The organism is Variovorax sp. CCNWLW225 (assembly GCF_037204045.1).
Lineage (GTDB): Bacteria > Pseudomonadota > Gammaproteobacteria > Burkholderiales > Burkholderiaceae_C > Variovorax.
Genome location: NZ_JBBCBV010000028.1, coordinates 1 through 50,169 on the forward strand (window position 1 = coordinate 1; position 50,169 = coordinate 50,169).

48 protein-coding genes and 1 pseudogene are annotated in these 50,169 nt (G+C 67.1%); 23 read left to right on the forward strand and 26 right to left on the reverse strand.

Features of this window, described 5'->3' with window-relative positions; all coding sequences use genetic code 11:
• Positions 1-108: 108 nt before the first annotated feature.
• Positions 109-522: a rhodanese-like domain-containing protein gene (locus V9L20_RS25720; protein ID WP_258502744.1), complete on the reverse strand. Its 414-nt coding sequence runs from the start codon at positions 520-522 to the stop codon at positions 109-111.
• Positions 523-741: 219 nt separating this feature from the next.
• Between V9L20_RS25720 and V9L20_RS25725 the strand changes: the two genes are divergently transcribed.
• From V9L20_RS25725 to V9L20_RS25735, 3 genes are all read left to right on the forward strand, one after another.
• Entirely contained in the window at positions 742-1,857 is a 1,116-nt protein-coding gene (locus V9L20_RS25725) for a TRAP transporter substrate-binding protein (RefSeq protein ID WP_258502745.1), read from the forward strand.
• A gap of 89 nt (positions 1,858-1,946) precedes the next feature.
• Positions 1,947-2,567: a TRAP transporter small permease subunit gene (locus V9L20_RS25730; RefSeq protein WP_337298712.1), complete on the forward strand. Its 621-nt coding sequence runs from the start codon at positions 1,947-1,949 to the stop codon at positions 2,565-2,567.
• On the forward strand, positions 2,564-4,543 hold the full coding sequence (locus V9L20_RS25735) for a TRAP transporter large permease (protein WP_337298713.1): 1,980 nt from the start codon (positions 2,564-2,566) through the stop codon (positions 4,541-4,543). The genes V9L20_RS25730 and V9L20_RS25735 overlap by 4 nt, the downstream gene beginning before the upstream one ends.
• Before the next feature lie 22 nt (positions 4,544-4,565).
• Here the strand turns inward: V9L20_RS25735 and V9L20_RS25740 are convergent, their stop codons facing one another.
• Entirely contained in the window at positions 4,566-6,626 is a 2,061-nt protein-coding gene (locus V9L20_RS25740; protein ID WP_337298714.1) for a PEP/pyruvate-binding domain-containing protein, read from the reverse strand.
• Positions 6,627-6,764: 138 nt separating this feature from the next.
• On the opposite strand from V9L20_RS25740, the gene V9L20_RS25745 reads away from it, so the two are divergent.
• Both V9L20_RS25745 and gorA read left to right on the forward strand, forming a co-directional pair.
• Positions 6,765-8,735, forward strand: a complete 1,971-nt coding sequence (locus V9L20_RS25745) for a DUF6600 domain-containing protein (RefSeq protein ID WP_337298715.1) — start codon at positions 6,765-6,767, stop codon at positions 8,733-8,735.
• Between the two features lie 100 nt (positions 8,736-8,835).
• The gene (gene gorA / locus V9L20_RS25750; RefSeq protein ID WP_337298716.1) at positions 8,836-10,194 is read left to right on the forward strand and encodes a glutathione-disulfide reductase; all 1,359 of its coding nucleotides are present in this window, start codon (positions 8,836-8,838) and stop codon (positions 10,192-10,194) included.
• On the opposite strand, the gene V9L20_RS25755 is transcribed toward gorA, so the two are convergent.
• Complete coding sequence (locus V9L20_RS25755) at positions 10,191-11,102, reverse strand: ketopantoate reductase family protein (protein ID WP_337298717.1); 912 nt, start codon at positions 11,100-11,102, stop codon at positions 10,191-10,193. The genes gorA and V9L20_RS25755 overlap by 4 nt on opposite strands.
• 103 nt (positions 11,103-11,205) lie before the next feature.
• On the opposite strand from V9L20_RS25755, the gene V9L20_RS25760 reads away from it, so the two are divergent.
• Positions 11,206-12,723, forward strand: coding sequence for an AMP nucleosidase (locus V9L20_RS25760; RefSeq protein WP_258502753.1), 1,518 nt, complete (start codon positions 11,206-11,208; stop codon positions 12,721-12,723).
• Positions 12,724-12,822: 99 nt separating this feature from the next.
• Positions 12,823-13,833, forward strand: coding sequence for a Bug family tripartite tricarboxylate transporter substrate binding protein (locus tag V9L20_RS25765; RefSeq protein ID WP_337298718.1), 1,011 nt, complete (start codon positions 12,823-12,825; stop codon positions 13,831-13,833).
• Between the two features lie 21 nt (positions 13,834-13,854).
• Here the strand turns inward: V9L20_RS25765 and V9L20_RS25770 are convergent, their stop codons facing one another.
• On the reverse strand, positions 13,855-14,568 hold the full coding sequence (locus V9L20_RS25770; RefSeq protein ID WP_337298719.1) for an ArsR/SmtB family transcription factor: 714 nt from the start codon (positions 14,566-14,568) through the stop codon (positions 13,855-13,857).
• 110 nt (positions 14,569-14,678) lie between these two features.
• On the opposite strand from V9L20_RS25770, the gene V9L20_RS25775 reads away from it, so the two are divergent.
• Complete coding sequence (locus V9L20_RS25775; RefSeq protein WP_337298720.1) at positions 14,679-15,824, forward strand: cytochrome P450; 1,146 nt, start codon at positions 14,679-14,681, stop codon at positions 15,822-15,824.
• Positions 15,825-15,863: 39 nt separating this feature from the next.
• Here V9L20_RS25775 and V9L20_RS25780 read toward each other — a convergent pair whose 3' ends face one another.
• Positions 15,864-16,823, reverse strand: a complete 960-nt coding sequence (locus V9L20_RS25780; RefSeq protein ID WP_337298721.1) for a pyridoxamine 5'-phosphate oxidase family protein — start codon at positions 16,821-16,823, stop codon at positions 15,864-15,866.
• Positions 16,820-17,485, reverse strand: a complete 666-nt coding sequence (locus V9L20_RS25785; protein ID WP_337298722.1) for a glutathione S-transferase family protein — start codon at positions 17,483-17,485, stop codon at positions 16,820-16,822. Before V9L20_RS25785 ends, V9L20_RS25780 begins: the two co-directional genes overlap by 4 nt.
• A 111-nt stretch (positions 17,486-17,596) precedes the next feature.
• On the opposite strand from V9L20_RS25785, the gene V9L20_RS25790 reads away from it, so the two are divergent.
• The 3 genes from V9L20_RS25790 to V9L20_RS25800 all read left to right on the forward strand — a co-directional run bounded on the left by V9L20_RS25790 (position 17,597) and on the right by V9L20_RS25800 (position 20,370).
• The gene (locus V9L20_RS25790; RefSeq protein WP_258502758.1) at positions 17,597-18,487 is read left to right on the forward strand and encodes a LysR family transcriptional regulator; all 891 of its coding nucleotides are present in this window, start codon (positions 17,597-17,599) and stop codon (positions 18,485-18,487) included.
• Between the two features lie 83 nt (positions 18,488-18,570).
• The gene (locus tag V9L20_RS25795; protein WP_337298723.1) at positions 18,571-19,518 is read left to right on the forward strand and encodes an ATP-binding cassette domain-containing protein; all 948 of its coding nucleotides are present in this window, start codon (positions 18,571-18,573) and stop codon (positions 19,516-19,518) included.
• 3 nt (positions 19,519-19,521) lie between these two features.
• A complete protein-coding gene (locus V9L20_RS25800; RefSeq protein WP_337298724.1) occupies positions 19,522-20,370 on the forward strand; it encodes an ABC transporter permease in 849 nt (282 codons plus the stop codon).
• Here V9L20_RS25800 and V9L20_RS25805 read toward each other — a convergent pair.
• The gene (locus tag V9L20_RS25805) at positions 20,360-21,070 is read right to left on the reverse strand and encodes a class I SAM-dependent methyltransferase (RefSeq protein ID WP_337298725.1); all 711 of its coding nucleotides are present in this window, start codon (positions 21,068-21,070) and stop codon (positions 20,360-20,362) included. The two genes, V9L20_RS25800 and V9L20_RS25805, sit on opposite strands and share 11 nt — an antisense overlap.
• Positions 21,071-21,258: 188 nt before the next feature.
• Here V9L20_RS25805 and V9L20_RS25810 point away from each other — a divergent pair, with 188 nt between their 5' ends.
• The 4 genes from V9L20_RS25810 to V9L20_RS25825 all read left to right on the forward strand — a co-directional run bounded on the left by V9L20_RS25810 (position 21,259) and on the right by V9L20_RS25825 (position 24,599).
• On the forward strand, positions 21,259-21,714 hold the full coding sequence (locus tag V9L20_RS25810) for a MarR family winged helix-turn-helix transcriptional regulator (RefSeq protein WP_337298726.1): 456 nt from the start codon (positions 21,259-21,261) through the stop codon (positions 21,712-21,714).
• Between the two features lie 97 nt (positions 21,715-21,811).
• Positions 21,812-22,237 (forward strand): organic hydroperoxide resistance protein, encoded by a 426-nt coding sequence (locus V9L20_RS25815; RefSeq protein ID WP_126750043.1) that lies wholly within the window; start codon positions 21,812-21,814, stop codon positions 22,235-22,237.
• Between the two features lie 169 nt (positions 22,238-22,406).
• Complete coding sequence (locus tag V9L20_RS25820) at positions 22,407-23,522, forward strand: DUF2855 family protein (RefSeq protein WP_337298727.1); 1,116 nt, start codon at positions 22,407-22,409, stop codon at positions 23,520-23,522.
• A 33-nt stretch (positions 23,523-23,555) separates the two neighbouring features.
• Positions 23,556-24,599, forward strand: coding sequence for a serine/threonine protein kinase (locus V9L20_RS25825; RefSeq protein WP_337298728.1), 1,044 nt, complete (start codon positions 23,556-23,558; stop codon positions 24,597-24,599).
• 36 nt (positions 24,600-24,635) lie between these two features.
• On the opposite strand, the gene V9L20_RS25830 is transcribed toward V9L20_RS25825, so the two are convergent.
• The 5 genes from V9L20_RS25830 to V9L20_RS25850 all read right to left on the reverse strand — a co-directional run bounded on the left by V9L20_RS25830 (position 24,636) and on the right by V9L20_RS25850 (position 30,387).
• Positions 24,636-25,544 carry a LysR family transcriptional regulator gene (locus V9L20_RS25830; RefSeq protein WP_337298729.1) on the reverse strand — a complete coding sequence of 303 codons (909 nt, stop codon included), beginning with the start codon at positions 25,542-25,544 and terminating at the stop codon, positions 24,636-24,638.
• Between the two features lie 81 nt (positions 25,545-25,625).
• Positions 25,626-26,192 (reverse strand): hypothetical protein, encoded by a 567-nt coding sequence (locus V9L20_RS25835; protein ID WP_337298730.1) that lies wholly within the window; start codon positions 26,190-26,192, stop codon positions 25,626-25,628.
• Complete coding sequence (gene htpG, locus V9L20_RS25840; RefSeq protein ID WP_337298731.1) at positions 26,189-28,225, reverse strand: molecular chaperone HtpG; 2,037 nt, start codon at positions 28,223-28,225, stop codon at positions 26,189-26,191. Before htpG ends, V9L20_RS25835 begins: the two co-directional genes overlap by 4 nt.
• Positions 28,226-28,371: 146 nt before the next feature.
• Positions 28,372-29,412 carry an ABC transporter substrate-binding protein gene (locus V9L20_RS25845; protein WP_337298732.1) on the reverse strand — a complete coding sequence of 347 codons (1,041 nt, stop codon included), beginning with the start codon at positions 29,410-29,412 and terminating at the stop codon, positions 28,372-28,374.
• 57 nt (positions 29,413-29,469) lie between these two features.
• Positions 29,470-30,387, reverse strand: a complete 918-nt coding sequence (locus V9L20_RS25850; protein ID WP_337298733.1) for a LysR family transcriptional regulator — start codon at positions 30,385-30,387, stop codon at positions 29,470-29,472.
• A 99-nt stretch (positions 30,388-30,486) separates the two neighbouring features.
• On the opposite strand from V9L20_RS25850, the gene V9L20_RS25855 reads away from it, so the two are divergent.
• Positions 30,487-31,497: a zinc-dependent alcohol dehydrogenase family protein gene (locus V9L20_RS25855; RefSeq protein WP_337298734.1), complete on the forward strand. Its 1,011-nt coding sequence runs from the start codon at positions 30,487-30,489 to the stop codon at positions 31,495-31,497.
• A gap of 173 nt (positions 31,498-31,670) precedes the next feature.
• Positions 31,671-32,375, forward strand: a complete 705-nt coding sequence (gene aqpZ, locus V9L20_RS25860; protein WP_126750036.1) for an aquaporin Z — start codon at positions 31,671-31,673, stop codon at positions 32,373-32,375.
• A gap of 7 nt (positions 32,376-32,382) precedes the next feature.
• Here the strand turns inward: aqpZ and V9L20_RS25865 are convergent, their stop codons facing one another.
• From V9L20_RS25865 to V9L20_RS25885, 5 genes are all read right to left on the reverse strand, one after another.
• Positions 32,383-32,721, reverse strand: a complete 339-nt coding sequence (locus tag V9L20_RS25865; RefSeq protein WP_126750035.1) for a hypothetical protein — start codon at positions 32,719-32,721, stop codon at positions 32,383-32,385.
• 114 nt (positions 32,722-32,835) lie between these two features.
• The gene (locus V9L20_RS25870; protein ID WP_337298735.1) at positions 32,836-34,236 is read right to left on the reverse strand and encodes a sensor histidine kinase; all 1,401 of its coding nucleotides are present in this window, start codon (positions 34,234-34,236) and stop codon (positions 32,836-32,838) included.
• A complete protein-coding gene (locus V9L20_RS25875) occupies positions 34,233-34,889 on the reverse strand; it encodes a response regulator (RefSeq protein ID WP_126750033.1) in 657 nt (218 codons plus the stop codon). Before V9L20_RS25875 ends, V9L20_RS25870 begins: the two co-directional genes overlap by 4 nt.
• Positions 34,890-35,018: 129 nt before the next feature.
• Positions 35,019-36,125, reverse strand: coding sequence for a winged helix DNA-binding domain-containing protein (locus tag V9L20_RS25880; protein WP_337298736.1), 1,107 nt, complete (start codon positions 36,123-36,125; stop codon positions 35,019-35,021).
• Positions 36,126-36,135: 10 nt separating this feature from the next.
• Entirely contained in the window at positions 36,136-36,960 is an 825-nt protein-coding gene (locus V9L20_RS25885) for a pseudouridine synthase (protein WP_337298737.1), read from the reverse strand.
• A gap of 94 nt (positions 36,961-37,054) precedes the next feature.
• Between V9L20_RS25885 and V9L20_RS25890 the strand changes: the two genes are divergently transcribed.
• From V9L20_RS25890 to V9L20_RS25905, 4 genes are all read left to right on the forward strand, one after another.
• Positions 37,055-38,194, forward strand: coding sequence for an MGDG synthase family glycosyltransferase (locus V9L20_RS25890; protein ID WP_337298738.1), 1,140 nt, complete (start codon positions 37,055-37,057; stop codon positions 38,192-38,194).
• A complete protein-coding gene (locus V9L20_RS25895) occupies positions 38,191-38,682 on the forward strand; it encodes a hypothetical protein (protein ID WP_337298739.1) in 492 nt (163 codons plus the stop codon). Before V9L20_RS25890 ends, V9L20_RS25895 begins: the two co-directional genes overlap by 4 nt.
• Entirely contained in the window at positions 38,679-39,257 is a 579-nt protein-coding gene (locus V9L20_RS25900; RefSeq protein ID WP_337298740.1) for a dual specificity protein phosphatase family protein, read from the forward strand. Before V9L20_RS25895 ends, V9L20_RS25900 begins: the two co-directional genes overlap by 4 nt.
• A 100-nt stretch (positions 39,258-39,357) precedes the next feature.
• Positions 39,358-40,488: a zinc-binding dehydrogenase gene (locus V9L20_RS25905; RefSeq protein ID WP_337298741.1), complete on the forward strand. Its 1,131-nt coding sequence runs from the start codon at positions 39,358-39,360 to the stop codon at positions 40,486-40,488.
• Between the two features lie 44 nt (positions 40,489-40,532).
• Here the strand turns inward: V9L20_RS25905 and kdpE are convergent, their stop codons facing one another.
• Genes kdpE through V9L20_RS25950 form a run of 9 tightly spaced genes read right to left on the reverse strand, consistent with a single transcriptional unit; the run spans position 40,533 to position 49,172 of the window.
• The gene (kdpE, locus tag V9L20_RS25910) at positions 40,533-41,225 is read right to left on the reverse strand and encodes a two-component system response regulator KdpE (RefSeq protein ID WP_337298742.1); all 693 of its coding nucleotides are present in this window, start codon (positions 41,223-41,225) and stop codon (positions 40,533-40,535) included.
• Positions 41,226-41,229: 4 nt separating this feature from the next.
• Complete coding sequence (locus V9L20_RS25915) at positions 41,230-43,986, reverse strand: DUF4118 domain-containing protein (RefSeq protein WP_337298743.1); 2,757 nt, start codon at positions 43,984-43,986, stop codon at positions 41,230-41,232.
• A 25-nt stretch (positions 43,987-44,011) separates the two neighbouring features.
• Positions 44,012-44,146: a hypothetical protein gene (locus V9L20_RS25920; protein WP_258502784.1), complete on the reverse strand. Its 135-nt coding sequence runs from the start codon at positions 44,144-44,146 to the stop codon at positions 44,012-44,014.
• Positions 44,136-44,492: a hypothetical protein gene (locus V9L20_RS25925; protein WP_258502786.1), complete on the reverse strand. Its 357-nt coding sequence runs from the start codon at positions 44,490-44,492 to the stop codon at positions 44,136-44,138. The genes V9L20_RS25920 and V9L20_RS25925 overlap by 11 nt, the downstream gene beginning before the upstream one ends.
• 11 nt (positions 44,493-44,503) lie before the next feature.
• A complete protein-coding gene (gene kdpC / locus V9L20_RS25930) occupies positions 44,504-45,079 on the reverse strand; it encodes a potassium-transporting ATPase subunit KdpC (protein WP_337298744.1) in 576 nt (191 codons plus the stop codon).
• Positions 45,080-45,092: 13 nt separating this feature from the next.
• On the reverse strand, positions 45,093-47,192 hold the full coding sequence (gene kdpB, locus V9L20_RS25935; protein WP_337298745.1) for a potassium-transporting ATPase subunit KdpB: 2,100 nt from the start codon (positions 47,190-47,192) through the stop codon (positions 45,093-45,095).
• Between the two features lie 12 nt (positions 47,193-47,204).
• Positions 47,205-48,935, reverse strand: a complete 1,731-nt coding sequence (gene kdpA, locus V9L20_RS25940) for a potassium-transporting ATPase subunit KdpA (protein ID WP_337298746.1) — start codon at positions 48,933-48,935, stop codon at positions 47,205-47,207.
• Between the two features lies 1 nt (position 48,936).
• The gene (kdpF, locus tag V9L20_RS25945) at positions 48,937-49,035 is read right to left on the reverse strand and encodes a K(+)-transporting ATPase subunit F (RefSeq protein WP_337298747.1); all 99 of its coding nucleotides are present in this window, start codon (positions 49,033-49,035) and stop codon (positions 48,937-48,939) included.
• Positions 49,032-49,172, reverse strand: coding sequence for a hypothetical protein (locus tag V9L20_RS25950; RefSeq protein WP_337298748.1), 141 nt, complete (start codon positions 49,170-49,172; stop codon positions 49,032-49,034). The genes kdpF and V9L20_RS25950 overlap by 4 nt, the downstream gene beginning before the upstream one ends.
• A gap of 177 nt (positions 49,173-49,349) precedes the next feature.
• On the opposite strand from V9L20_RS25950, the gene V9L20_RS25955 reads away from it, so the two are divergent.
• Entirely contained in the window at positions 49,350-50,018 is a 669-nt protein-coding gene (locus V9L20_RS25955; RefSeq protein ID WP_337298749.1) for a helix-turn-helix transcriptional regulator, read from the forward strand.
• Positions 50,019-50,056: 38 nt separating this feature from the next.
• Positions 50,057-50,169: pseudogene (locus V9L20_RS25960) on the forward strand (superoxide dismutase [Fe]); the annotation flags it as partial.

A 50,169-nucleotide genomic window follows, 5' to 3' on the forward strand; every position in this document is an offset into this window, starting at 1 on the left:
GAAATAAAGGAGGAGGCCGCAGGCCGGGGGACATTCGCGGAGAAAGGTACCCCGTCGGCGGGTGCGCCGCCCTGAACTGCCCCCTCAAACCCAACCCAAACCCCGCGCCTAGTTCTGCTTCCAGGGCAACCCGCGCTTGCGCCAGCCGCCAAGCACCCCTCGGTGCCCGTTGTCGTCCGGATTGCCTTCAAAGCCCTCGAGGATGTTGTACGCCTCCAGGCCCAGTTCGGTTGCGCGCCTGGCGGCCGCAATGGAGCGCACACCGCTGCGGCACAGCAGCACCAGCTTCTTGTTGCCGTCCTCGCCCGCGGCCCGGATGCCGCCGTCGAAGGCCGGGTTGAGCGTCATGCCCGGCCACTGCTTCCAGGCGAGCGGCACGGCGCCGGGTACGTAGCCGACCCACTCGCGCTCGGCGTCGCTGCGCACGTCGACCAATACGGCCTCGCCGCTTGCCATCCACTCTGCGGCCTGCTCGGGCGTCACGTCGCCGGCATAGCCCTTTTCCCCAACGGGTTCAGTCATGTCTTTGAGTCCTTTTGATGGACGGGGCTCTCTACACAGGCAACAGCGCCTTTGCGCCGCCCCCGGAGCCCCGCCGGATGATGGAATTTTTCACCAGTTCGTGAAAACCCTGTTTGTCGCATATTCCCGCGCGCCAAAGATGCGTGTCGGGCCTGCCGAACATAGCGCCAAGAAGGTGGGCAGGGTTTTTCGGTCAGAACTTGTATGGAGAGAGACAACATGACAGAGAGCAAATCACCCCGCCGCCGCAGCCTTCTCAAGGGCGCGGCCGTGGCTGCGGGCGCCATGTCGGCGCCCATGGTCAGCATGGCGCAGACCACTTCGCTGCGCTTTCAGAGCACCTGGCCGGCCAAGGACATCTTCCATGAATACGCGCAAGACTTTGCCAAGAAGGTCAATGACATGGCGGGCAGCCGCCTGAAGATCGAAGTGCTGCCGGCCGGCTCCGTGGTGCCCGCATTCCAGCTGCTCGACGCCGTCGCCAAGGGCACGCTCGACGGCGGCCACGGCGTGGTGGCCTACTGGTATGGCAAGAACTCGGCGCTCGCGCTCTGGGGGTCGGGCCCCGGCTACGGCATGGACGCCAACATGGTGCTGGCCTGGCACAACTACGGCGGTGGCAAGGCGCTGATCGAGGAAATCTACAAGAGCTTGAACCTCGACGTGGTTTCGTACCTCTACGGCCCGATGCCCACGCAGCCGCTGGGCTGGTTCAAGAAGCCGGTGGCCCGCGTGGAAGACATGAAGGGCCTGAAGTTCCGCACCGTGGGGCTGGCGGTCGATGTGTTCACCGACATGGGTACGGCCGTGAACCCGCTGCCGGGTGGGGAGATCGTGCCGGCGCTGGACCGCGGGCTCATCGATGCGGCCGAGTTCAACAATGCCTCGAGCGATCGCGTGCTGGGCTTCCCGGACGTGGCGAAGAACTGCATGCTGCAGAGCTTCCACCAGTCGGGCGAGCAGTTCGAGATCCTGTTCAACAAGGGCAAGCTCGCGGCACTGCCGGCGGAGCTCAAGTCGATCATCGACTACGCGGTGCAGGCGTCCAGCGCCGACATGAGCTGGAAGGCCATCCAGCGCAATTCGCAGGACTACATCGAGCTCAAGAAAGCCGGCATCAAGTTCTACAAGACGCCCGACGCGATCTTGCGCGCGCAGCTTGCGTCGTGGGACAAGACCATTGCCAAGAAGGCCGCCGAGAACCCGATGTTCAAGAAGGTGCTCGACTCGCAGATGGCCTTTGCCGAACGCGCCGGCCAGTGGCAGAACGACTACACGGTCGATTTCAAGATGGCCTACAACCACTACTTCGGCGCGAAGGCCAAGAAGTCCTGACGCTGATCCGGTGATGCGAGGGCACCCGGCGGGTGCCCTCTTTTCATGCCCGCCCATGCTGCGCCGGCCGCAGCGAGGAGTTCTTTTCGATGCAATCTTTCCTGTTGGCCGTCGATCGTTTCTCGACATGGATCGGCAAGACCTTCGCATGGTGCGCGCTGCTGCTCACGCTGCTCATCAGCTGGGAGGTGTTTTCGCGCTACGTGCTGAACCACCCGCATGCATGGGTGCTCGACGCGCAGATCATGCTGTACGGCGCCATGTTCATGACGGCCGGCGCGTACACGCTCTCCAAGAACGGCCACGTGCGCGGCGACGTGCTCTACGGCTTCTTTCGGCCCCGCACGCAGGCGCTGGTCGACCTGGTGCTGTACATCATCTTCTTCCTGCCCGGCATCGTCGCGCTGACCTGGGCGGGCTGGATCTATGCGGGCGAATCGTTCGCGATTCGCGAGCAGACCTTCTCGGCCGAGCCGCTGCCGCTGTACCCCTTCAAGTACATCATTCCGCTCGCCGGCTTCACGCTGCTGCTGCAGGGCGTGGTCGAGATCATCCGCTGCGTGCAATGCATCCAGACCGGTGCATGGCCTTCGCGTGAGCAGGACGTCGAAGAGGTCGACGTCGAGAAGCTCAAGGAAATGGTCAACGTCAAGGACGAAGACATTGCCGCACTCGACCGCGTGGTGGTGTCCAAGGAGGCCGCACGATGATCCGCCGCGAACTCTGGTTCGGCCTCTCGTTCATGGCGCTGATCGTGACCGGCGCGGCCGCGGTGCTCGTGAGCGCCGACACCATCACCAACGGCCACCTGGGCCTCCTGATGCTCTCGCTGGTGGTGGTGGCGATCATGCTCGGCTTTCCCACGGCGTTCACGCTGATGGGCATGGGCATGCTCTTCACCTGGCTGGCGTACGACCGCGACTGGCACCGCACACTCGACCTGATGGTGCAGGCCGCCTACAAGACCATGGCCAACGACGTGCTCATTGCGGTGCCGCTGTTCGTCTTCATGGGCTACCTGGTGGAGCGCGCGAACCTCATCGAGTCGCTGTTCAAGAGCCTGCACCTGGCGCTTGCACGGCTGCCGGGTGCATTGGCGGTGGCCACGCTGGTCACCTGCACCATCTTTGCCACCGCCACCGGCATCGTCGGCGCGGTGGTCACGCTGATGGGCCTGCTGGCCCTGCCGGCCATGCTGCGCGCGGGCTACAGCGTGCCGCTGGCCGCGGGTGCCATCACCGCCGGCGGGTGCCTGGGCATCCTGATTCCGCCTTCGGTGCTGCTGATCGTCTATGGCGCCACGGCAGGCGTCTCGGTGGTGCAGCTGTATGCGGGCGCATTCTTTCCGGGGCTGATGCTCGCTTCGCTCTACGTGGTGTACGTGATCATCATCGCGCGGCTCAAGCCGCAATGGGCGCCGCCGCTGTCGCAGGCGGAGCGCGCGGTGCCGCTCACCCCGCTCTCGCAACGGCTGGCGGACAGCCCCGCCGCGCATGCGGTGGTCGGCCTGCTGAAAGGCCGGCGCAATGCGGACGTGCCGTTCTCGCACGTGCTGCGGCAACTCGGTATCGTTGCCATGCCCGGCGTGATCTTTCTGCTGCTCGCCGGCTTCAGCTACAAGGCCGTGACCACCGTCGAGGCGCAGGCGCGCTACGAGATCGAGGAGATCGGCGCCACGCGCAGCGGCACCGCCGAGGCCCCAGGCGCTGGCGGATTGCAGGAGCCACCTTCCACCGGCGGGCTCCAGGAGCCGCCGGCCTCGGGAGGCTTGCAGGAACCGCCTTCTGGCGACACGCCTTCTGCTCCTTCCGCTTCAGGACCGCTCGCCGAACCGCCTGGCGCATCCAGCCCGCCGGCCGAAGCAGCCGCGGCGCAGCCGCCCGCCGCAGGCACAGCCGCCGCTGCCCCGGCGGCAGAGGGCGCATCGGTGCGCCCCGCGCCCACTTGGTGGTGGGTCACCTTTGCAATCTTCGGCGCGTTGGTCACGCTGTTCTACCTGTTCCTGAGCTTTGCGCGGCTCGAGATCTTCAAGATGCTGCTGGCCTCGTTTTTCCCGCTGGTGCTGCTGATCCTGTCGGTGCTCGGCTCGATCGTGCTGGGCTTGGCAACGCCGACCGAGGCGGCGGCCATGGGTGCGCTCGGCGGCATGCTGCTGGCGGCGGCCTATCGGCGGCTCAACCTGTCGGTGCTGAAGGAATCGGTGTTTCTCACGGCCAAGACCTCGGCCATGGTGTGCTGGCTCTTCGTGGGCTCGGCCATCTTCTCGGCGGCGTTCGCGCTGCTCGGCGGGCAGGCGTTGGTGGAAGAGTGGGTGCTGGGCATGAACCTCACGAAGGTGCAGTTCCTGGTGCTGAGCCAGGTGATCATCTTCCTGCTGGGCTGGCCCTTGGAGTGGACCGAGATCATCGTGATCTTCATGCCCATCTTCATTCCGCTGCTCGACAACTTCGGCGTCGACCCGCTGTTCTTCGGCCTGCTGGTTGCAATGAACCTGCAGACGGCGTTCCTGAGCCCACCAGTGGCCATGGCGGCGTTCTACCTGAAGGGCGTGAGCCCGCCGCACGTCACGCTGAACCAGATCTTCCTGGGCATGCTGCCTTTCATGGGCATTCAGGTGCTGGCCATCGTGCTGCTGTACATCTGGCCGCAGATCGGGCTCTGGCTGCCGCAGCTGCTCTACAAATAAGCGGCAGGGCGGCGCGCGAACTTCAGCGGCGCCGCTCTACATAGGGGCGCGCCTGCAGCAGCACGATGCGGTCGCCCACGGTGGCCCATTCGATGTCCTGGTCGACGCCGCCGAACGCGCGCTTCACCGCCGCGCCTACGCCTGCGAGGCGCACCACCAGCTCGTCCGTGAGCACGGTGCGGCCGGCTTCCACCGGCACTTCCTTCACGCCGCCGCCCTTGTCGAGCTGCAGGGCCGTTTCCTCGGCCGAGCGGCTCAGCACCTGGATGGCCTTGGACCAGCTCGAATACATCACCTGCTCCGCCACACGCTTGCCTTCGACCACGCGGATGCCGATGCCGCGCTTGGCCGAGATGTAGGTGACGTGCGGATGCCCGGCGTCGAAGGGGTCGCGCGTGATCATCACGCCGGCGTTGGTCGAATCGATGGCGGTCTGCACGAACACGCCCATCAGCACCGACTCGGCGCCAAAGCCCGCGGCGCTGCGCGCCTCCCACGCCTCGGGGTTGAACACCGAGGCCCACACCCTCTTCACCGCAAGCTCGAGTGCATCGCCCGTCTTGACGTTGGGCACCGTGCTGTAGAGCCCCGCGCCGCTGAAGCCGGGCAGGTCTTCCGAATTGGACGAACTGCGCACGAACACGCCGCCGCCGCCAAGCTGCGACTGCCAAGCGGCACGCCACGCCGCCGCGGTGGCCGCATCGACCGGCCACTGCACGATCTCATCGCGCAACTGCGCCAGCGCCTTCTGCCGGGCTTGCGGATCGCTCGCGAAGCCGGGCTGCTGCTGCATGCGTGCGATGCGATCGGCAAGACCGTTCGCGCGCATGAAGCGGTCGTAATGCGCAAAGGGAATGCAGAAGCCGTCCGGCACCGTGGTCTGCGGAATGCGCGCGGCCAGCACGGCACCGAGATTCGCCGCCTTCGAGCCGCACTGCGCGCTGTTGCGCGCACGCAGCGACGCGAGCGGCAGCAGGCGGGTTTCGCGCAGGTCGGGCCTGGCGGCTTTCGCACCGCCCGGCACCACGCCGATGGCCGCGGTGCGCACGTTGCGCGGCGGCAGCGCCGCGATCTCTTCGGGCGTGAGGCGCCGCAGCTGGTAGCCCGAGGCCGCGACCTTGAGCGCCACCCAGTGGCCTTCGTGCTCGCGCAGCACGGATGCGGCGTCGCGCACATAGGCGTTGGGAATGCCCCAGCCCTTGGCCAGCAGGTTGACGTGCGAAAGCGCGGTCGAGGGCCGCTCGGTCAGCACGCCGGCCACGGGCGGCAGGCTGATCGGCACCTGGCGCAGCACGGCGATGTCGTCGGGCAGCAGCGCATTCAACACATTCGCCCCGGAGGCTTCGTCCACGATGCGCACCCGGCCGGTGGCCGTGCCGAGGTTCATCGGCATGTAGGGCTGCTCGCGGATCAGCGCTTCCTGGCTCACGAAGTCGACGCCCGTTTCCTTCGCAACCCGCTCGTGCAGCGTGGAGTTGGTCTTGAACTTCACGGGTGCGAAAAAGCTGGCCTTCACCTGCGCATCGGCCTGCCGCAGCAGCGCCGGCGTGAGCTGGTCGCCTTCCCAGAATTCGTAGGTGAAGGCGCCGATGTTCTGCTGCCAGCTCAGCGTGCCGAACAGGAAGCGGCGGTCCGGCACAAGGTAGTTGCGGTCGATTTCGCGCTTGCCGGCGCGCGGCGAAAGCCCCGTATCGCGCACGAAGCGCACGTGCAGCTGAAAGCGCGGCGTGTCGATGTAGTAGGTGCGCACCGGTTTGGCCTGGCGGTCGACGGCGAAGAGCACGTGGGCCAGCTGCATCGGCGTGCCGGCGTCGTAAACGCGCGCCAGGGCGTCGAAATCGCCCCGGCTGCGAAGCATGGGCAGCGACGCGGGCGCTGCGGGGCGGGTGGCCGCGGATTCGGGAGCTGCGTTGCTGCTGTTCTGCTGTTGGTAATAAGAGGGCTTGCGCGCCAGCTGGGCCTCGGCACGTGGCGCCGCGAGGAAGATCGCCGCACCGAAGCCGAGCGCCATCATTCCCCACGATTTGCTATGGTTCCGGTAGCGCACTTTGTCCCATGCACCTGGGTTGTTGTCGTTTTTCATGCGGAGTCCCTCATTACAAGCAGTTGCCGAATGTGCGTGCGCTTCACCGAGCAGGGGGCATGCGCTGACAGCGGCAGCGGATTCTCGCGCGTTACATGTGCATCGCTTTCATCCGGTCCCGCGAACCAGAGACAAACCATGAACCGCACCGCCTTTTCCCCTCTTCACCGGCCGCTGCATCGATGGCTGCTCGGCCTCGCGCTGCTGTGCCTTGGCGCGGCGGCCGGCGCGCAGCAAGACCCGCCGGGCCGCGTGGCGCGCCTGAACCTGCAGCAAGGCACTGTGAGCTTTGCGCCGGCCGGCGAAGACAGCTGGTACGACGCGCAACCCAACCGCCCCATCACCAGCGGCGACCGGCTCTGGACCGACCGCAATGCGCGCGCCGAGGTTCACATCGGCTCGGCGGCGCTGCGGATGGACGGGCAGACGCATGTTGAATTTTCCGAGCTCGACGACGACACCGTGCGCCTCACCGCGAACCAGGGCAACCTGCAATTGCGCGTGCGAGATGACCTTTCGGGCCAACGCGTCGAGGTGGACACCGGCAACCTCGCCGTGGTGATCGACGCCCCCGGCGAATACCGCATTGCCGCCGACCCGTCCGCTGGCACCACCTGGATTGCGGTGGCCTCCGGCCGAGCGACGCTCCATGGTGAAAACGGCCAGTCGCAAACACTGGGCGCGCGGCAGCAACTCACCGTGTCCGGCCGCGACCTTGCCGCGGTGAACAGCTTTCCGCCGCAGAACGGCAGCTTCGACGCGTGGGTGGCCGAGCGCAACCGCATCGAGGACCAGTCCGTCTCCGCGCGCTACGTGTCGCGCGAGGTGGTCGGCTACCAGCAGCTCGACAACTACGGCGACTGGCAGAACGACCCCTCCTACGGCGCCGTCTGGTTCCCGCGCAACGTGGACGCCGACTGGGCTCCCTATCGCGACGGCCAGTGGGTGAACGTCGCGCCCTGGGGCCTGACCTGGGTCGATGCCGCGCCCTGGGGCTTTGCGCCCTTCCACTATGGCCGTTGGGCCCGCGTGGGTCCGCGCTGGGCCTGGGTGCCGGGGCAGGCCACCGCACGGCCCGTGTATTCGCCCGCACTGGTCGGCTTTGTGGGTGGCGGCAGCGTGAATGCCACCTTGCAGATCGGCGACGGCCGCAGCGGCGTGGGCTGGTTCCCGCTCGCGCCCGGTGAACAATGGCGGCCCGCCTACAGCGCGAGCCCCCGCTACATCGATCGCGTCAACCGCATGGCCGCCTACCGCAATCGGCAGGCGGAGATGCGCAACGACTTCTATGCCAACCAGCGGATGCCGGGCGCCGTGACCGTGGTGCCGGCCGACCGCTTCGGCCGTGGCCCCTTCGGCCGGCGCGACCTGGTGCGCTTGCCCGATGACCGCTTTGCGCGCGTGCCGGTTGCGCCCGCTCCGGGCATTCCGATGCACGGCTTTGGCGGCGGCTATGGCCGGCCCGCCGCGATGCAGCCGCCGCCGCAGCTGCGGGCCCGCCAGCAGCAAGAGTTCCAGTACGAGCAGGCGCGGCAAGTCCAGCAGATACAGCAGGCGCAGAACATCCAGGCCATGCAGCAGCGCGCCGCGCAACAGCAGGCGGCACAGCAACAACAGCAGCAGCAGCAGCAAATGGAATGGCAGCGGCAGCAAGGCCAGCGCCAGCAGCAGGAGTGGCAGCAGCGCGCCAACCAGAACCAATGGCAGCAACAGCAGCATCAACAACAGCTCCAACTCCAGCAGCAGCAACAGGCGCAGCGGCAACAGCAGGAACTGCAGCAGCGCGCCGCCCAGGCCCAAGCGCAGCAGATGCAACTGCAACAACAGCAGCAACGCGCCGCGCAGCAGGCGCTGGCCCAGCAGCAGATGATTCGCCAGCAGCAGGAGACGCAACAGCGCGCCGCGCAAATGCAGCAGCAAGCACTCGCCCAGCAGCAGGCTCAGCAGAACGCCATGCGGCAGGCCCAGGAAGCGCAGGTGCGCGCAATGCAGCAGCAACGCGGCTTTGCGCCGCCGCCCCAGCAAGCCCAGCCCCAGCCTCCACCCGGCCAGCGGGGCGGTGACGACCGGCGCAGGCTGATGACCTCGCCGGACTCGCAGCAGCGCTGAACGTCGAGCGCGCGGGGGTAGCGCATCGCCCCGCGCAAGACCCGCGAAAACCGGTGCTCCTTGCCGGCGGCTAAAGTCGCCGGCAAGGAGCACCCTTCACATGCGCACATTCGATTTCGACCTTTTCGTCATCGGCGGCGGCAGCGGCGGCGTACGGGCAGCGCGAATGGCGGCGCAGCACGGCGCGCGCGTGGGCTTGGCCGAAGCGGCGGACCTTGGCGGCACCTGCGTCAACGTCGGCTGCATTCCCAAAAAGCTCTACAGCTACGCGGCCGGCTACGCCGAATCGTTCGAGGAAGCGGCGGGCTACGGGTGGAAGCTGCCCGAGGCACCGCAGCTCGACTGGGGCCAGCTCAAGGCCCAGCGCGCCAAGGAGATCGAGCGTCTCAACGGCGTGTATGCCTCGCTGCTGAAAAACTCGGGCGTCAGGCTGATCACGGGCTGGGCGCAGCTGGTCGACGGCCACACGGTGGAGATCGACGGCCAGCGCCACACCGCGCGCCACCTGCTCGTCGCCACCGGCGGCACGCCCTTCGTGCCCGAGATTCCGGGGCGCGAGCACATCGCCACCTCGGACGCGATGTTCGACCTCGACCCGTTTCCCAAGCGCCTGCTGGTGGTGGGCGGCGGCTACATCGCCTGCGAGTTCGCATCCATCTTCAACGGCCTGGGCGCCAAGGTGACGCAGCTGCATCGCCGCGCGCACCTGCTCACCGGCTTCGACGACGACGTGCGGCAGTTCGTCGCACACGAAATGGGCAAGGCCGGCATCGACGTGCGGCTCAACGTCGAGGCGGCGTCGATTGCGCGCGGCCCGGGCGGGTTGGTCGTCACCCTGGCGCGGGGTCAGCAGGTCGAGGCCGACACGGTCCTCTTTGCCACCGGCCGGGTGCCCAACACCCAAGGGCTCGGCCTGGAGGCGGCGGGCGTTGCGCTCGACAAGCGCGGCGCGATCGCGGTCGATGCGAACTACCGCAGCTCGGTACCGTCGATCTACGCGGTGGGCGACGTTTCCACCCGCGTGCACCTCACGCCGGTCGCGCTGGCCGAGGCCATGGTGGTGGTCGATGCGTTGTTCGGCCAGGGCAAGCGCAAGCTCGAGTACGAATACATTCCCACCGCGGTTTTCACGCACCCGAACATCGGCACCTGCGGCTACACCGAGATCGATGCGCGCGCCAGGTTCGGCGAGGTGACGGTGTTCTCGAGCGAGTTCAAGTCGCTGCGCCACACGCTCTCCGGCCGCAGCGAGCGCACCTTCATGAAGCTGGTGGTGCACAAGGCGACCGACCGCGTGGTCGGCCTGCACATGGTGGGCGCCGACGCGGGGGAAATTGTGCAAGGCTTCGCGGTGGCCATGCGCGCGGGCGCCACCAAGGCGCTGTTCGACAGCACCGTGGGCATCCATCCCACGGCGGCCGAAGAGTTCGTGACCATGCGCGAACCGATGCCCGGCTAGACTCCTGGCTTCTGCTGCTGCTTGCCTTCGAGCAGCTTCACCAGCACCAGCAGTACGCGGTTCGCCGGCGTGGGCACGCCCAGCGCCTTGCCGCGCCGCACCACAAGTCCGTTGAGGTGGTCGATTTCGCTCGGCTTGCCGCGCGCAAGGTCCTGCGCGGTCGATGAGTATTGCGAGGGCATCGACTGCACGATGCCGCGCACGGCGGCACCGGTATCGCCGGATATGACGATGCCTTCGGCCTTTGCAACAGCAAGGCATTCATCGACCACATCGCGAATGACATCGTCCACGCCCTGGCCTTTTGCGAGTTCGCCGTACGGCAGCTGGGTGATGGCCGAGAGCGCGTTGTACGCGCAGTTCAGCACCAGCTTGGCCCAGAGCGCGCCGCGCACGTTGCCGGAAATCTGCGTCGGCACGCCGGCGGCTGCAAGATGCTGCGCCACCTGCTCGCTGGCGCGCGAAGGCGCAATCACCAGCTCGCCGCGGCCATGGTGCTTCACATGGCCCGGCCCCGCCATCTCGGTGGCCACGTAGACCACCGCGGCTGCCACCTCGTGGCGCGGCAGCACCGAGCGCACGCGCTCGTCGTTGTCGACGCCGTTCTGCAGCGTGAGCACCAGCGCATCGGCCGCAAGATGCGGCTCGATCTGGGCCGCGGCCAGCTCGGTGTCGGTGGACTTCACGCAGAACAGCACCAGGCCGGCGCCCTGCACCGCGCTGGCTTCGGTGCTCGCGTCGAGCCTCACATGCTCCTCGAAAGCCTTGGTTTCCAGCCGCAGCCCATTGGCGCGAACGGCCTCCACATGCGATGGCCGACCGATCAGCACCACCTCGTGCCCAGCGCGCGCCAGCATGGCACCGTAGTAGCAGCCGACCGCGCCGGCGCCCATCACTGCGACCTTCATTGCTTCACCTTTCGGGATGTCTGTGGAGATCGGCCGAGAGTAATCGCTTCGTTTGCCCTTTGTCGCCAGGGCCCTGCGCGCACGGACATTGCACAATGCCGTCATGCCCCACATGCCCACTTTCGTTGCTCCCGCCCGCTTCAACGACGCCACTGCGGCGCTGGACCAGGTCAAGTCCATCTACCAGGGCGGCCTCGCGCACCTGAGGGAATCGATGCTGCGCTTCGTCGCCGGCGAGGCATTGCCCGGACGCGTACGCGCCTGCTACCCCTTTGTGCGGGTGCACACCCACACCGTGTCGCGCCACACGCCGCCGGCCAATGCCGGCCTGAGCTACGGCTTTGTCGCGGGGCCCGGCCGTTACGAGACCACGCTGACGCGGCCCGATCTCTTTTCGCGCTATTACCTCGACCAGTTCCGGCTGCTGCTCGAAAACCACCAGGTCGAGATCGAAGTCGGCACCAGCACACAGCCGATTCCGATCCATTTCTCTTTTGCCGAGAACGACCATATCGAAGGCACGATGAGCGACGAGCGGCGCGCCCTGATGCGCGACGTGTTCGACCTGCCCGACCTGGGCGTGATGGACGACGGCATTGCCAACGGCACCTACGAAGCACAGGCCGGCGAGGCCCAGCCGCTGTCGCTCTTCACTGCCGCGCGGGTGGACTATTCGCTGCACCGCCTGCGGCACTACACCGGCACGGCGCCCGAGTGGTTCCAGAATTTCGTGCTGTTCACCAACTACCAGTTCTACATCGACGAGTTCGTGCGGCTGGGCCATGAAGCCATGGCCGACGAGAAGAGCGAGTACATCGCCTTCATCGAGCCCGGCAATGTGATCACTCGCCGCCGCGGCCTGCCTGCGGGTGCGAGCACCAACTTTGGCACGCTGCTCGACGGCACCCAAGGCACCGCGCCGCCGCGGCTGCCGCAAATGCCGGCCTACCACCTGGTGCGCGAGGACTGCAGCGGCATCAGCATGGTGAACATCGGCGTCGGCCCGGCCAATGCCAAGACCATTACCGACCACATCGCCGTGCTGCGCCCCCACGCCTGGATGATGCTGGGCCACTGCGCGGGCCTGCGCAATGCGCAGCAGCTCGGCGACTACGTGCTGGCCCACGCCTACGTGCGCGAGGACCACGTGCTCGACGAAGAGCTGCCGCTGTGGGTGCCGATTCCGGCCCTCTCTGAAATCCAGCTCGCGCTGGAAAAAGCCGTGGCCGACGTCACGCGCTACACCGGGCCCGACTTGAAGAAGATCATGCGCACCGGCACGGTGGCGAGCACCGACAACCGCAACTGGGAGCTGCTGCCGGGCAACCAGCCGCAGCGCCGCTTCAGCCAGAGCCGCGCGGTGGCGCTGGACATGGAAAGCGCCACCATTGCCGCCAACGGCTTCCGTTTTCGGGTGCCCTACGGCACGCTGTTGTGCGTGAGCGACAAACCGCTGCACGGCGAGATCAAGCTGCCGGGCATGGCCAACCACTTCTACCGTGAGCGGGTGGAGCAGCACCTTCGCATCGGTATGCGGGCCATCGACATCCTTCGCGAACAGGGGTCGACGCGGCTGCACAGCCGCAAGCTCCGAAGCTTCGCCGAGGTCGCTTTTCAGTAATATTTAACACTCATTAGGGTTTTTACCTACTTCGACAGGTAGGTGACAGACTCATTTCGCGGACATCATTGGTTACTTCTGCCAACAAATGGAAACGAAATGCCTAGTTCGCCGCCCGCGAGCCTTTCTCGCCGCAACTTCAATGCATGGATGGCGAGCGCAGCCGCGGTTGCGGGCGCCGGCCACGCCGCGCTGTGGTCCCGCCCGACGCGTGCCGCCGAGCCGCAGCTCATTTCCAAGCTGCGCATCGTCATTCCGGCCAACGAAGGCGGCGGCTGGGACCAGACCGGCCGCGCACTTGGCGCTGCGCTGGTCGCCTCTGGCGCTGCGGGCGAAGTGATTTATGAAAACATCGGCGGCAAGGGCGGCACCATCGGGCTGGCCAAGTACGTCGAGAAATACGATGCCGACCCCGACACCCTGCTGATGAGCGGCATGGTCATGGTCGGCGCAGTCGCGCTGCAGAAGCCGCCCGTCACCATGGCGCAGGTCGCGCCCGTGGCGCGCCTCACCAGCGACTACGAAGTGGTGGCGGTCAAGGCCGATTCGCCCATCAAGACGCCCAAGGACCTGATCGCACAGCTGCGCGCCGACGCGGCCAAGACCATCATCGCCGGCGGTTCGGCGGGCGGCGTGGACCACATGTACGCCGGCATGCTGGCGCGCGTGGCCGGCAACACCGCGGGCCTGGTCTACCAGCCGTACCCGGGCGGCGCGCAAGTGGTCGAGGCGCTCATCACCGGCAAGGCGGTGGCAGGCATCTCGGGCTTCAGCGAATTCAGCGAGGGCCTCTCGAGCGGCAAGCTGCGCGCCATCGGCGTGTCGTCGAAGCGGCCGTTCCTCGGCATTCCGTCGGTGCGCGAGCAGGGCGTGGACGCCGACCTGGCCAACTGGCGCGGCGTGCTCACCGGCAAGAAGGTGCCGCCGGACCGCAAGGCCGTGCTGCTCGAAGCCGTGCACCGCGCCACCACCGCCGACATCTGGAACAAGACTATCAAGCGCAACAACTGGGATTCGTTCTGGATGGCCGGCAAGGACTTCGAAAGCTTTCTCGAACTGGACCTGGCCATGGCCGGGCCGATGATCTATCTGCTCAAGCTCAAGGCCTGACAGGCGCTTCGGGCAAAGAGTTCAGGCAAAGAGTTCCGGCAACTCGCGCAGCGCCTTGGGCGTGAGCGCCAGTTCGCGGCTGTCGAGTGCCTGGCGCACCCAGCCGCGGCGCAGCGACAGCTGGAGCCATGCCGCGCCGAGCGCACCGCCCAGGTGCGGGCGGCGCTCGCTCCAGTCGAGGCAGGCGCAGGCAAAGCGCCGCCGCGATCGGCGCACGGCATCGATCTCGACACCCAGGCTCTCCAGCGCCACCGCGCCCTCGGGCGTGAGTTCATACGACCCGCTTTGCAGCCCGCTGAGCCAGCCCTGCGCATGCAATCGGTCGTGCAGCGCCACGCCGGCGGTGCCGGCCATGTGGTCGTAGCAGGTGCGCGCGGTGCGCAGCCGGCTCGGCGTGCTCGGCTCGAACGCAGCCGTGCGCGGCGTGCCCGCGACGACCATCAGGCTTTCGAGTGCGGCGGCCACGTTGTCGTCGGCCAAGCGAAAGTAGCGGTGCTTGCCTTGCACCAGCAGTTCGACCAGCCGTTCTTCCTTCAGCCGCGCCAAGTGCGCGCTGGCCGTGGATGCGGCCACTTCGGCGACCGCAGCCAACTCGGTCGCGGTGCGCGCATGGCCGTCCATCAGGCAGCTCAGCATGCGCGCGCGCGCCGGTTCTGCAATGGCGCCGGCCAACCGGGCGAGTTGGACATCGGCGTTTTCGGACACGGCCGGGCGCGGCGCTGAAGTAGTGCTCATCCCTTCATCGTAAGGCGCCTGTGCAACCGACACTTCGTTCGCGGGCGAAGTGTGCCGGCGGCTGCAGTTGCACACTGCGCGGCATGAATTCGAGCCTTTCTTTCCCAGCCATGCCCGCCGACCCGGTCGCGGCCGTCACGCATGCCGATCCCTATCCCTTCTATGAAACCCTGCGTGCCGGACCATCGCTCGCGTGGAACGAAAGCCTGCGCCTGTGGGTTGCGAGCCGCGCCGAAGTCATCGAAGCGCTGCTGCTCGCACCGGGCGCCTTGCGGGTGCGCCCGGTTGCAGAACCGGTGCCGCGCGTGATTGCCGGCAGCCCGGCGGGCGAGGTGTTCGGCCACCTGGTGCGAATGAACGACGGTCCGGCGCATGCCGCGCACAAGCCGGCATTGCAGCGCGCGCTGGCCGGGCTGGATCTTGGCGCCGCGCATGCCGCCGCGCTGCAGGTCGCACAGCAAGTGCGCGAGGAGCAATCGCTGTCGGACACCTTGTTTGCCATGCCCATCCAGGCAGTCGCCCACCTGCTCGGCTTTGCGCCCGAGGCATTGCCGCAGGTCGAGCTGTGGATGCGTGACTTTGTCGCGTGCCTCTCGCCGCTGTCGACCGAGCCGCAATTGCAGCGCGCCAGCAGCGCAGCCGACGCGCTGATGACCCGTTTCGAGGCCTTGGCCGCGGGCACGCCGCCGCGGCACGGCACGCTGCTTGCGGCCGTGCTTGCGGACAGCGCGGTAGGTGCTCCGCTCTCGCGCGCCCTGCTCGCCAACCTGATCGGGCTGCTGTCGCAGACCTGCGACGCGACGGCGGGCCTCTTGGGCAACAGCCTCGTCGCCCTGCTGCGAGAGCCCGCGTTGCGCGCTATCGCACGCACACGCGACGGCCTGCATGCCATCGTCGAGGAGACGGCGCGGCACGATCCTTCTGTGCAGAACACACGGCGTTTCTTGGCGCAGCCCGTCACCATCTCGGGCGTGCCGCTGGAGGCGGGGGACGCGGTGCTGCTGGTGCTGGCGTCGGCCAACCGGGATCCGGCTTTCAATGCGGAGCCCGACCGCTTCATGCCGGTTCGCGCGCAGCGGCGCATGCTCGGTTTCGGACATGGGGTGCACGCCTGCCCTGGCCAGGCGCTGGCGTGCACGCTGGCGGCCGCCGGCCTCGAGGCGCTGCTTGCGCGAAGCCCCGACCTCGACGCACTGCGCGAGCGCGGTTGGCATTACAGGCCTTCTGCCAATGCGCGCATTCCGGTCTTCTATTGAAGCCCCATCTCTTCAAGCCGGCGCCATGCCGGATGCCGCTCAGTCCGCCCAGTGGCCCATGCGGGCCAGGTGCGGCGACACTTCCGCGCCGCCCCAGCGCAGCGGCAGCGCACCCGGACGCCGCAGCACCTGCTCCACACGCAGACGCAGCAGCCGTTCGGCGCCCTCGAAAGCAGCGACCTCAGGGCCGTCCCACACGATCTCGGCAGTGGCTGTCAGGTGCAGCAGGTCGCCGCTTTCGAAATCGATGAACAGCAGCCCCGCGCGCGGATGAACCGACAGGTTGCCCAGCGTATTGAAGAAGCGGTTGCCGGTGAAGTCGGGCACGGTGAGCACGCCGTCTTCACCGACCCGGACGAAACCCGGCAGCCCACCGCGATGCGATACGTCGACACCCTGCGCCGCCGGGTCGGCCTCGTCGCCGTCCGCGGCATGCTGCGGAAACGCGGAGGCGATGAAGAATGTGTCGGCACGTGCGATGAGTGCGCGTGCCGCGTCATCGAGGCCATCGAGCCGCTGCGCCGGCGCGGCCGGCTGGCCCGCTGCGAACAACGGCTCGCGCGCCTGGATGTACTTGGGGCAATTGCCGAAGCTCTGCTGCACCTCCACCAGGAAACCGGCGGCATCGATCGCCTCGACATTGCCGTTCATGCGATTGCGCCGGCGCGTGTGCGGCTGAATCCCGAGCAGGCCCAGCGATGCGCCTTGCACCAGCTGCGTGGACAGCGGATCGTCCGCCATCGGCAATGCGTCGATGCGCAAGTGCGTCGCGTCCGGCGAATGCGCGAAGCCGGGCGGAGCCGCCAGCACGCTGGCCCAGGGCTGCAGCTGTGCATCCATGCTGCCGACGACGAGGAACGGCAGTTGCGCGAAGAAGTCGCGATGCTGGTCGGGCATGAAGTCGCGAATCACGCGCGAGCCGGCCGCGGCCATGACCTCGCGCGAACCCGCCAGCGTTTGCAGCGCGCGCTCGCCGGCGTGGAACGGCGCGGCGATCATGCGACCGCCGCAAGCCCGATAGGCGTACGCACCATGGGTACGAAACCGGGCAGCGCCTCAATGCGCTCGAGCCAGCCGCGCAGTTGCGGATACGGTTCGAGCGACACGCTGCCTTCGGGCGCATGCGCCACGTAGGCATAGTTCGAGAGGTCCGCGAGCGTGACCGATGGGCCTGCAAGGAAAGCCTCGCGCTGCAGGTGCGCCTCCATGACCGACAGCAGCAAGTGGGAGCGCGACACCGTTTCGGCCGGGTCCGCGGGCAAGCCGAACAGCGCCATGACCCGGGCCGCCGCCGGCCCATACGCCAGCGGACCCGCGGCCACCGAGAACCAGCGCTGCACGCGCGCAGCGCCGACCGGATCCCGCGGCATCCAGCGGGCCGGATCGGCCGCATAGCGCTCGTTCAGGTACACCAGGATCGCATTCGAATCGGCCAGCGTGATGTCGCCGTCCTCGATCACCGGAACCTGGCCGAAGGGATTGCGCGCAAGGAATTCCGGCGTGCGCGTCGCCTTCTTGCGAAGGTCGAGATCGACGACTTCAACCGGGAGCTCGAGCATCGAGAGAAACAGCCGCACACGGTGCACGTGGCCCGAGATCGGCGTGCCATAGAGCTTGATGGGCTGTGCGGGAAGACGGGCGGCGGCTGTGCTTGCGTTCATGGAGTTTCCTTCGATGGCTGTTGGATGCCTGCATTCTTTTCTAATCCAATAAATGAATGAATAGCCTTTGAAGGATTTCACTGCTGCGTTTTTCGGTTTAATAATCGCGCCATGGACCGCTTCAAAGCCATGCAGACCTTCGTGGAGATTGCCGAGCAGGGCAGCCTCACCCGTGCCGCCGATTCGCTGGGCAGCTCGCTGCCCGCGGTGGTGCGCTCGCTGGCCGCGCTCGAGGCGCACCTGGGCGTGCGGCTCTTTCATCGCACCACGCGCCGCCTGTCGCTCACCGAAGAGGGCCGCCACTACCTGGCCAGTGCGCGCGACGTGCTGCTTGCAGCGGATGCGGCAGACCTTGCGCTCAAGGCCGAAGCTCACGAGCCGGCCGGCCAGCTCACCATTACCGCCCCCGTGCTCTTCGGCCACATGTACGTGGCGCCCGCCATCACACGCTTCATGAAGCGCTACGACAAGGTGCACTGCAGCGTGCTACTGTACGACCGCACGGTGAACCTGCTGGAAGAGAACATCGACATCGGCATTCGTATCAGCCCGCTGGAGGATTCGTCGCTTGTGGCCCAGACGCTCGGCACCATCCGGCGCGTGGTGGCTGCGAGCCCCGACTTTCTCGCGCAGCACGGCACGCCGCGGCATCCGCGCGACCTGGCCGGCGCTCCGTGCGTGCGCGGTCGCATCGGCGCGTCGCCGCAATGGCAGTTCCACGAACGCGGCAAGACACTGAACGTGACGCTGAGCAACCGCCTCGAGTTCAATCACCTCGCGCCCGCTGTGGAGGCCTGCGCCGCGGGCATGGGCTTTGGCTCTTTCTTTTCTTACCAGGTGCTGCCGTACGTGGCGCAAGGGCGGCTGGCGCTGGTGCTCGAAGACTATGAACCGCCGCCGCGGCCGGTGAGCGTGATCTACCCGAGCGCGCGCCTGCTGCCGGCCCGCACGCGGGCTTTCATCGACTGGATGAAAACCGAGTTCAGCGGCTTGCGGATGTAAGGCCTGGCGCCGGTTGCTCCGACCTCGACGGGGCTGTCCATTGGATGAAGCGATGGCGGCAGGTTTCGCGGAGCTGGGCCAGAATGGCCGACGTGCAATCCTCCTCTTCCACTCCCCTCTTCCACGCCAGCCATCTCCTCAAGCGCTATGGCAGCACCACGGTCGTCGACGACCTGTCATTCGAGATCGCGCCCGGCGAATGCCTTGGCGTGATCGGCCCGAACGGCGCGGGCAAGACCACCACCATCCGCATGTGCCTGGGCCTGACAACGCCCGACGGCGGCGAGATCTCGGCGCTCGGTTTGCAGATGCCGCGCGACGCGCTGGCCATCAAGGCGCAGCTTGGCGTGGTCTCGCAGTTCGACACGCTCGACCCCGATTTCAGCTGCGCCGAGAACCTGGTGGTGTACGGCCGCTACTTCGGTTTCAGCAAGGCGCAGGTGCGCGAGCGCGTGCCGCAGCTGCTGGAGTTTGCGGCGCTTTCGCACAAGGCCGACGCAAAGCCCGGCGAACTTTCTGGCGGCATGCGGCGACGCCTTTCGCTGGCGCGTGCGCTGGTGAACGACCCGAGGCTGCTGCTGCTCGACGAGCCCACCACCGGGCTCGATCCGCAGGCCCGCCACCTGATGTGGGAGCGGCTGCAGGTGCTGCTGCAGCAGGGCAAGTCGATCCTGCTGACCACGCACTTCATGGACGAGGCCGAGCGCTTGTGCTCCCGCCTGCTGGTGCTCGACCATGGCCGCAAGATTGCCGAAGGACGTCCGCGCGACCTGATTGCCGAGCACCTGGAGCCCGACGTGGTCGAGGTGTACGGCAACGGCGCGCTCTCGCTCGCCGAGTCGCCCGAACTCAAGGCGCTGGCAGCGCGTGTGGAGGTGAGCGGCGAGACCGTGTTCTTCTACACGCAAGACGCGCGGCGCCTGCTCGATGCGCTGACACACCACGGCCGGCTGCGCACCTTTCATCGGCCGGCGAACCTCGAAGACCTTTTTCTCAAGCTCACCGGCCGGCAGATTCGCGAGGAGGGCTAGCCAATGAACAACACGACGACAACATCGACGACGGCAGCAAGCGGCGCCACGCCGCCGACGCGCTCCGTATGGCGCGCGCCCGAACTCTCGCTGCGCTGGTGGCCTGTGTTTTTGCGCAACCTGCTCGTGTGGCGCAAGCTCGCGATACCGAGCCTCATCGGCAACATTGCCGAGCCCTTGATCTGGCTCGTGGCTTTCGGCTATGGCATGGGAGCGTTGGTAGGGCAGGTATCGGTGGACGGCGTGAAGGTGCCTTACATCCTGTTCCTGGCCAGCGGCTCGATCTGCATGAGCGCAATGAACGCCGCGAGCTTCGAGGCGCTGTACTCGGCCTTTTCGCGCATGCATGTGCAGAAGACCTGGGACGGCATCATGAATGCACCCGTCGGGCTCGACGACATCGTGCTGGCCGAGATGCTGTGGGCGGCGTTCAAGTCGATCTTTACGGTAACCGCGATCCTGTTCGTGATGCTTGGGCTGGGGATCAGCCACAGCCCTAAGTTGATCGTCGCTTGGATGGTGCTGGCGGGCGCGGGGATTACCTTCTCGTCCATTGCGCTGATCTTCAATGCGCTGGCGAAGGGGTACGACTTTTTTACTTATTACTTCACGCTGTTCATGACGCCGATGATGTTCTTGAGCGGGGTGTTCTTTCCGTTGGAGCAGTTGCCTTCTGCTATGAGGGCTGTGGCGGCTTGGCTGCCGTTGACGAATGCGGTGGCTTTGGTGAGGCCTCTTTTTATGGATCAGTGGCCTTTGGAGTGGTGGCGGCACGCGGTGGTTTTGGGTGTCTATGCGGTTACAGCTTTTTGGGTGGCGCTGGGGTTGACTCGAAAAAGATTCAAGAGCTAGCCAAGGGCTTTCTTGCGATCGCAACGTAGTTTTTAGGATAGCCCCGGGCCGTGAACATTTTTCTGGCCTCAAGCCGGTGAAAGAAAATGCCAAGCAATGCAAAAATGCCGCGCATCAGGTACATCACAGGCGCCAGAACGTGCGCCTTCCAGCCGGTACCTAGCTCCTCAGCAGTGGACGGCAGGTAGCGCGCTGCGCAGTTCAACTGATAGCCGAGCGTGCCAAAGTAGCCTTCGAGCCAATCGAGACGCTCTATTTCGAAGCGAGCGCCTTCGAACAGATAACGCACACCGAACTGGGTGTAGCGGAAGAAGTCATAAGGTTGCTCGTGCTCCTCGTAGAACAGGGGCGCCGTATAGATTAGCCGCCCCCCTGGCTTGAGGACCCGAAACAGCTCTTGAAGTACCAGAGCGGGTTCTGGCAGGTGCTCCATTACCTGGTTGAACACGATGAAGTCATACCGACCTGCTTCAACAGGAATCGCCTTCAGGTCGCACACATAGGTCGACTTGGCGTATGGTTTGTCGACCATTTCGAAGTCTGCCGATTCGTACTGGACATGTTCAAAAAGGTGCTTGTAGGGCGCGTCGCCAGCGCCCGCGTCCAGCATCAAGGACCCGGCCGGCATCGCACGCGAAAACGCAAGGTTTTCCTGATCGAGCCGAAGTCGCGAGGAGTTGAAGGCCATCTGTTGCTTCATGTATTTCTTCATCCCGTCATTCTGCCCAGATAACCAATCCTGCTATCACTAAGTCCAATGGACTTAGCGCGTCCCGCTTGGGGTTGTCCGCCCGCAATCGTCGCGTTCTTCAGCTGGAACTCTCGCCTTTCAACCCGCCTTCGGAAAATTAATTGCACGCAATTTAATTGCTCGATATAATTCAACCCATGCACGCCAACAAACCACCTGCCGACGAAATGCTGAAGCTGGACAACCAGCTCTGCTTCGCCGTCTACTCCGCCTCGTTGGCCATGACCCGCCTCTACAAGCCGGTCCTGGAAAAGCTGCAGCTCACCTACCCCCAATACCTGGTAATGCTCGCCCTCTGGGAGCAAGACGGCCCCACCGTCTCCGCACTCGGCGAGCGCCTCTCGCTCGACTCCGGCACCCTCACGCCCCTGCTCAAGCGGCTCGAAGCCAACGGTTACGTAGCCAGGGTGCGCGACGTGGCCGACGAGCGGCGCGTGCACATCACGCTCACTGCCGCCGGCCGCAAGCTCAAGGCCCGTGCGGTCAACGTGCCCGAGTGCCTGATGGCCGCCGCCCAGTGCTCGGTGCCCGAGTTGATTTCGCTCACCCAGCAGATCCAGGCCCTGCGCGACCGCATCAAGAAAGCCGCCTGACCAGCCAAAGGCACCGCACCGCTTCAAGTTTCTTCCCGCTTCATCCAAAGAAGCTCCTTTCACCGTTCCCTCCGCCCTCATCCACAAAGGAATCACCATGACCACCAAACTCGACAAGGTTCTCTACACCGCTGAAGCCCACACCGTCGGCGGCCGCGACGGCGCAGGCAAGTCCAGCGACGGCGCCATCGACGTCAAGCTGAGCTCGCCCGGTTCGGGCAAGCCCGGCACCAACCCCGAGCAGCTGTTCGCGGTCGGCTACGCCGCCTGCTTCATCGGCGCGATGAAGGCGGTTGGCCCGAAGATCGGCGTGAAGGTGCCTGAAGACGTGGCCATCGATTCCAAGGTTTCCCTCGGCCCGACGAACGGCGGCGCGGCCTACGGCATTTCGGTGCAGCTCGCAATCACGCTGCCCGGCCTGGACGCCGAGCAAAAGCAGAAGCTGGTCGACACGGCTCACCAGGTCTGCCCGTACTCGAACGCCACTCGCGGCAACATCGACGTCGAACTGACGATCGCCTGATTTCCCGCTGAGTGACAAAAAAAGAGCGCTCCGGCCACAAGCCGGGGCGCTTTTTTCATGGCCGGCGTTGTCTCGAGGGCGACCCGGAAAATGCAAACGCGATAGCGCCTTTCACCAAGCTTGGCTAATGTGGCCGCACGCCCTTCAACGCACCGTGGAGATCGATCCCATGAGCACCACCAGCCTCCTCATCCGCAAGGACGAACTCGCCGCCACGCGGCTGCACACCGCCACCGAGCAGCCTTTGGCCGACGGCCAAGTGCGCGTTCGCATCGACGGCTTTGCGCTCACCTCCAACAACATCACTTACGCCGCCTTCGGCGATGCAATGAGCTACTGGCAGTTCTTCCCATCGGGCGAAGAAGGCTGGGGCAGCATTCCGGTATGGGGCTTCGCAAGCGTGGTGCAGTCGCTGCACCCGGGCGTGGCGGTGGCCGAGCGGCTCTATGGCTACTGGCCCATGGCGTCTGGCGCGGTGCTCAGCCCCGAGCGCCTCTCGCCGGAGCGCTTTGCCGACGGTGCCCCGCACCGCGCGGCGCTGCCGGCGGTCTACAACCAGTATTTCCGCTGCAACGCAGACCCGCTCTACACCGCCGACACGGAAGACGTCCAGGCGCTGCTGCGCCCGCTGTTCATCACCTCTTGGCTGATCGACGACTTCATGGCCGACAACGACTTCTTCGGCGCCGGCACCATGCTGCTGTCGAGCGCATCGAGCAAGACAGCCTACGGCACCGCCTTTCAGTTGCACCAGCGCGAAGGCATCGAGGTGATCGGCCTCACATCGCCCGCCAACGTGGCCTTCTGCGAAAGCCTGGGCTGCTACCACCGCGTGGTGACGTACGACGCGCTCGACAGCATTGCGGCCGACACGCCCTGCGTGTACGTCGACTTTGCCGGCAACGGCGGCCTACGCAACGCCATTCACACGCGTTTTGCCAATCTCAAATACAGCTGCTCGATTGGCGGCACGCACGTGGAGCAGCTCTCGTCCAAGGGCGCCGGCAAGGACCTGCCGGGCCCGCGCGCCACCTTGTTCTTTGCGCCTGCACAAATCAAGAAGCGCACCGCCGAGTGGGGTGCGGACGAATTCGGGGGGCGCATGGTGTCCGCCTGGCGCAGCTTTCTGTCCACGGTGAGCGACGCAAAGAACCCGTGGCTGCGCGCCGAGCACCACCACGGCGGCGAGGCCGTGCAGGCGGCCTATGCGCAGGTGCTGGCCGGCAAGGGCGACCCGCGCACCGGCCATATCCTTTCGCTTTACAAACAACCCGGCGGGCTTTAACGGCGCCGGCGCGGGGGTAGCGACAATCGCTGCATGACCCCTTCCCCCGCAGCGCCCGCCAACACCCATCCTTACGAGAGCCTCACGCCCGACGTGGTGCTCGACGCGCTCGCGACGCTCGGCCTGCACGGCGACGGCCGGCTCACCGGCCTCAACTCCTATGAAAACCGCGTCTACCAGGTGTACCTGGAAGACCCGAATCCGTATCCGGCCGTCGTCGTCAAGTTTTACCGGCCCGAACGCTGGAGCGAGGCCGAGATTCTGGAAGAGCACGCCTTCTCGCTCGAACTGGCCCAGGGCGAGGTGCCCGCGGTGCCGCCGCTGGCCTTCGACGGCACCACGCTGCACCACCACGCCGGCTTCGCCTTCAGCGTGAGCCCCTACCGCGGCGGCCGTGCGCCCGAGCTCGACGACTTCGAGGTGCTCGAATGGGTCGGCCGCTTCCTGGCGCGCATCCACACCGTTGGCAGCGCCAAGCCTTTCGAGGCCCGCCCCGCGCTCGACCTGCAGACCTTCGGCATTGCCTCGCGAGACTGGCTGCTGGCCAACAACAAGGTGCCGCTCGACGTGCAGCGCGAATGGGAAACGGCCTGCAACGAGGCGCTGGACATGATCGGCGCGACCGCGCTCTCGGTGAATGCGCCGGCCTCGGACTTCCAGCCGCGCAAGCTGCGCCTGCACGGCGACGTGCATCCCGGCAACATCTTGTGGACACCCACCGACCGGCCCGGCGGCGGCCCGCACTTCGTCGACCTGGACGACGCGCGCACCGGCTTCGCGGTGCAAGACCTCTGGATGCTGCTTTCGGGCGACCGCGCGCAGCGCACCTCGCAGTTGTCGGGCCTGCTCGATGGCTACGAACAGTTCCGCGAATTCGACCGCCGCGAACTCGCACTGATCGAGCCGCTGCGCACGCTGCGGCTCATTCACTACAGCGCCTGGCTCGCGCGCCGCTGGGAAGACCCGATCTTTCCGATCAACTTTCCGTGGTTCGGCTCCAGCGACTACTGGAAGGGGCAGATTCTCGTGCTGCAGGAGCAGTGCGAGCAGATGGCCGAGGAGCCGCTGTACGCCTGAGCCGTCCTCCGGCTTGCAGCCGCGAAGGTTGCGGGCTCATGGCAGAACCGGCCGCGCGCCTGCGCCCGCCTTCGGCGCATTGAAGGCATGCAGAAAGGCGCTCTGCAATTCGCCCGGCAGATCGGAGCGGTGGCACATTGCATAGCCAAGGCTCGGCGGTTCGTCCGACAGCGGCACGAAGCGGATGTCGGGCCGCGCGATGCAGGCGAGCGACTCCACCACCAGGCCGATGCCGGCACCGGCCGCCACCAGCCCCACGAGCGAGATCGACGAGGTGGCGCACTGGTTGACCCGCGCCGTGATGCCGGCACGCGAGAAATAGCTGGCGATGCGGTCGAACACCACCGGGCCGACTTCGCGCCGCACGCCGACCAGCGTCTCGTGCCGCAGGTCCGCCGCCTCGATGCGCTCGGCGCCAGCCAGCCGATGCGTGGCAGGCACCACGGCGACGAAACGGTCACGCGCCACTTCGCGCACGACCAGGTCATCGCGCGAAGAGGGCGGATGCACCACGGCAAGGTCGAGCCTGCGGTGCGCCACGGCCTCCTCCAGCTCGTCGGACAGGCCCTCGGTGAGCGCCAGCACCACGCCCGGGTACGCGGCCGAGAAGACGCGCATCGCATCGGGAAAGAAGGACAGGGCCGCAATGGGGGTGACGCCGATCTCCAGCCGGTCGAAAGCGCCGCGTCCGATGGCGCGTGCGGCCTCGTCGGTTTCGGCGGCACGCGACAGCAGGCGCTTGGCGTGCGGCAACAGGCGGGCGCCCTGCTCGGTGAGGCGAACGCCGCGGGCCTGGCGATCGAAGAGCGCGAAGCCGAGCTCTTCTTCAAGTCGCTGGATGCGCACGCTGAGCGCAGGCTGCGAAACGGCGAGCAGCGAGGCGGCGCGACGGATGTTGCCGATCTCCGCGAGCGTGACGAAGCACCGCCATTGCTTGAGTTCCAAGAAAGCGATCTCCGTTCAGTCAGGCGGCAACCAAGATCGACTTCGCGCCGGCGCCGCGGCACCACACGAGTCGAGGGACATTCAAGGGGCGACGGGATTGCCCGGCGTGCCCAGCCCGCCAGCCAACTCGGCGGCGGAGGCCACGGCGGGCTGGCGATAGGAGACGCGCACGGCCGCAGGCTGCGGCATTGCCGCAGGTGTGGCCGCCACGGCCGGCCTGGTCACCCCGCCTTTGGTGATGGTGACCGGCGCGTTGGATGCCGCCACGGGCGCGACAGGCGCAGGAGCCGCTGCGGCGGTGGCCGTGGCGAGCGCAGGCGCGGGCTTCACGGCATTGGGGTCGTGCAGCACCACGCTCTTGCTCACGCCCACGCCGGTGCCGATAGGCCCCACGCCGACGCCCACACCCACGCCGGCCGAACCGGCCACCACGCCCGAGTTGTTGACCGCCACGCCCGCGCCGAGCGGGCCCCAGCCGGTATTGAGCCCGACCGAGAAATTGCCGTCCTTGGTGGCACCCAGGCCGAGCGAGAGCCCGGGCACCAGCGGAATGCCGATGCGGTAGTGCGAACAGCCGCTCATCGAAACCAGCAGCACCGCCGCCGCAACGGCGGCCCCTGCCCGAACGATGCGCGGCCGGGCGTTCACACCAGCAGCGCGTTCACGCGCCTCACGTAGGCCGCGGGATCGGCCGGCAGGCCGCCTTCGGCCAGAAGGGCCTGGTCGAACAGAATGTTTGCCAGATCGTCGAAGTGCTCGGAGCCGTCGAGCTTCTTCACCAGCGCGTGCTCGGCGTTGACTTCGAGCACGGGCTTCAGGTCGGGCGCGGGCTGGCCGGCCTGCTTGAGCATGCGCGCAAGCTGCGTGCTCATGCCGCCGTCCTGCACCACCAGGCAGGCGGGCGAATCGACCAAGCGCGTGGTCACGCGCACGTCGCCGGCCTTGTCCTTGAGCGCTTCCTTGAGCTTCTCGAGCATCGGCTTGAAGGTTTCGGCGGCTTCCTCGGCGGCCTTCTTCTCGGCCTCGTCCTGCAGCTTGCCGAGATCGACCGCGCCCTTGGCCACGCTCTGCAGCGGCGTGCCGTCGAACTCGGTGAGGTAGTTGAGCGCCCACTCGTCCACGCGGTCGGTCATGAGCAGCACCTCGATGCCCTTCTTCTTGAAGACCTCGAGCTGCGGGCTGTTCTTGGCGGCGGCGAGCGTGTCGGCCGTGATGTAGTAGATCGCGTCCTGGCCTTCCTTCATGCGCGCCTTGTAGTCGGCAAAGCTCACGCTCACCGTGTCGCTCGTGGTCGAGGCAAAGCGCAGCAGCTTGGCAATGCGGTCGCGGTTGCCGAAGTCTTCGCCCAGGCCTTCTTTCAGCACGGCGCCAAACTCGGCATAGAACTTGGCGTACTTGCCCGATTCGTCCGCCGCGGCAGCCGCGGTTTCGGCCGCGGTAGGTGCGTTCTTGTCGACCACGTCGGTCACCGCTTCGGTCGGCTCGGGTGCGGGCACCGATTCGCCGGAGCCCACGTCGATCTTGCCCTCGCCGCTTTCCGGGCCGGTCTTCTGCTTCTTGGCCAGGTCTTCGAGCATGCCGAGCACGCGCTTGGTGCTGCCCTCGCGAATGGCCTTCACGTCGCGGCTTTCCTGCAGCAGCTCGCGGCTCACGTTGAGCGGCAGGTCGGACGAGTCGATCACGCCCTTCACGAAGCGCAGGTAGCTCGGCAGCAGCGCCTCGGCGTCGTCCATGATGAAGACGCGCTTCACGTACAGCTTGACGCCCGCGCTCTTTTCGCGGTTCCACAGGTCGAACGGCGCCTTCGAGGGGATGTAGAGCAGCTGCGTGTACTCGGTGCTGCCCTCCACGCGGTTGTGGCTCCAGGCGAGCGGCGCCTCGTAGTCGTGGCTGATGGTCTTGTAGAACTCTTCGTACTGCTCGGGCGTGATGTCCTTCTTGTTGCGGCTCCACAGGGCATTGGCCTTGTTGACCGTTTCCCATTCGCCGGTCTTGACCATGTCGCCGGGCTGGTCGTTCTCGCCTTCCTTCCACTCCTCTTTTTCCATGAGGATGGGCAGCGAGATATGGTCGGAATACTTGCCGACGATCTGCTTGAGCTTCCAGGCATTGAGGTATTCGTCGGCGTCGTCGCGCAGGTGCAGCGTGATGCTGGTGCCGCGCTCGGCACGCGTGATGTCGGCCACTTCGAAGTCGCCCGCGCCGCCGCTCACCCAGCGCACGCCCTGCGCAGGCGGCAGGCCGGCGCGGCGCGATTCGACCGTGATCTTGTCGGCCACGATGAAGCCCGAGTAGAAGCCCACGCCGAACTGGCCGATGAGCTGCGCATCGGCCTTCTGGTCGCCGCTGAGCTTGCTCATGAAGTCCTTGGTACCACTTTTTGCGATGGTGCCCAGGTTGTCGATGGCTTCCTGGCGCGACAGGCCGATGCCCTTGTCGGTGATGGTGATGGTGCGCGCGGCCTTGTCGAACGAAAGGCGCACGTCCAGGTTGGGCTGGTCTTCGTACAGCTCGGGGTGGTCGATGGCCTCGAAGCGCAGCTTGTCGCAGGCGTCCGATGCGTTCGAGATCAGCTCGCGCAGGAAGATTTCCTTGTTGGAGTACAGCGCATGCGTGACGAGATGCAGCAGTTGCGCGACTTCAGCCTGGAACGGTAGTTTCGTATTGGAAGAATCAGCCATGGGAAAGAAGAAATATCGAAACCAAAAAATTCTAAGCCGGACAGCCTTGACCGCACGTCCGACCCGCCAACTCTGCGAGTTGGGGCTGGCGCCCCAAAAAACAATAGGCCGCATTTCTTGCGGCCGCGTGAAGCCCCGCGCAGGCTTTACCTGGGTTGGGATTCCACTTCGCGGGTCCAGCGGTCGATGAGCCGCTTTCGCTCGGCGGCCTTGCCGTATTTCTCGAAGTCGTACTTGATGAGCTTCACGTCGCTCATCGACGGAATGCGCGCGTCGGGCTTGAAGGTCTTGTTGGCCGGCGACTGCAGGCTGCCGGCCTGCCCGCCGATCGCCTGGCCGACCGGGCTCATGAGCCAGTCGTAGTAGCGCCTGGCATTCTCCTTGTTGCGCGCGCCCTTGACCAGTGCGATGCCGCCCACCTCGTAGCCCGTGCCTTCGCAGGGCGCGGCAGTTTTTACCGGAAATTTGTCGTACCGCCAGCGCTCGAAGCCGAAGATGAAGCTCACGCCGACCGCCACTTCGCCCTTGGCCACGTTGGGCGCCTGCGCCTGGCCGCTGCGGGTGTAGCTGGTCACGTTGCGGTGCAGCTTCTTCAGGTAGTCGAAGGCCGCGTCCTCACCCATCTGCTGCACCAGGCCCGCGATGATGGTGTAGGCCGTGCCGCTGGAGGCCGGGTGCGAAATTTCGATCTCGCCCCTGTATTCGGGCTTGACCAGGTCGGACCAGCACTTGGGCTCGCTCAGCTTCTTTTTCTTGAGCAGGTCGGTGTTGAAGCCGAAGCCGATGGCGCTGGTGTAGAAGCCGCCCACCATGTTCTGCGACATGGCGTATTGGCGCACCGCCCAGTCGTGCAGGTCGTTGATATAGGCCGGCCGGTAGGCTTCGAGCAGGCCTTGCTCGGCCGCCTGCAGGAACGGGTCGCCCGTGCCGCCCCACCAGATGTCGGTCTTGGGGTTGGCCGCTTCGGCGCGCAGTTGGGCACCGATTTCTCCGGTGCCCTTGTGTGCCTGCTGCACCCTGATGCCGGTCTCGCGTGTGAAGGCCGCGGCGGCCGCCTCGCACCAGCCCGCGTCGGTGCTGCAGAGTGCATTCACCGTGCCCTGCGCCGCCGCGCCCGTCGTAAAGAAGGCCAGGAAGCCCGCGCATGCGGCTAGGGCCGCGACGTTCCTGATGGCAAAAGGGCGCATGCGTTCTCCGGCAAGTGATGGAATGGCAACAAGCCGCAGGATAGCGGGCAAACCAGCTCAGCGGGCAGCCAACAGCGGCGGCAGGTGCTCGGCGAGCCAGTCGATCACCACCCGCGTCTTGTGCGGCAGGTAGCGGCCTTGGGAGCGGATGACGTTGAGCTCGAAGCCGAAAGGCCGCGGCTCCTCGAATACGCGCACCAGCGTTCCCGCGGCCAGCGCTTCGGCGGCGAGCCAGGCCGGCAGCCGCGACAGGCCCATGCCGCCAATGGCGGCTTCGAGCAGCACCTCGGCACTGTCGCAGCGCAGCCGCGAAGGCAGCACCACCTCGACAAGCCGGCCTTCGGCATCGTGAAAGCGCCAGGGCCAGATCTGCCCGTCGCGGGCATAGAACACCGCCTCGTGCGACGACGGAGCCGCCAGCTCGGCCACGCTTGCCGGGCGTTCGTGCGCCGCCAGATAGGCGGGCGCGGCGCACAGCATCATCCACTGCATGCCGACCGGCCGGGCCACCAGGTCGGCGGTGTCGGGCAGCCCGCCGCTGCGAATGGCAAGGTCGAGGCCCTCCTCGACCAGGTCCACGCGCCGGTCGTTGAATGAAAGCTCCAGCGAAAGCCCCGGATGCCGGCGCGCGAGCGCAAGCAGCAGCGGCCCGACCTTCATGCGCCCGAGCATCGCGGGCATGCTGAGGCGCACCAGCCCCGTCGCGGTGCAGCGCGCGGCATCGGCCATCGCCTCGGCGGCGTCGAGCTCGGCCAGCGCGCGGCGGCAGCGCTCGTAGTAGCCGTGGCCTTCTTCGGTGAGGCTCTGGCTGCGCGTGGTGCGCAAAAAGAGCCGCGTGCCCAGCCGCGCCTCGAGCCGCGCGATGCTCTTGGCCACCGCCGAGCGCGTGACGTGCAGCCGCTGCGCAGCGAGCGCGAAGCTGCCGGCCTCCACGGCCGCGACAAATTCTTCTATGCCTTGGAGACGTTGACTCATTGGAGATTTTCAGGCGCCATGAAGTGGAAAATTATCCACCACTGGATAGATCGACTCACCAATAGCATGAACAGCTCTTTGTTTATATGGAGTCTTTTCATGCAGGAACCTCAAGCGCTTCGCCGCTGGCAACTCTCTTCTTTTGGCAACGAGCACCTCGAACAGGTCGAGCGGCCGCTCCCCACGCCCGGGCCTGGCCAGATCCTCGTGCGGGTGGGCGCGGTGTCGCTCAACTACCGCGACCTTCTGATGGTGCGCGACGGCATGGGCATGAAGTTCGACATGCCTTTCACGCCCGCCTCCGACATGGCCGGCACCGTCGTGGCCGCGGGCGCGGACGTGCGGCGGTTTGCCGTCGGCGACCGCGTGATCAACACCTTCTGGGGCGGATGGATCGACGGCCAGTGGACGGCCGATGCGGTATTGGCCGGCGGGCCCGGACCGGGCATGCTCGCTTCGCACGTTCTCCTCGACGCTGCCTGGGCCGTGGCCGCGCCGACCACACTGGACTTTGCCGAAGCGAGCACGCTCCCCTGCGCCGGCCTCACCGCCTGGTTCGCCCTGGCCGAAACGGGGGCGCTCCGGCCCGGCCAGACCGTGCTGATCCATGGCACGGGCGGCGTGGCGCTGTTCGGTTTGCAGATTGCGCGGCTGCATGGCGCGCGCACCATCGTGATCTCGGGCAGCGAAGACAAGCGCGCGCAGACCCTTGCACTCGGCGCCACCCACGTACTGATACGCGACAGCGACTGGCCCGCCGAAGTGCGTCGCCTCACGCAAGGCCGCGGCGCCGACCATGTGCTCGAGCTCTCGAGCGGGCCGAACCTCGATCGTTCGCTGCAGGCGACTGCGCAAGGCGGGCGCGTATCGATCATCGGCATGCTCGGCGGCGAAACGCTGAGCGCTTCGTTCTATGCCATGGTGCTCGGCCGCGTCACGGTGCAAGGCATTGGCGTGGGCCATCGCCGTGCGCTCGAAGACCTGGTGCGCGCCGTCGACGTGAACGCGCTCAAGCCCGTGATTGCGGCGCGCTACGCGTTCGATGCATTGCCCGATGCGCTCGACCACCTTGCATGCGGCGCCTTCGGAAAGATCGTGGTCACGCTCTGAGACGCCTCGTTAGCCGGTTGCGGAACGCGTGTCAGAAACAAAAGATCGCCGATTTGTGAACAGGTTCCGATAGATGCAACAACATGCGTGACGCTTGTTGTTTCCATTCCTAGAATCCGCCCGCGCCATGGCCCAGGCCACGCATTTTTCTAACAACTTCAGGATGGAACAACATGGAACATAGCACCTACAAAAAGTGGTCGGCCGAGTTCATTGGTACTTTTTGGCTCACGTTCGGCGGCTGCGGTAGCGCTGTTCTGGCCGCGGCCTTTCCGGGCCTTGGCATCGGCTTTCTGGGCGTCTCGCTGGCGTTCGGCCTCACGGTGGTGACCGGCGCCTATGCGCTCGGCCCCATCTCGGGCGGCCACTTCAACCCCGCCGTCTCGATCGGCCTCGCGGCCGCGGGCCGCTTCAAGGCTTCGCAGCTCGCGGGCTACATCGTGGCGCAAGTGCTGGGCGCCATTGCAGCGGCCGGCGTGCTCTACCTGATTGCCACGGGCAAGCCCGGCGCAGACATCGGCGGCTTTGCCACCAACGGCTTCGGCGAGCACTCGCCCGGCAAATACGGCATGACTGCCGCGCTGGTGTGCGAAGTGGTGCTGACCGCGGTGTTCCTGATCGTGATCCTCGGCTCCACCGCCAAGCGCGCAGCCGGTGGCTTCGCGGGCCTGGCCATCGGCCTGTGCCTCACGCTGATTCACCTGATCTCCATTCCGGTGACCAACACCTCGGTCAACCCGGCGCGCAGCACCGGCCCGGCGCTGTTCGGCCCCTCGTATGCAGTGTCGGAGTTGTGGCTGTTCTGGCTCGCACCCATCGTGGGCGCGATCATCGGCGCGGTGATCTACCGCGCGCTGCTCAGCAACAACGACGACTGATCTTCGGTCAGCTGCCGCTGGCCGACTGCACCAGCGGCAGCGAGGTCGACTGGCCGATCGATTCGGTCCCGCTCGCGTGCGATGCCGCGTACGCGCCGGCCTCCACATCGGACACCGGGATCGTCGAGTTCATGGCCGGCGCGCTGGTCGACTGGCCGATGGACTCGGTGCCGCCGGGCCGCGCGGCAGCCATTGCACCCGCAAGCACGTCGGGGTTCTCGGGCGAATTCATCTGCAGCGGGTGGTAGTCCGAGCCGTCGGTCGTCTCGGCCGACGCATGAACGGCACCCAGCGCCGCAAACGCGGCAAAGGAACCAAGGGCAAGAAGCTTGAAGGAAGTGCGCATGGTGTGTGCTCCTGAATGGCGGTTGTCCCCGGCCGCGTGCCATCGCGCGAACTGCGCGTGGCAAGGCCTGAACGCACTCTAGGCAGCCGGACTGAGCTGGCCCTGAGCAATGAATTAGCTGGCAATGAGCGGCGCCGTCGGCGGCGGAAGATGCACCCGCGCCATCAGTCCCGAGCCACCCCCTTCCGCTTCGGCGCGGTTGCACAGCTCGATGCGCAAGCCGTGCCGCTCGGCCGCCGTGCGCGCAATGGCGAGCCCCAGCCCGCTGCCGCCCGCAGGTGAGCCCGGCACGCGAAAGAAGCGGTCGAACACGCGGCCGATCGATGCTTCGGGAATGCCCGGCCCGTTGTCCAGCACGTCGACCACGGCATGGCCGCCTACTTCGTGCAGCCGCACATCGACCACGCCGCCTTCGGGCGCATAGCGCAGTGCGTTGTCGAGCAGGTTGTCGAACACGCTGCGCAACTCGGCGGCCGGTGCGTGCACCACGGGCGCAATCGATCCCTCGAAGCCGATGTCCACGCGCCGCGCGTCGGCCAGCACCATCAGCTGGCTTACGCTTTCGCGCAGCAGGGCTTCGATGTCGACCGGCTCGCCCGGCATGGGGCGGCCCGGTGCGTCTTGCCGCGAGAGGCTCAGCAGCTGTTCGATCAGGTGCTGCGCGCGCGTGACGCCGGCTTCGAGCTGGTTGAAGCGCTCGGTGGCTTCGCCCGCAGGCACATGCGCGCGCAGGTTCTCGATCTGCAGGCCGATGGCGGCCATGGGCGTGCGCAGTTCGTGGGCTGCGTCCTGCACGAAGCGGCGCTGCGTGGCAAAGGCATTGCGCACGCGCGACAGCAGCTGGTTGAAGGCCTGTACCAGCGGCGCGATCTCGTCGGGCACGCGCGCCAGCGAAAGATCGGTGAGGCTGCGCTCGTCCTGCGAGGCCACGTCGCGCGCCACCGCCCGCAGCGACCGCGAGGCCGCCGACACGATGAGCCACAGGATCAGCAAGGCCAACGGCAGCAGCAGCGCGATGGGCAGGCCTTCGAGCAGCGCGCGGCGCAGTGCCCGGCGCCGCCGGTAGTCCTCGTTCTGCAGCACCTGCACGCGCGGCTGGTCGGCGCGCGGTCCGGGGTCGGCGGTGAACACGCGCCAGCGCGAATGCGTGTGCGCGCCGGTGCTCGCATCGCTGAAGCCCGGTCGCGGCTGCAAGGGCACCGCAGCCAGCGGCGGCCACGAACTCGCAAGCAGCGTGCGGCCGTCGGCGCTCCATATCTGCACCACGAAGGCGCCGCGTGCAAAGGCGGCTTCGCCGTCGAGCGGGCGAGGCGCGCGGGGCGGATCGGTGCCCGCATGGGAATCGGCCACGAGCCGCATCTGCTCGTCGAGCGCGTTGTGCACCAGGTCGCCATACGCGACGAAGGTGAACCACGCCGTGAGCGCCGCCGCCGCCACGTGCAGCGTAATGAGCCAGAACAGCAACTGCGAGCGCAGCGAGCGCGGACGCCACCAGCGGCCCGGCGCAGCGCTCATGCGACGACGCGCCATCCCAACCCGCGCACGTTGCGGATCGACTCGGCACCGAGCTTGCGGCGCATGCCGTGGATCAGCACATCGATGGCGTTGCTGGTCACTTCCTCGCCCCAGCCGTAGATACGGTTCTCGAGCTGCTCGCGCGAGAGGATGGCGCCGGGCCGCTCCAGCAATGCGTGCAGCAATGCAAATTCGCGCGCCGTGAGCGCCTCGCGCGTGCCGTGGATCACCACCTCGCGCGTGGTCAGGTCCAGCTGCATCGCGTTGCCGCCGATCAGCGAATGCGCGGCGCCGTCGCGCCGGCGCACCACTGCCCGCATGCGCGCCAGCAGCTCGCGAAATTCGAAGGGCTTGCGCAGGTAGTCGTCCGCGCCAAGGTCGAGGCTGTGGATGCGGTCGTCGAGCCCGTCGCGCGCGGTGAGCACCAGCACCGGCGTGGCGTCGCCGCGTTCGCGTGCGCGCCGCAGCACCTCGGTGCCGTCCTGCCGGGGCAGCCCCAGGTCGAGCAGCACGCAGGTGTAGCCGCCATCGCCGAGCGCGCTTTGCGCCAGTTCGCCGTCGCGCACCCAGTCGGCCGACCAGCCCGCGCCCTCGAGCGCCTGCTTCAGGCTGCGCCCGATCATCTCGTCGTCTTCCACCAGCAGCACACGCATCGTGTCGACTCCTTGGGCGGCAAGGCAGCAGCGTGTCGGGATGAGCGGCAGTGCCTTGCGCCGTGGCGCAGCGTAGGGGCGGAGTCTTAGGCGAGTCTTAGGGCCTGTCAACGCTGCACTGGCAAAGGCTCACAGCACGCGCACGTCGTGCCGCTCGCCCTCGCCGTCCGCTGCAAAGGCCAGCAGGCGCATGGCCTCTTCCTGCGCGCCGAGCCGGTCGGCCTTCGACCAGCGCGTGAAGGGCTCCAGCACCGCGGTGGCCGTGTTTTTCGCACGCTCGATTTTCCAGATGCCTGCAACGAAGCCGTCGAGCAGCACCGTGCCGCGAACGATGCCGTTCACGGTGAACACCCGGGCACGGTGCTCCTCGCTCATCACACGGCTGCGGTCGGCATGCGAGAGCAGCAGGTTGTCCCATTCGGCGACCAGGCGCGGCGGCGCGAGCGTGTCGGGGTCGGGCCGCGGCGCGCGGGGCAGGTCGAACAGATCCTGTCCTTCATCGCCGGTGAACACGCGCAGCTGCGGCCCCAAGCGCTCGGCCACGGCCTTCCAGCCCGTGAGGCCCGACCATGCACCCGCATCGGCGAGCGTGGCGGGCCCGAAGGCCGCCAGGTAGCGCAGCAGCAGGTCGTCCTGCGTGGCGGGCGCCACGTCGGCGGCGGATTCGCCCAGCCACTCTGCAATGGGTTGCAGCTGTGCGCTCTGGTGCGAGTTCCAGCTGCCCGCCGGAGGCAGGTGCACCAGCGGTACGTTGTTGCGGATGAGTGCTGCGAGCGAAGCGGGCTCACGGTCTTTCCATTGCAGCGCGAGCGCCTGCCCGAGTTCGGCACTGGCAAGCGGGCCTTCGCGCAGCAACGCCAACCCGGCCTTCACCACGGCCGCGTGGTCGATGCCTTCGAGCGCCCGCGCATGGCTGCTGCCCCGCAATCCGCGCTGATGCACCGGCTCGAGCAGCGGCCGCCAGGCCAGCGCGTCGGATGCGGCCATCAGGTGCAGGGTCGCGCGCATCGTCGACATGCGTACGATGCGCCGCTTCTTCAGCGCCTCGGTCAGCTGTTCGCGCCGAAAGCCCTCGAGCCGGCTCCACAGGCCGATGTAAGGCGGGTTCGGCGCCTGCGCCTGCAGCCCCGCCAGCTTTTCGATGGCCTGCGTGACCGTCGCCTTGCGCCGCTCCAGCAGCATCTGCCGCGCCAGGGTGGCCCGGTTCAGCGCGCGCTGGCTCAGCACCACGGCCATGGGCAAGAACTCAGAACTTCTCGTGCGGGCCGAGGTAGCGCCACTGCCCCACGGGCAGGTTGCCGAGCATCACCTTGCCGATGCGCACGCGCTTCAGGCCCACCACCTTCAGGCCGACCAGCTCGCACATGCGGCGGATCTGGCGTTTCTTGCCCTCGGTGAGCACAAAGCGCAGCTGCTCGGGGTTCTGCCATTCGACCCGCGCCGGCTTGAGCGGCTGGCCGTCAAGGCTCAGGCCGTGGCGCAGTTTGGCGAGCATCGCCTGCGGGAAGACCGCCTGCACATTGGTCGTGACGGGATCGTCGTCGTCCATGCGCACCAGCTGCCCGGTAGGCGCGGGCTGGCCCAGGCCGTGACACGCCACGCGCACCAGGTATTCCTTCTCCATCACCGAGTCTTCGCCGATCAGCTGGCGCGCGATGCGCCCGTCCTGGGTCATGACCAGGAGGCCGATCGAATCGATGTCGAGCCGGCCGCACGGCGCAAGGCCGCGCAACTGCTGGGGGCTGAAGAAGAAGCGCGCGTTGTCTTCGGCCCAGCGGTTCTGCGGCGTGAAGAGCGTCACTGCCGGCTCGTGGCCGTCCTCGGCCTGGCCGCTCACATAGCCGATGGGCTTGTTGATCAGGATGGTGACCTGGTTCGCCTGTTGGCCCTTGGCGGCCTTGTCCACCTCGATGCGGTCGGACGGCGTGACCTTCACGCCCATTTCGGCCGGCTTGCCGTTCACCTTCACCCAGCCGTTGGCAATCCACTCGTCGGCCTCGCGGCGTGAGCAGAGGCCCAGCTCGGCCATGCGTTTGTTGAGGCGTACAGGTGCGGCGGGAGCGTCAGTCATGCCCGCATTTTCGCCCATGGTCGGTGTCGGCGGGATGTGTCGCATTGCATGGGGATAATGCGCGCCAATGGCCCGCCGACGGCCCCGGACCCGAATGACAAAAATCCTGATCCTCAGTGTGAGCGCCGGCAACGGCCATGTGCGCGCAGCGCAAGCCCTCGAAGCCGCCATGCAATCGGCCCCGCCGCACACGGCGGTCCACATCGATGCCATGGCCCATGTGGCCGGCGGTTTTCGGAAGGTGTACACCGACTGGTACATCCAGCTCGTGAACCGCGCACCGGAGCTGTGGTCTTACCTGCACCAGCGCGCCGACGCCACGCCGCACCACGCGCCCTCGCAGCGGCTGCGCCGCGGCATCGAGCGGCTGAGCACCGGCGCCCTGGTGCGCGAGATCCGCCGCGAGAAACCCGACGCCGTGATCTGCACCCACTTTCTGCCGGCCGAGCTGCTGATGCGCGAGCGCAACCGCGGACGCATCGACTTTCCGGTGTGGCTGCAGATCACCGACTACGACCTGCACAACATGTGGCTGGTGCCGGGCATGGCGGGCTACCTGGCCGCGACGGAAGAAGTGGCCTTCAGGCTCCGGGCGCGCGGCATTCCGGCCGAACGCATCCATGTGACGGGCATTCCGGTGATGCCGGCTTTCTCCGAGCCCGATGCACCGGCCCTCGCGCGCGATGCCTGCGCCGCGGCGCTCGGCCTCGACCCCGCGCGGCCCGTGTTGCTGATGGCCTCGGGTGGCGCGGGCGTCGGCGACCTGCCGAGCATGGTCGAACGCGTGCTTTCGCTCGGCGGCGACAGCGGCTTCCAGGTCATTGCCGTGGCGGGCCGCAACGCCGAGGCGCACACCAGGCTGCAGGCGGTGGCCGCGCGCCACCCCGGCCGCGTGGTGCCGATCGGCTTCACGAACGAAATGCACAAGCTCATGGCCGCAGCCAACCTGGTGGTGACCAAGCCGGGCGGTCTCACGGTGTCGGAGTGCCTCGCGCTCGGCAAGCCGATGCTGCTGATATCGCCGATTCCGGGCCAGGAAGAGCACAACGCCGGCTTTCTCATGGAAGAAGGCGCGGCCTGGCTCGCCTACGACGCGATCGGCCTCGACTACAAGGTGGCGCGCCTGATGGCCGACCCCGCCAAGCTGGCCGACATGGCCCGCCGCAGCCGCGCGCTCGGCAAGCCGCGGGCGGCGGCCACGGTGCTGCAGCGCGTCTTGGGTGAAGCAGCATGAGCGGCGCGCCGGAAAAAACGGGCGTGGCCCGCACCATCGGCTACCTGGCCTGGGTGGTGGTGATGGCTTTTTTCTTTGCGAACGCCGAGATCCAGATCGAAGGCGGCGCGGGCTGGGCCACGTCACTGCCCACCTGGCGCATCGAGAACAACATCTGGCTCGACATTTTCTGGGGCGGCCGTGCGATGACGGGCTATCACGCCTGGGTGTTCACCTTCATGGCGCTGGTGTTCTTTGCGCCCTTGGCCTTCAACGGCCGCTGGACCTGGCGCGACGTGGGCTTGGCCGTTGCGGGCCTGATCGTCTTCTGGGTCTGCGAAGACTTCCTGTGGTTCATCATCAACCCGGCCTTCGGCTGGGCACGGTTCAATCCGGTCGATGCGTTCTGGCACAAGCACTGGGTCTGGGGCGCGCCGGTCGACTACTGGGGCGGCCTGGCGGTGGCCTTGCTGATCCTGGTGACCCGGCACTGGCGGCGCGCGAAATGAGCATAAGGCGCGCGAAACGCAAAGACCGCGACGACAACGCCGCCGCGCACGCCGTGCCGCGGCCCGGGCACTGGGCCGATCCGCTCGACACGCTCCAGGTCGAAAACCTGCACCGCATCACGCCCACGCTGTACCGCAGCGCGCAGCCGCGCATCGCCAACGTGGCGGCGCTGAAGGCCCTGGGCATTCGCACCATCGTGAGCCTGCGCTCCTTCAACGACGACCGGAAGGTGTTTGCGGGCAGCGGCATCCGGCTGGTGCGCGTGCCGATCAACACCTGGTCCATCGACGACACCAAGGTGCTGCGCGCGCTGGTCGCCATTCGAGAAGCCGAAAAGCAGGGCCCGGTGCTGATCCACTGCATGCACGGCGCCGACCGCACCGGCGTGGTGGCGGCGGTCTATCGCATGGCGGTGCAAGGCTGGGACAAGGAGAGCGCGCGGCTCGAGATGCTGCGCGGCGGCTACGGCTATCACACGCTGTGGCGCAACATTCCCCGCTACATCGACCGGCTCGATCCGGAGAAGATGCGCCATGCGCTGGACCACGCGCCGGTGATTCCCGTGGTGTCCTGAAGGCGCCCTGCAGACTTCGCGGGCCGCTCCTATACTGGCCGCCCCGTGGCCTTGGGCCACCTTCGAACAGACCCTTCTTCGGGGTCGCAAGGGGTTCTTCATGGCACTGCAACTGCGCTCTCTCATCCGCGCGAACGGCGAACTCGAACTCTCGCTGCACGACGAACCGGTGCCCGAACCCCAGGCGCACGAGGTGGTGATTCGCGTCGAGGCGTCGCCCATGAACCCGTCGGACCTGGGCCTGCTGTTCGGCGCGGCCGACATGAGCACCGCCAAGGTCTCCGGCACGCCGGAGCGGCCCGTCGTGACGGCCACCGTGCCCGAGCGCGGCATGCCCATGATGGCCGGGCGGCTGGACCAGTCGATGCCGGTCGGCAACGAAGGCGTCGGCGTGGTGGTGAAGGCCGGCTCGTCGGCCGCGGCGCAGGCGCTGCTCGGCAAGACGGTGGCCGCCATCGGCGGCGCCATGTATTCGCAATACCGCGCCGTGGCGGCCGCCCAGTGCCTCGAGCTTCCCGCGGGCACCGCGCCGGCCGAAGGCGCATCGTGCTTCGTGAACCCGCTCACCTCGCTCGGCATGGTCGAGACGATGCGGCGCGAGGGCCACAAAGCGCTGGTGCACACGGCCGCGGCATCCAACCTGGGGCAGATGCTCAACAAGATCTGCCAGAAGGACGGCATCGACCTGGTCAATATCGTGCGCAAGCCCGAACAGGAGGCGCTGCTGCGCGGCATCGGCGCCAAGTACGTGTGCAACGCGAGCTCGCCCACCTTTCTTGAAGACCTGACGCAGGCCCTGGTCGAAACAGGCGCCACGCTGGCCTTCGACGCCACCGGCGGCGGCAAGCTCGCAGGGCAGATCCTCGGCTGCATGGAAGCCGCGCTGAACCGCACCGCAAAGGAATACAGCCGCTATGGCTCGACCACGCACAAGCAGGTCTACATCTACGGCGGCCTCGACCGCTCGCCGACGGAGTTTGTGCGCAACTTCGGCATGGCGTGGGGCATGGGCGGGTGGCTGCTGTTTCCGTTCTTGCAGAAGCTTGGGGACGAAGGTGTGCAGCGTTTGAAGGCGCGCGTCGTTGCTGAATTGAAGACGACGTTTGCGAGCCGGTACACGCGGGAGGTTTCCTTTTTCGAGGCGCTGCAGCTGGATGCCATTGGGGTGTACGGCAAGCAGGCGACGGGGGAGAAGTTCTTGCTGAATCCGAACAAGGGTGTCGCTGCCTGATTTCTTCTTGCGGCCAGCGGTGACGTGAATGCCGCGGCCCTCAGCTAAACCACCAACCGATACCCCACCGCAGTCTCCGTCAGCAAATGCCGCGGCTGAGCCGGGTCCACCTCCAGCTTCTGCCGCAGATGCCCCATATAGATGCGCAAGTAGTGGCTCTGGTCCGTGTGCGACGGCCCCCACACTTCGCGCAGCAACTGGCGCTGCGTGAGCACGCGGCCTGCGTTGGCGACCAGCACCGACAGCAGCCGATATTCAGTAGGCGTCAGGTGCACCTCGGCGCCGGCGCGGCGCACGATGCGCGCGGCGCGGTCCAGCTCTACCTCTCCGAAACGGAACAGCGCTTCCGCCGTATCGTCGCCGTTGGCTGCGCGCGGGCGGCGCAGATTGGCGCGCACGCGTGCCAGCAGCTCGCCGGTGCCAAAAGGCTTGGTGAGGTAATCGTCGGCGCCCGCATCGAGCGCGGCGATCTTGTCGGCCTCGTCGGAGCGGGCAGACAGCACGATGATCGGCACCGCAGACCAGCCCCGCACATCGCGAATCAACGAAACGCCGTCGCCATCAGGCAGGCCGAGGTCGAGCACCAGCAGGTCGGGCTGGCGCGTGCCGGCTGCCGCAAGGCCATCCCGCAGCGTGCCGGCCTCGTGCACCACCCAGCCTTCGGCCTCCAGTGCGCCGCGCACGAAGCGGCGAATCTGAGGCTCGTCTTCGATCACGATGGCGGTGGGAGATGGCATGGCTTCAGAGTTGGGCTTCGGCCGGTTCGGGCGGCTCGCGGCGTGGCAGGGTAACGGTGAATTCTGCACCGCCGCCCTGCGCATTGGCCGCCGTGATCTCGCCGCCATGCGCACTCACTACCGCCCGGCAGATCGCCAGGCCCAGCCCGACACCCGGTGTGGCCGATTCGGCCTCTCCGCGCGTGAACTTGTCGAACAGTTTCTGCTCACGGCCCAGCAACGCGGCGGGCAGGCCGGGGCCGTGGTCGCGCACCGTGAGCACCAGCGTGCCGGGCTCGGCGCGTCCACCCACGACGATGGGCGGGGCGCCGTACTTGGTGGCGTTCTCCAGCAGGTTGACGAGCACGCGCTCGATCAGCACCGCATCGAATTCGACCAGCGGCAGGTCGGCAGCGAGCGCGGTCTGCACGACGGTGTCGCCCAGCGAGGTGCGCGCCGCGCGGATCGACGAGCCCACGACCTCTTCGACCGACTGCCAGTCGCGCCGCAGGTTCACCGCACCGCCCGCAATGCCGCTTTCGAGCCGCGCCATGTCCAGCAGGTTGTTGACCAACGCATGCAGCTCGTGCGCCTGCGCAACGATGGCACGCGCCGCGTTGCCGTGTTCTTCGGGCGGCAGCGTCTGCAGCGATTCGGCCAGCGCGATCAACGCGGTGAGCGGCGTGCGCACGTCGTGCGAGATCGCGCCGAGCAAGGCATTGCGCAAACGCTCCGACTCCATCTCGACCACGGCCTGCTGCGCCACTTCGACGTAGTGCACGCGCTCCAGCGCAATCGCGATCTGCCGCGCCAGCGTTTCGAGCTGCTGCGCCTGTTCCGGAATCAGCAGCCAGCGCGGCTGGGCGGGCGACAGCGCCAGCACGCCGCGCACGCGCATCGGCGCCTGCAGCGGCACGTAGTGCCACGGCTGTGCCGCCAGCGTGGCGGTCGCAAGGCCCGCGGGCTGGCCGTGGCGAAAGGCCCAGTCGGCCACCTGCGCATCGAAGCCCTCGGGCGGCTCCTTCGGCAGCACAAGCTGGTCGGCCGAGTCCGTCACCAGCACCAGCGCATGGCCGCCGAAGTGGCCCTGCACGGCGGCGGCACCGAGCGTGACGACCTGCGTGCTCTCCAGCGCTGCCGAGAGCTCGCGCGTGAGTTCGAACAGCGAGCGCGCACGCCGTTCGCGGCTGGTCGATACGCCCGCCGCAAATCGCAGGCCGGCCGTGAGCTGCCCCACCAGCAGGCCGACGCCCAGCATGATCGCGAAGGTCAACACGTATTGCACATCGCTTACCGCAAACGAAAGCTGCGGCGGCACGAAGAAATAATCGAAGGCCGCGACGTTGAGCAGCGCCGCCAGCGCCGAAGGCCCGCGTCCGAAGCGCATGGCCACACCGACCACGCCCAGCAGGAACAGCATCACGATGTTCGCGAGTTCGAGCACGCCGGCCAGCGGCGTGCAGGCCAGCGTGAGCGCCACGCTGGTGGCCGTGGCCCAGGCATAGCCGGGCCAGTGGATGGGCGCTTTTTCGTGATCTCCTTCGTCGGCGCGCGGCGTGTTGAGCGGCGTGCGTGCGAGGCGGCGCGCGCTGTCGACGCGGCCGACCTCCAGGATGTCGAGAGCGGGTGCATGCTGCGCCAGTGCGCGCGGCAGCGGCTCCGGCGCGGCGGGCCACCAGCGGCGCCATCCGCTCGCGGGCTCCGAGCGCCCCATCACCAGCGTGGCGCAGTTGAGCCTGCGGGCCTGCTCGGAGAGTTGCTCAGCCACATCGGAGCCCGTGAGCACCGCGGTGGCCGCGCCCAGTTCCTCGGCCAGCTTGAGCACCGCAAGGATGCGGTCGCGCTCTTCAGCGGCCAGGCGCTGCAGCCGCGGCGTCTCGACGTAGGCCGCGTGCCAGCGCACGTTGAGCTGGCCCGCAAGCCGCGCCGCGGTGCGCACCGTCTGCGCCGCGCCTTCGTGCGGACCGACGCACGCGAGGATCGCGCCCGAGGTGTTCCAGGCCTGCAGCGCGCCGCCATTCCCATCTTTTCCATTGCGGCCGGCCGCGCCGGACTGCTCGACCCGCCAGCCGCGCACATCGTCTTCCACGTGCTCCGCCGTGCGGCGCAGCGCAATCTCGCGCAGCGCGATCAGGTTGCCCTTGCGAAAGAAATTCTGCGCGGCGCGCTCCGCCTGCTGCGGCAGGTACACCTTGCCGGCCGCGAGCCGCGCCGTGAGCTCGTCGGGCGTGACATCGACCAGCACCACCTCGTCGGCCTCGTCGAGCACGGTGTCGGGCACGGTCTCATGCACGCGCACGCCGGTGATCGCGCCGACGGTGCCGTTGAGGCTCTCCAGGTGCTGCACGTTGAGGGCCGACCACACCTCGATGCCCGCGGCCAGCAGTTCCTGCACGTCTTGCCAGCGCTTGGCGTGGCGCGATCCCGGCGCATTGGTGTGGGCCAGTTCGTCGACCAGCAGCACGGCGGGCTTGCGCGCGAGGGCGGCATCGAGGTCGAACTCGGCCAGCGTGCGGCCGCGGTAGTCCAACTCGCGCAGCGGCAGGGTGTCGAGCCCCGCGAGCAGCGCGGCGGTTTCGCTGCGGCCATGGGTTTCGACCACGCCGATGAGCACGTCGCGCCCCGCGGCGCGCTCGCGTTGCGCGGCACTGAGCATGGCCCAGGTCTTTCCCACGCCCGCGCTGGCGCCGAAATAGATGCGCAGCTTGCCCCGTTGCGCACGCGCCTCGTCGTTGCGCAGTTGCGCAAGCAGGGCGTCGGGGTCGGGGCGGGTGTCGAGCATGGATAGCGTGGAATGGCTGCGCAGGTTAGCGCATCGGGCCGCGCTTGCGGCGCCTGGCCTCATGCCGCCGCGCCGTGCGCGAGAGCACCCACCAGGCAAAGCCCAGTGGAATGAAGAGCGCCGCGAGCGCCAGCACCACGTGGAAGAGGTCAGTGACCATCGCGCAGCCCGCAGCGGGCCAGGTGCTCGCGCCAGCTCACGAGCCGGCCGATCTCGCCCGAGGGCACGCACTCGATCAGGCGGTGCAGCACCTCGGCGTAGCTCGCGATGGGCAGGCGGATCATCAGACGCACGCACGGCGCATCGCTCTCTTGCGAGCAGAGGGCGTGCAGCAACGGCTCGCAGCGCACCACGCCCGCATCGGGGCAACCCGAGACGCTGCGGCGCACGCGCAGCGCGTCGGCGCAGCAGATGGTGACGTCGAGGACGTAGAACGAGCCCGTGGCGGTCACGGGCGCATGCATTCGCAACGTGCCGGGGTGTTCACGGTAAGCGGCATAGGCCATGGTTTTTCTCCTCAGCGCACCGAAGCATCGAGCGCGAGATTCAGTGCGAGAACGTTGACGCGTGATTCACCGAGCACGCCCCAAAGTGCGCTTTGCGTGTTCTTTTCGATCAGCGCATTGATCTGTTCGACCGGCACCCCGCGCACGCGCGCGACGCGGGCCGCCTGGTAGCGCGCTGCGGCGGGGCTGATGTCCGGATCGAGCCCGCTGGCCGAAGCCGTGACCAGATCGACCGGCACCGGCGCGGTGTGGCCCGGGTCCGCGGCGCGAAGCGCTTCGACACGGGCCTTGACCGCATCGGCCAGCGCCGGATTGAGCGGGCCGAGGTTCGAGCCGCCCGAAGCGCTCGCGTTGTAAGGCTGCGGCGCGGTGGCCGAGGGCCGGCCCCAGAAGTGCTTCGGATCGCTGAAGTTCTGGCCGATGAGGCTGGAGCCCACTGCGGTTCCGCCCTGCACGACCAGGCTGCCCGCCGCCTGCGAGGGAAACAGCGCCTTGGCGGCGCCGGTTACGGCCAGCGGGTAGACCAGGCCGGTAAGGGCGCCCAGCAGCGCGAAGAGCACGAGCGCGGGACGAACGATGTTGTTCATGATGAAGAACTCCTCAGACGAGATGGACGGCGACGAGCAGCCAGTCGATCAACTTGATGCCGATGAAAGGGACGAGCAGGCCGCCGAGGCCGTAGATGGCCAGGTTGCGGCGCAACAGCGCAGCAGCGCCCACCGGCCGGTAGCGCACGCCCTTGAGCGCCAGTGGAATCAGGAACACGATGACCAGCGCATTGAAGACCACCGCCGACAGGATGGCCGATGAAGGACTCGCAAGCCGCATCACATTGAGCGCACCCAACTGCGGGTAGGTCGAGACGAAGATGGCCGGAATGATCGCGAAGTACTTCGCCACGTCGTTGGCAATGGAGAAGGTGGTGAGCGAACCGCGCGTCATGAGCAGCGCCTTGCCGGTCTCCACCACCTCGAGCAGCTTGGTCGGATTCGAGTCCAGGTCGACCATGTTGCCGGCCTCCTTCGCGGCCTGCGTGCCGCTGCCCATGGCCACGGCCACGTCGGCCTGCGCAAGCGCGGGGGCGTCGTTGGTGCCGTCGCCGGTCATCGCGACCAGCCGACCTTCGGACTGGTACTTGCGGATCAGCGCCAGCTTGTCCTCCGGCGTGGCTTCGGCCAGGAAGTCGTCCACGCCCGCCTCGGCCGCAATGGCTGCGGCCGTGAGCTTGTTGTCGCCGGTGATCATCACCGTCTTGATGCCCATGCGGCGCAGCTCGGCAAAGCGCTCCTTGATGCCGGTCTTCACGATGTCCTTGAGCTCGACCACGCCAAGCACGCGGTTGCCTTCGGCCACGGCCAGCGGCGTGCTGCCGCGGCGCGCGGTTTCTTCAGCCGCGCGCAGCATCTCGGCCGGCACGCTGCCGCCCAGCGATTCGACATGCCGGCGGATCGCGTCGACCGCGCCCTTGCGCAGCAGCACGACTTCAGTATCCAGGCTATTGGGAGCGGCCGGCAGGTCGGCGCCGCTCATGCGGGTCTGCGCGGTGAACTGCACGAAGCGCGCACCTTCCACCGCCGTGGCTTCGAGGCCGTCGCGGCGCGCCAGTTCGACGATGCTGCGGCCTTCAGGCGTTTCGTCCGCCAGCGAGGCGACCATCGCGGCGCGGGCCAGGCGGGCCTTGGTCACGCCCGGCGCAGGCAGGAAGGCACTCGCCTGGCGGTTGCCGTGCGTGATGGTGCCGGTCTTGTCGAGCAGCAACACATCGACGTCGCCGGCCGCTTCCACGGCGCGGCCCGAGGTGGCAATCACGTTGGCCTGCATCATGCGGCTCATGCCCGCCACGCCCACGGCCGAGAGCAGGCCGCCGATGGTGGTGGGAATCAGGCACACCAGCAGCGCCACCAGTGCGGTGAGCGACACCACGGTGCCCGCGCCCGCCGCCTCCACGCTGAACACCGAGAATGGCAGCAGGGTGACGGTGACCATCAGGAACACGAGCGTGAGCGCCACCAGCAGGATGGTGAGCGCGATCTCGTTGGGCGTCTTTTGGCGCTTGGCCGCCTCGACCATGCCGATCATGCGGTCGAGGAACGACTCGCCCGGGTTCACCGAAATGCGCACCACCAGCCAGTCGGACAGCACGCGCGTGCCGCCGGTCACGGCGGAAAAGTCGCCGCCCGATTCGCGCACCACGGGTGCCGATTCGCCGGTGATGGCGCTCTCGTCGACCGAGGCCACGCCTTCGATGACTTCACCGTCGAGCGGGATCACGTCGCCGGTCTCGACCAACACGACGTCGCCCTTGCGCAAGTTGGGCGCCTGCTCCGGCAGGAACGTCGCGCCGCGATGCGGCTCCTGCAGCTTCTTGGCCCAGGTGTCCTTGCGAAGACCGCGCAGCGATGCCGCCTGCGCCTTGCTGCGGCCCTCGGCCAGTGCTTCGGCAAAGTTGGCAAACAGCACGGTGAACCACAGCCACACGGTAATGGCCAGCACAAACGCGGGCTTCATGCCGGTGTCGCCCGGAAAGCTCAGCGAATGCACCCAGAGCAGCGTGGTGAGAATGCTGCCGATGTACACGATGAACATCACCGGGTTGCGCCACTGCGTGCGCGGGCTGAGCTTGGCGAAGGCGCCCCACAGCGCAGGCTTGACCAGCGCCGCATCGAGCAGCGAGAGAGAGGTTTTTGTATTGGCAGTCATGGTGCGCGCCCCTTATTTCCAGAGCACCAGGTGTTCGACAACGGGCCCGAGAGCCAATGCCGGCACATAGTTGAGCAGGCCGACCAGCAGCACGGTGCCGATCAGCAGCGAGACGAACAGCGGCCCGTGCGTGGGCAGCGTGCCGCCGGTGACCGGCAGGCGCTTCTTCGCGGCCAGCGAGCCGGCAATGGCCAGCACCGGCACGATCATCGCGAAGCGGCCCAGCCACATGGCCAGCCCAAGCAGGCCGTTGTAGAACGGCGTGTTGGCCGAAAGGCCCGCGAAGGCGCTGCCGTTGTTGTTGGCGGCCGAGCTCAGCGCATACAGAATTTCAGAGAACCCATGCGCACCCGGGTTGGCGATGCCGGCCTTGCCGGCGCCCGCGATCACCGCCACCGCGGTGCCGGCCAACACCAGGATGGGCGTGACCAGGATGGCGATGGAAATCAGCTTCATCTCGCGCACCTCGATCTTCTTGCCGAGGTACTCCGGCGTGCGGCCGATCATCAGGCCCGCAATGAACACCGCGAGCATCGCGAAGATCAGCATGCCGTAGAGGCCGCTGCCCACGCCGCCGAACACCACCTCGCCCAGCTGCATCAGCACCAGCGGCACCATGCCGCCCAGCGGCGTGAACGAGTCGTGCATGGCATTGACCGCGCCGCAAGATGCCGCGGTGGTCACGGCCGCGAAGAGCGCCGATGCGTCGATGCCGAAGCGCACCTCCTTGCCTTCCATGTTGCCGCCGCTTTGCAGCGCGCTCGCCGCCTGGTCGACGCCCAGCGAAGCGAACAGCGGATTGCCGGCATGCTCGGCGGGAATGACGGCCACCACGGCAATGACGAACATCACCGTCATTGCCGCAAGCACGGCCCACCCTTGCCGCATGTCGCCGGCCACGCGGCCGAATGCGAAGCACAGCGCCGCCGGAATCAGGAAGATCGCGATCATCTGCAGCAGGTTGCTGAGCGCGGTCGGGTTTTCATACGGGTGTGCCGAGTTGGCGTTGAAGAAGCCGCCGCCGTTGGTGCCGATCATCTTGATGGCCTCCTGCGAAGCGACAGGGCCCATGGCGAGCGTCTGTGTTTGCGTTCCTGCAACCGCCTCGACCGTTTGCACGGTCTTGTAGGCGTCGAAGTTCTGGATCACGCCCTGCCCGGCAAAGGCCACCGCCAGCGCGAACGACAGCGGCACCAGCAGCCACAGCGTGATGCGTGTGATGTCCGCCCAGAAGTTGCCGACCAGGCCACCGCTCTTGCCGTCGCCGCGGCGCGCAAAGCCGCGCACCAGTGCAAAGGCCACCGCAATGCCCGTGGCAGCCGAGAAGAAGTTCTGCACCGTGAGCCCGAGCATCTGCGTGAAATAGCTCATCGTCGATTCACCGCCGTAGCCCTGCCAGTTGGTGTTGGAGACGAAGCTCACCGCGGTGTTGAAGGCCGAGTCGGGCGACACGCCCCCCATGCCGGTGGGGTTGAGCGGCAGCCAGCCCTGCAGGCGCTGCAGCGCGTACAGAAAGATCGCGCCAACGGCATTGAAGGCCAGCAGCGCGAGCGCATAGCGCAGCCAGTGCATCGATTGCTCGGGCTTGGTGCCCGCGAGCTTGTAGAGCGGCGCCTCGATGCGCTGCATCCAGCGCGGCAAGTGCCCGTCGCACAACGCGGCAAGAAACTTGCCGACCGGCCATGCCAGCAGCACAAGCGCCACGAGAAAGAGGGCCAGCAAAGACCAGGCGGAGGCGGTCATTTCAGAACTCCTCCGCGCAGATCAGCGCGAACACCAGGTACGCGAAGAGGACGACGGCAATCAATGCGCCGAAGCCGTAGATCGCTTCGAGGCTGATCATGGCCGCTCTCCTTCGCCCGTGTTCAGCTCATTCGGCGCATTCATTGCGCCCGGCCCTTCGAGCCGGTTCAGCCCGAAGGCCATGGCCGCCAATGCGGCCCACAGCGCCAGCAAGGCGCCCATCCAGACGAAATCCATTCATTGCTCCTGCAGCGAAACCAAGGCATCGAGTCTCGGCAGGGGTCCGTAAAAACGGGGAACAGAGTCGGCGCAGCCGCATAAAGAAACCGTAAAGACGTCCCGTCTTTCGCAAGGCCCTCGACAGCGGATGCACAGTCATTCAATAATCAAAGCCAAACCTGTGAAATAAAAAGGATGACCACCCGCCCTCTCGACCTGAAGCCCGCCTGGATGCCGCACCAGCCGGCAGACCGCATCCTGTCCACGCTCAAGACCCGCGGCGCGCTCGGCATTCCCGACATTGCCAAGGTGCTCGACGTGACGGTAGAGGCGGTGCGCCAGCAGATGGTCAAGCTGCAGTCCGATGGGCTGGTCGATGCCGAAAGCCGGCCGGCGGGCCGCGGCAGGCCGACGCAGATATGGCGGCTGACCGGCGCCGGGCACGCACGCTTTCCCGACACGCATGCCGAGATGACGGTGCAGATGATCAGCGCGGTGATCACCGTGTTCGGCGAGAAGGGCATGGACCAGCTCATCGGCGCGCGCGAGGAAGCCATGCGCGCCAACTACCGCGAGGCGATGCTGGGCGCGCGCAGCCTGAAGACGAAGCTCGAACGGCTCGCCGAAATCCGCAACCGCGAAGGCTATATGGCCGAGTTCCGGCCCGAGGGCGAGGGCTTTCTCTTCATAGAAAACCACTGCCCCATCTGCACCGCGGCGCGGGCCTGCACGGGCTTTTGCCGCAGCGAACTGCAGCTCTTCGAAGAAGTGCTGGGAACCGACGCAAGCGTGAGCCGCGTCGAGCATGTGCTTGCGGGCGCGCGGCGCTGCGCCTACCAGGTGAGCCCCAGAAACGCGCCTTGATTCCGACTGTTTTCAAAACCCGAAAGGAAAGACCCACCATGGAACACACCCTCCCGCCCCTGCCCTACGCCCTCGACGCGCTGGCACCCGAGTACTCGAAGGAAACCCTCGAGTACCACTACGGCAAGCACCACAACGCCTACGTGGTGAA

Bases quoted from the DNA above. Each gene is read 5' to 3' on its own strand.
- V9L20_RS25720 (WP_258502744.1), bottom strand. From the start codon at position 522: ATGACTGAACCCGTTGGGGAAAAGGGCTATGCCGGCGACGTGACGCCC.
- V9L20_RS25725 (WP_258502745.1), top strand. From the start codon at position 742: ATGACAGAGAGCAAATCACCCCGCCGCCGCAGCCTTCTCAAGGGCGCG.
- V9L20_RS25730 (WP_337298712.1), top strand. From the start codon at position 1,947: ATGCAATCTTTCCTGTTGGCCGTCGATCGTTTCTCGACATGGATCGGC.
- V9L20_RS25735 (WP_337298713.1), top strand. From the start codon at position 2,564: ATGATCCGCCGCGAACTCTGGTTCGGCCTCTCGTTCATGGCGCTGATC.
- V9L20_RS25740 (WP_337298714.1), bottom strand. From the start codon at position 6,626: ATGAAAAACGACAACAACCCAGGTGCATGGGACAAAGTGCGCTACCGG.
- V9L20_RS25745 (WP_337298715.1), top strand. From the start codon at position 6,765: ATGAACCGCACCGCCTTTTCCCCTCTTCACCGGCCGCTGCATCGATGG.
- gorA (WP_337298716.1), top strand. From the start codon at position 8,836: ATGCGCACATTCGATTTCGACCTTTTCGTCATCGGCGGCGGCAGCGGC.
- V9L20_RS25755 (WP_337298717.1), bottom strand. From the start codon at position 11,102: ATGAAGGTCGCAGTGATGGGCGCCGGCGCGGTCGGCTGCTACTACGGT.
- V9L20_RS25760 (WP_258502753.1), top strand. From the start codon at position 11,206: ATGCCCCACATGCCCACTTTCGTTGCTCCCGCCCGCTTCAACGACGCC.
- V9L20_RS25765 (WP_337298718.1), top strand. From the start codon at position 12,823: ATGCCTAGTTCGCCGCCCGCGAGCCTTTCTCGCCGCAACTTCAATGCA.
- V9L20_RS25770 (WP_337298719.1), bottom strand. From the start codon at position 14,568: ATGAGCACTACTTCAGCGCCGCGCCCGGCCGTGTCCGAAAACGCCGAT.
- V9L20_RS25775 (WP_337298720.1), top strand. From the start codon at position 14,679: ATGCCCGCCGACCCGGTCGCGGCCGTCACGCATGCCGATCCCTATCCC.
- V9L20_RS25780 (WP_337298721.1), bottom strand. From the start codon at position 16,823: ATGATCGCCGCGCCGTTCCACGCCGGCGAGCGCGCGCTGCAAACGCTG.
- V9L20_RS25785 (WP_337298722.1), bottom strand. From the start codon at position 17,485: ATGAACGCAAGCACAGCCGCCGCCCGTCTTCCCGCACAGCCCATCAAG.
- V9L20_RS25790 (WP_258502758.1), top strand. From the start codon at position 17,597: ATGGACCGCTTCAAAGCCATGCAGACCTTCGTGGAGATTGCCGAGCAG.
- V9L20_RS25795 (WP_337298723.1), top strand. From the start codon at position 18,571: ATGGCCGACGTGCAATCCTCCTCTTCCACTCCCCTCTTCCACGCCAGC.
- V9L20_RS25800 (WP_337298724.1), top strand. From the start codon at position 19,522: ATGAACAACACGACGACAACATCGACGACGGCAGCAAGCGGCGCCACG.
- V9L20_RS25805 (WP_337298725.1), bottom strand. From the start codon at position 21,070: ATGAAGCAACAGATGGCCTTCAACTCCTCGCGACTTCGGCTCGATCAG.
- V9L20_RS25810 (WP_337298726.1), top strand. From the start codon at position 21,259: ATGCACGCCAACAAACCACCTGCCGACGAAATGCTGAAGCTGGACAAC.
- V9L20_RS25815 (WP_126750043.1), top strand. From the start codon at position 21,812: ATGACCACCAAACTCGACAAGGTTCTCTACACCGCTGAAGCCCACACC.
- V9L20_RS25820 (WP_337298727.1), top strand. From the start codon at position 22,407: ATGAGCACCACCAGCCTCCTCATCCGCAAGGACGAACTCGCCGCCACG.
- V9L20_RS25825 (WP_337298728.1), top strand. From the start codon at position 23,556: ATGACCCCTTCCCCCGCAGCGCCCGCCAACACCCATCCTTACGAGAGC.
- htpG (WP_337298731.1), bottom strand. From the start codon at position 28,225: ATGGCTGATTCTTCCAATACGAAACTACCGTTCCAGGCTGAAGTCGCG.
- V9L20_RS25845 (WP_337298732.1), bottom strand. From the start codon at position 29,412: ATGCGCCCTTTTGCCATCAGGAACGTCGCGGCCCTAGCCGCATGCGCG.
- V9L20_RS25850 (WP_337298733.1), bottom strand. From the start codon at position 30,387: ATGAGTCAACGTCTCCAAGGCATAGAAGAATTTGTCGCGGCCGTGGAG.
- V9L20_RS25855 (WP_337298734.1), top strand. From the start codon at position 30,487: ATGCAGGAACCTCAAGCGCTTCGCCGCTGGCAACTCTCTTCTTTTGGC.
- aqpZ (WP_126750036.1), top strand. From the start codon at position 31,671: ATGGAACATAGCACCTACAAAAAGTGGTCGGCCGAGTTCATTGGTACT.
- V9L20_RS25865 (WP_126750035.1), bottom strand. From the start codon at position 32,721: ATGCGCACTTCCTTCAAGCTTCTTGCCCTTGGTTCCTTTGCCGCGTTT.
- V9L20_RS25870 (WP_337298735.1), bottom strand. From the start codon at position 34,236: ATGAGCGCTGCGCCGGGCCGCTGGTGGCGTCCGCGCTCGCTGCGCTCG.
- V9L20_RS25875 (WP_126750033.1), bottom strand. From the start codon at position 34,889: ATGCGTGTGCTGCTGGTGGAAGACGACGAGATGATCGGGCGCAGCCTG.
- V9L20_RS25880 (WP_337298736.1), bottom strand. From the start codon at position 36,125: ATGGCCGTGGTGCTGAGCCAGCGCGCGCTGAACCGGGCCACCCTGGCG.
- V9L20_RS25885 (WP_337298737.1), bottom strand. From the start codon at position 36,960: ATGACTGACGCTCCCGCCGCACCTGTACGCCTCAACAAACGCATGGCC.
- V9L20_RS25890 (WP_337298738.1), top strand. From the start codon at position 37,055: ATGACAAAAATCCTGATCCTCAGTGTGAGCGCCGGCAACGGCCATGTG.
- V9L20_RS25895 (WP_337298739.1), top strand. From the start codon at position 38,191: ATGAGCGGCGCGCCGGAAAAAACGGGCGTGGCCCGCACCATCGGCTAC.
- V9L20_RS25900 (WP_337298740.1), top strand. From the start codon at position 38,679: ATGAGCATAAGGCGCGCGAAACGCAAAGACCGCGACGACAACGCCGCC.
- V9L20_RS25905 (WP_337298741.1), top strand. From the start codon at position 39,358: ATGGCACTGCAACTGCGCTCTCTCATCCGCGCGAACGGCGAACTCGAA.
- kdpE (WP_337298742.1), bottom strand. From the start codon at position 41,225: ATGCCATCTCCCACCGCCATCGTGATCGAAGACGAGCCTCAGATTCGC.
- V9L20_RS25915 (WP_337298743.1), bottom strand. From the start codon at position 43,986: ATGCTCGACACCCGCCCCGACCCCGACGCCCTGCTTGCGCAACTGCGC.
- V9L20_RS25920 (WP_258502784.1), bottom strand. From the start codon at position 44,146: ATGGTCACTGACCTCTTCCACGTGGTGCTGGCGCTCGCGGCGCTCTTC.
- V9L20_RS25925 (WP_258502786.1), bottom strand. From the start codon at position 44,492: ATGGCCTATGCCGCTTACCGTGAACACCCCGGCACGTTGCGAATGCAT.
- kdpC (WP_337298744.1), bottom strand. From the start codon at position 45,079: ATGAACAACATCGTTCGTCCCGCGCTCGTGCTCTTCGCGCTGCTGGGC.
- kdpB (WP_337298745.1), bottom strand. From the start codon at position 47,192: ATGACTGCCAATACAAAAACCTCTCTCTCGCTGCTCGATGCGGCGCTG.
- kdpA (WP_337298746.1), bottom strand. From the start codon at position 48,935: ATGACCGCCTCCGCCTGGTCTTTGCTGGCCCTCTTTCTCGTGGCGCTT.
- kdpF (WP_337298747.1), bottom strand. From the start codon at position 49,035: ATGATCAGCCTCGAAGCGATCTACGGCTTCGGCGCATTGATTGCCGTC.
- V9L20_RS25950 (WP_337298748.1), bottom strand. From the start codon at position 49,172: ATGGATTTCGTCTGGATGGGCGCCTTGCTGGCGCTGTGGGCCGCATTG.
- V9L20_RS25955 (WP_337298749.1), top strand. From the start codon at position 49,350: ATGACCACCCGCCCTCTCGACCTGAAGCCCGCCTGGATGCCGCACCAG.